Raw genomic sequence first — 50811 nt, forward strand, 5'->3', positions numbered from 1 at the left:
GCCTCAGGGCTCACTTCCAAGTCAAGAAAATAGATGGCTAGCTTACCAGGCTCCCTGCTCAGATGCTGAGAAGCAAACAACGAGAGAGAAATGAATACTATGAGAACCAGAGAAAGGAAACGCTTCTTATTCTCCAACCAGTGCAAGAACAGGGGCACAGTGGTTGGTAAACACACCATCAACATTCCAAGTAATCATTTTCTGTAATAATCCCAAATCATCAATGGTCCATACGTTCAGACCAACCCCTTGAGCCTTGCACTCATCCACAGCCGCCTTGGTCAAAAAAGCACCATCGGGATGGTAATACTCAACCTTGAAATTCTTGGCATAGCTGCCCACATTTGCAAGGCCCCTTCCACCGACCAGGAAGGCGCATTGAATTTCCGGGCTTAACTGACGCATCCTGATAACAGACCCATGATTGAATGAACTAATCAAACTATGCTCAACCAAACCATACTTTTTGAGCATGGCCAACACCTTGTCTTCGATGAACGGATAGTAGATCAGATTGGTCTTGATCTCGATATTGGTGAAAATACCATGCTCTTTCGCCCATTTGCAGTAGGTCTCAAGGCTTGGAATCGGTTGAAACTCTTCTGCTGTTCCGGCATTGAATGTCTGCAATTCAGAAAGGGTATAAGAACACACCAATCCTTTTGCATTGGTGGTACGGTCGAGCATCTCATCATGGATGATCACCAAATGCCCGTCCTTGGAGAGATGCACATCAAGTTCCATTGCCTTGCATCCAGCTTCCCGTGCCTTATCAAACGCCAACATAGTGTTCTCAGGATACAATCCGCTGTATCCTCGATGTGCGAAAACTCTCATAGCAACCTTCCTTATTTATTTCATAGCAGTCTTTTCATAACCGGTCAGCATATATTTCTGGAAAACGAAGAATAAGATAATTACGGGAAGAACTGCAAGAACTGCACCTGCCATGATCTCATGATTGTTCATGCTATCGAATCCTGCAAAGGTGTTTTGCTTCCACCGTGATCAGGGGATGGGTGTTGTTGGAACCTTCCACAACCTCGTCCACCAGCGGCCAATACGGCTGCTCCTGTGCATGCCACCATTCAATGGTGATCGGTTCAGTTACTTCATACGAAACAACAGGAGCCGGAGGTGCGGCTGTTCTCTCTGCAGCGCCGCCCGCATATATCATGCTCATTGCAAGAAGCAAGGTTGCCGATAAAAGTACGAATTTCTTCATCGAACATTCTCCTTGTGTGGTGGTATCCCAAAAGATAGTTTACGTTGGACTTACCCCTATGTCAAAGTAAATTCGTGAAAAAGTATAAAAAATATTGTTGAATAACTATGTAGATTAGATATATAATATTTAGCAATATTTAGCATTGTTTATCTTATATAATCATTTACTCTATTTTCCATAGTCATTTATTATGTAAAATCCCATGTGTTTATAGAAAGATTTAAGAAACATGGCAGTGAGAATGCATGCTATGACTGCTGAAAATACTATTGATGCCGGAAGAGCATGGATGCTCAAAAACCACAGAATGACCACCACCAAAACCGTGATGGTGGTAGCCGGATGCTTGATCGAAAGATACAATGCCAACTTAAGAAAATCTTTCATTGAGCCTGTTTTTATACTCATCAGCGCAAAGAGATGCAAAGCAGTAAACAGCACCAGAATACCCAACCCTACCGCAATGAAGAAGAGCATGGGGAGTGTATTGAGAATAAACCAAAGCAAACCGGCAAGTGCCAAGCAATACAACTTGAGAAGAAATGACCAAACAACGTTGTCAGGGTAGAAAAGAGAAGAATGCCTACCAATCATCCTCGTTTTTCATTCATGCTGATAGGTAGTATCATACGTCTTGCTCCGTATTTGCAGGCAGCTGGCTTGGAAAAAGAATACCTGCTTGATTTGTCACAAAGCAGGTATAAGCCTTCTGAATCGATGTATATGATAATTCCAGAAAGTGCACCCCGTCCACAGGCTCTCATCCGCTTTCTGGAATATCTATTCCCTCTCTACTGATCGCCTCTCACTTCGTGCAGGATCTCTCTGACCTCAGGATCGTTGAACTGCTCATCCACTTCCTGGGAGCTCAAGCCGAGGAACTCATGGCAATTGTAATGAATCCAGCGTTCATCATCGGGGCTGTTGAGGACATGTTTTCTGCAGTAGTAATCAGGCTGGATCGGAAGCGGCTCTTCTTTCTTGTACAAGGGAACCTTGTAGTCGAAAACCACAATCTTGATATCCTCACGGGGAATGCCTTTTTGCATGATGATCTGTGCAAGAGCATTGACCGTCTTGCCGGTATCGAAAATATCGTCCACCAGCAAAATCTTGTCACCGGTACGCAGATGCTCCGGCGAGTAGGTCCAACCATCAACCATGACATTTGTCTGACTTCTGAGAAAGCCATAGGAACGGGCGACAACGGCGGCATAAAATACCGGCCTGCCCTGTTCCCTGATCCTGACCATCTTGTAATACTCACTGAACACATTGGCCATATAGGCTCCACCACGAAGTGAAGCATATATGATATCAGGCACAAAGCGATCTTGTTTGTACATCTTATGGGCAAGCTTCAATGCACTGTCTCGAATCATGTCACAGCTGATAAATTCCTTGATCACCATAGCTTCTCCCCAGTCCTCAAACAACTGTCAAAATTTCAAGCCCATTGTGTGTACACGCAACAGTATCCTCAAAATGTGCAGATGGCAACCCATCGAGAGTGACTACCGTCCAATCATTTGCAAGAACCTTTATCTTATGGGTGCCCAGGTTGATCATCGGTTCGATCGCCAACACCATTCCTTCACGAAGCCGTGGATTGGGAAGGTAGGAAGAGGTATAGTTGGGAATTTCAGGCTCCTCATGCACATCAAGCCCGACTCCATGGCCGCAGTAGTCCCGTACCACCCCATACCCATGCTTGGTAGCGTGCTTGTATACGGCACTCCCGATATCCTGGATCCTGGCGCCTTTGACAGAAGCCGCCTCAATGGCGAGCACAAGGCATTGCTGTGTTACTTCACAAAGTTTTCTGTATTCATCCTTAGTATTGCCGATGATGAACGTACGGGCCATATCGGAAAAATGTCCGTCCAGGTTGATACCCAGATCAACATCAACCAAATCCCCTTCCCTGATAATGGTACTCTTGGATGGGATGCCGTGAATCACCTCTTCATTGACCGAGATGCACGCGGTTGCCGGAAATCCTTGATAGTTGAGAAACGCAGGTACACCCTTGTGACGGGTGATGAAATCATAACAGTATTGGTCGATATTCCAGGTCGACATACCCGGTTCAATGAAAGTTGCAAGCCTATCCATCAATTGGGCGGTCAGGTGGCACGATTCGCGAATCCTTTTGATTTGTTCTTCAGTCTTCAAACGTATCATGCTGGGTATGCTCCTTCTCCACAAATAGTTGTTTCTGCATGGTATCGAGAATTCCATTGATGAACTTGTAATTCACCTCAGTGGAAAAATCCTGACTGAGCTTTACAGCCTCATCGATGATGATGTGCGGATGAATATCTCCATACCGAAGGCAGAAAACACTCATGCGTAAAATATTGCGATCGACAAGATCGATGCGCTCAAGAGGTCTATTCAGTGAGTATTTGCTGATTAATGAGTCTATCTCAGCAAGATTTTCCAAGGTACCACGAACAAGGTACATTCCGTACAGCTTCACTTCTTCCTCAAGTTGCTCATACTCTTCCTCCGTATTCCCGCTGAAGACGGCGGGAATATGGATGAGGTCGAGCTCCTTGTTGAAATCCATGGCGTACAGCGTTTGCAGGGCCAATTCACGTGCTTTATGTCTGGTTTTCATATTACTTCTTGTACAGGATGTTTACCGTGGCACTCTTGCGCAAATCATCAACCAGTGAATTGATCGCCTTGTAGTACGTCTCCTGCTGCTTCGCAGCAGTAAGCTCGCTCTTGATGTAATCGCGGATGGTGCTGGTGGTATTCGGACTGATCGGGTCGTCGAGTTCAAGAATCTTGGGTTCGTTGTAAGCCAGAACCTTGAGGATGTGATATCCGGTCAGGGAGGTGACAACCGAACTGGTGGTTCCAACCTCGGTGCTGAAGGCAACATCGAAGAAGGCATCGCCGAGGCCTGCAAGAGCATCGGTATTGTCCATGGTAAGCCAGCCGATATCACCGGCCTTGTTCTTGCTCTGGGCATCCTGGGAGTAATCGACGACGGCTTTCTCGAATGTCATCTTCCCTGCCTTGATGTTTGCCGCCACTTCTTCAAGCATGGCCTTGTTCTTGTCATTGGTCGCCTGGTCCGCGGCAAAGGGGATGTAGATATGACTGAGCTTGACGGTTTCCGGGCTGACGAACTGGGTTCTGTTTTTACGATAGAAGCTGTTGATCTCGGAATCGGGGATGGTAATTGCTGCATTAAGTACATCGGCTTTCTTAAGCCTGACATACGAATCCACCATCAACTGTTCACCCAACATCTTGCGATACGCTTCGACGGAGCCAAAGTTGTTCTTGATGACTTCGGCAAACTGTTCGTCGCTGATTTTCTGGTTGTACGAGGCTTCCAGATTTGCCTTTTGAGAGGCATATGCAGAATCGATCATGGCATCGGTGATCTTGACTCCGTCACGAGCCGCCCCTTGTCGAAATAGTTCATTGTTGATGAGAAGGTTCAAAACCTGCAGGGGATCGATTGTGGCAGGATCTTGTCCGGCCGCCTTTGCACTTTGCTGATACTCAGCAACCTCTGCTTCGAGCTCAGCCATGCTGATCGGTGTAGTCTTGGTAAGCCTGACGGTTGCAGCCGGAGCCCCGATTGTAGCAGCGGCCAGATGAAAACCGAAACACAGCATGAGTGCGATTACAATTACTCTACGTTTCATATACGATACTCCTAGGTCTCAAGGTACTCTTTTAGGGGAAGAGAATCAATCAAATCTGCAGATGTTTGCCAACTGCCTTGGCAAAATCCACCTTGGAAATCAGTTCACTCTTCTTGAGGAACATTCCTTCTTTTTCCATAGCCTTCATCAGGACCTGCAGGGTCTTCGTCGACCGTAGTCCACCTTTGGTAATAAAAGCCATGCAACGCTTGCCGGAAATGGAACCGGCGGATTTTAGAAAACCCGATACAGAGGCAGGAATCTTTCCGCCAAAAAAAGTCGGACTTTCTGTTCCAATGATCAAATAGTCATAAAAGGAAACGATTTTGCCAGCCTCAAGGGTCATATCAAATACATCCACAAGGTGTCCTTGCCCTGATATACCTTCGCTCAGCGCATTGGCTATCGCTTTCATCTTCTCGTTGTTTTTCGCCACCGGTGCATAGAGGACACAAACTCGCATGATACCTCCCTTGAAACAGCTACCGACCGCTATTACGCGGCCGGTAGTCGATAGTTAGAACGCAGCTACCGTCCTAGTTGGTACTGGGTACTTCACCAGCGGCTGCGGCTTCACTGGTCTTCCACCAGTCGGTTGTCTGCTGTACCTGTTCAGTGGTCACGGAGTCGAGCAGTTTGTCTTGAGACGGAGTCTTGTTGACAAAGGCTACTACGAGAGCCAGTACCAAAAAGAGCACGGCAAGCGTTCCCGTGGCCTTCGTTACAACACTGCTTGCATGTGAACCAAAGGCAGTATTGCTTCCACCACCAAAAATGCCACCCAAGCCTTCACTCTGTTCATCCTGTACTGCGACAAGAAAAACCAAAAGCAAGCTGACAATCACGAATAAGACCAACAGAATAATGCTCAAAACACTCATTTCTCTACTCCGGTTACTTACTTATCGAAGTTCACAATCGGAAGGAACTGCTCCACGGAAAGCGAAGCTCCGCCAACCAATGCACCATCGATATGCTCCTTGGACATCAAGGCTTTCGCATTCGAAGCCTTCACTGAACCACCATACTGTATAATGAGCTCTTCTGCAACACCCTTTGTATAGAGTTTTGCAATAAGCGAACGGATAAAAGCATGTGCTGCATCAGCATCTTCGGGGGTTGCAGTCTTCCCTGTGCCGATAGCCCAAACCGGTTCATACGCCAAGGTGATGCTCTTCATCTGCTCAGCTTTCACCCCCTTGAGGCCTTCAGTCACCTGCCTGGTCAACACTTCTTCAAGTTTTCCACTCTCCCGTTCAGCAAGCGTCTCACCGATGCACAAATCGACGTCCATACCTTGGGAAAGAGCCAACAGCACCTTCCTGTTGATGAACTGGTCGGTCTCACCAAAGAGGGCCCGTCTTTCGCTATGACCGAGAATCACCGTATTGACGCCAAGATCCTTGAGCATCAGGGCACTGACCTCTCCGGTAAAGGCACCGCTGAGGTTGTCGCTCATATTCTGGGCTGCAACAATGATCGATGAGCCTTTTACAACCTCGACCACTTTAGGTATGGTGACAAACGGCGGGGCGATCATCACCTTCACCGTTGAGCCTTTCAAGGCTTCAACCAACTCCTTGGCGAACGCTGCACCTTCGCTGGGAGTCATATTCATTTTCCAGTTGCCTGCAATATAGGGTTTTCTCATCTCACTTTCTCCAATGCCTTGATGCCGGGAAGCACTTGTCCTTCGAGGAACTCGAGGGAGGCACCGCCGCCGGTACTGACGTGACTGATCTTATCTGCGAGATTGAACTTGTTGATGGCGGCAACGGAATCCCCGCCACCTACAACCGTTGTTGCACTGCTTTGAGCCAGAGCTTTCGCCACTGTAAGGGTTCCATTGGCAAACGAGTCGAACTCGAATACACCCATCGGACCATTCCAGACAACACTCTTCGCCTTATTAACCGCTTCAACAATGAGCTTTACCGTCTTGGGTCCGATATCCATACCGATCAGATTCTCGGGAATATCTGCCGAATCGACCTGGACTACGGCGGTATCTTCCTTGAACTCTGCCCCACAGAGGTGATCTACCGGAAGGATTACCTGTACACCCCTCTGTTTTGCTTTTGCCAAGAAGGAAGCGGCAGTATCCTTGTATTCTTCCTCAACCAGACTCTTGCCGATGCTGTGGCCCTGCACAGCAAGGAAGGTATAAGCCATACCGCCGCCGATTACGATGGTATTGCAGGTGCGTACCAGACTCTCAAGCACGCTGATCTTGCTGGAGACCTTCGAACCACCAATGATGGCGACAAACGGCTTATCAGGATTCTCAAGAAGCGGAGCCATGAACTTCACTTCCTTCTCAATCAGGAAACCGGCATAGGAAGGAAGATAGTGTGCAACACCCTCGGTGGAAGCATGTGCACGGTGGGCCGTACCAAAAGCATCGTTGACATACACATCACCGAAAGCAGCCAGACTCTTTGCAAATTCAGGATCATTCGCCTCTTCTTCAGCATAGAAACGTACGTTCTCAAGCAACAATACGTCACCTTTCTTTAATTCGGCAACCTGGGCTGCAACTTCACTGCCAATAACATCCTTGGCCAAAATCACAGGCCTTCCGAGCAACTCGGAAAAGCGCTTGGCAATCGGGGCCATGGAGAATTCAGGGTTTTTCTTTCCCTTGGGTCTTCCGAAATGGCTCATCACCACCACTGACGCCCCATGCTCAAGCAGATAGTTGATCGTAGGAAGAGCTGCCTGGATACGGGTATCGTCGGTTACCACGCCATCCTTCAACGGTACGTTGAAATCAACACGGACCAAAGCTTTCTTATTGGAAAAATCACACTCCCGAATGGTATTAAGAATCATAGGTTTCCTCTTTTGATACGTAGAATGAATTTGGTTCTACGGCCGTACTGAGCAAATCAGGCCTGCTCTGCAACAGGCCTGACCCACATGGTGTACAAACGTTATTTCACCAGCTTCCTGGCAAGGTCGACAACACGGGTGGAATATCCCATCTCGTTGTCATACCAGCTGATAACCTTGAACATCTTCTCACCCATCTTCATGGTGAGAGAGGCATCGAAAACTGAGGAGTGGTTGTTGCCGACGATGTCGTGGGAAACAATCGGATCCTCGGTATACTGCAAAATATTCTTCATTGCACCTTCGGCGGCCTTCTTGACGGCTGCATTCACTTCCTCGACGGTTGCATCCTTCTCAAGCAGCACAACCAAGTCGACAACAGAACCGGCGGGCACGGGTACTCTCATGGCCATGCCATTGAGCTTGCCCTTCAGCTCAGGAATTACTTCACTGACCGCCTTTGCAGCACCGGTGGTGGTGGGAATGATGGAGACAGCGCCGGCTCTCGCCCTTCTGAGGTCCTTATGGGGCTGGTCGAGCATGACCTGGTCGTTGGTGTAGGCATGGACAGTGGTCATCAAACCACGTTCAATGCCGAAGTTGTCCTGCAGAACCTTGGCAAGCGGTGCCAAGCAGTTTGTGGTGCAGGAAGCATTGGAATATGCAAGCAGGCTGTGATCAATCTTGTCATCGTTTACACCGCAAACGATGGTCTGGTCGATCTTGTCCTTGGCGGGAACAGTGAGGATAACCTTTTTGGCTCCGGCCTTGATGTGATCCTTGTAGCCACCCTTCGGGCTTTCCGCCTGGGTGAATACACCAGTTGACTCGATGGCTACATCGACTCCAAGCTCTTTCCAAGGCAGCTCCGAGGGATTGCGCAGGGCATAGACTGGGATCGATTTTCCATCAACTACAATAGCATTTTCAGTAGCGACTACGCTTTTGGCATATACTCCGTAAGTGGAGTCGTATTTCAGAAGATGCGCAAGAGTCTTTGGATCGGTGAGGTCATTGATGCCTACAATCTCAATGTTCTTGTCTTCAAAAGCCACCTTGAAAACATTGCGTCCGATTCTTCCGAAACCATTAATTGCAATTTTCATTGTTTGTGTTCCTCCGGGAATTCTTGTTGTGTATCGATATTAATATACTGTTTTCCATCTCTCAGGGTCAACGCATATATTTATGATTTGACAACCAATTTCAATTGGTTGATCTTGTGTCCGTCGATATCCTCGACGGTAAAAATTGCTTCATCGTCCTCGACCGATTCATCCTTGAGGGGAATTCTTCCGAACAGCTCGAAAACATACCCCCCGATCGTCTCGAAATCCTCCTCGGAGAGATGCAAGCCGACCGATTCGTTGACTTCCTCGATGGAAGTACGGGCATCTACGACAAAGGTATTGTCATCAAGTTTGCAGATACCATCGTCCTCATCCTCATCAAACTCATCCTGGATTTCTCCGACAATGACCTCAAGGATGTCTTCCATACAGACAATGCCGCTGACGCCTCCGTACTCATCGATGGCGATGGCGATATGTACCTTCCGTAACTTGAACTCCCTGAGCAGGTCGTCCAGATGCTTGCTCTCAGGTATGAAATAGGGCTTGCGCATCAGTGCTTTTGCATTGAAGACGTTGGATATGCCGTGCCTGAGGATATCCTTGGCATACAGCACCCCGACGATATTGTCGATGGTCTGTTCATAGACCGGATATCGGGAATATCCTTGCTCCTGGATGATTGTGTATAATTCATCCAAAGTGATATCACTGCTGATGAATTGGACATCAACACGAGGAACCATGATCTCCTTGACCGTCTTGTCCTTCAGTTCCCGAATACCCTCGATCATGGTCTGTCGTTCTTCCAAATCCACCTTGGATTGCAATTCACGATCTTTGCCTTCCAACTTTTTCCTAAACAGACCTCTCCATGGCAAGCTCAACGTTTGCTCCCCCTAACTTGCTGCAGCAGCTGCTCCTGTTTCACCAACATCGGCTCATCAGCGTCGTTTGTTTCATGATTCTCTCCCAACAAGTGCAGAAGACCGTGAATCAGCAGACGATGCAACTCCTCATCTGGTTCTACACTAAAGGATAGTGCATTTCTTTTCAAGGTATCGAGAGAAATAACCATGTCACCCAGAACACGAATTTCCTGAGGAAGCGAGCCTGATTCTTCAAAAACAACCTCCGGCCAGGTGAAATCCTCCACATCGTCCTCCTGAACGAAAGAAAGAATATCGGTCGGCTCGTCCTTGTCCCGGTACTTCTTGTTCAATTGTTGCATAGCCTCGTCGCTGACAAAACTGACTGAGAATTCACAGCTGCCCTCGTCCAGCAAAAGAAGGACTTCTTCCAATCGCTTGATGACGAGCATCTGGTCGGCAATCTGCTGATACGCCTCTTTCTCATAGCTCACATCAATATAATACGTTTCCAATTTTTCACTCTCCCCTGGATTTCTGATCCTGTTCTTCAGGATACTCGATTCTGTGATGGTCCCTGCCGATCAAGGTTTGAACAAAAGCATCCTCAATATGGTCAAGGTCGGTTAAAGAAAGCTGAGAGTCCTTCAGTTGGTCCCGTTCAAACTTACCCATGATGATTGCATGAACCAATTTCTGATATTTTGAATGGTTTGGCTTCTTGATGGTTCTGCTTGCAGCCTCCACACAGTCTGCAAGCATGACAATAGCCGATTCGGGGAAGGTGGGAGGACTTCCTGTATAGGAGTAATCATCCTCATTGACCTCTATTTGAGCAAGCTGGGCTTGTTCTTTTGCCTCTTTGTAGAAGAATTGGATGACATCGTTGCCGTGATGCTGGGCGATGATATCCAGCACCTCCTGCGGCAGCCCAGCCTCCCTGCCCTTCTCAAGGCCGAGCTTCACATGGCTTTTGATGATTGCGGCGGACAAGCTGGGTTTGATGTCATCGTGCTTGTTTTCAGTGCCTTGGTTTTCAATGAAATACTCGGGATGGTCGGATTTGCCGATATCGTGATACATACCACCGACCCGGGCAAGCATGGCGTTGGCACCAATAGCCTTTGCAGCCTGGTAAGCGAGTTCGGAAACATACCGCGAATGGTTGTAAGTGCCTTGTGCAACAGCGCCCAAACGATCGAGTACCGGGCTGTCCGAAAAGGCGAGTTCACTGAGTCGATAGGTGGTGGGAATATTGAATATTCGTTCACACAAGGGTACCAAGGCTTCAACCATCACCAGGCTTATGGTGATATTCAGAATCATGCCGCCGATGAGGGGAAGCACCGACTGCAAGGGCAGTCCCACCAACAAGTTCAATGCAAGCGCAGCAAAGCTGCAGATGACAGTGGCATAGAACCAGTTGAACAAGTCTTCCAGACGCTTGAACGTGTATCTGAAGAAATACAAGCAGATGCCACCGGCTGTCAGGCTGAAGAAAAACGTCATTGCGGATGCCTGGGGCATCAGCGAAGCATAACAGGAGAGCAAGAACGCGGCAACCAAGCCAAGGCGTTTCTTGCTGGTGATGTGGGCGGTGAACATGGGGGCAAACAAGGTTGGCAAAAATGAATCGAGAAACAGGATCGATTGTGTTTGCAAGAGGCGGGATACCGCATACATGGCGAGCAAGGAGAATGCCACCGATGCAAGCATGAGATTCAAATACAGATAGAGCCGTTTCTCAGCATAGAGGAATTGAATGAAAACATAGACTGAAACACTGGTGGAAAGCAGAATGAAAATGGCCCTGCCGATCAATTCAAGAACGGTGTACTGGAAGGCATCATTTCCCATTGCTTTTAGCAACGCCAACTGTTGCTCGGTGATAACGGTATCCTTGGTGATAATTTTCTCACCTCGTTCGACCATCACTTCAATGCTTTGTACAGAATCAGCGGCTTTCTGACGTTCGGTGAGCGTTTGAATCTCTTCATACACCACATTTTCTTCCAAAAGCCAGGTGAGGGCGTCGACAAGCAGATACGGCTGGAACATCGGGTAAACCTTCCGATACCCATCAAGCCAGGTTGTCAAGTTGGTTTGAAGCGTCTCCTTGGTAAGGACCGTTGCAAGTGGCTTGCTCTCCAACTGTGCCGCTTTCTGCATGGAAACAGTATTCTGAAGTACATAGGAATCAAATCCTTGCTCCTTGAGTGCGGCGACATCTGCAGTTGCAAAAAGGCCCTGCTTGAGAATCATTTCTGTTGTTTCTTCAAGTGCCTGAAGGAAGAAAGAACGATCTTCTTCGGACATGGAGCGAACTCGATTGATCACATTGCCGGTATCAATCAATTGCAATGAGTCATCTGTGCCATTTTGTGGGTTGCTTGCCAATGCAATAAATGAATCGACGCGTTGGCTGCTGAGCATGGTGGCCTTCAGAGAGAATGAAAACAGCGGAGGAACAGACTTCTGTTTCTCCTCCATCAAGGCTTTCGTACGCTTCTCGTCAACATAGCTGAAATTTTTCGATGCATAGACATCATCCTCGGCAAGCTCTCCGACTTGATACATCCTGCCCCTGCTCTGCAGAAGACTTTCACCTGATTGGGTGCTGAAAAGGGGAACCAGCATGGCAAGGACAACAATAACGACGATGAAGGCTATGGAAAGCTGACGCTCAAATTTACTGGGTTTTCGTTTATCGCCCAATTGCAAACGCTGGCTTTTCATAGGCTGCTCCGCTTCTCTTTGTTCACGTCCTGTGCATAGGCATCTATGATGTGGCTTACAATCCGGGAACGAACAACATCACGTGAATCAAACAGAATAAAATCGAGCCCTTCAATGCCATTGAGAATGTGCATGGCATGCACCAGACCGCTATCCTTGTTGCGCGGCAGGTCGACCTGGCTGATATCTCCCGTGACGATTGCATTCGAATTTTCTCCAAGGCGGGTTAAAAACATCTGCATTTGCTCCTTGGTGGTGTTTTGCGCCTCGTCGAGAATGATTATCGCATTCTGCAGGGATCGACCGCGCATATACGCCAACGGTGCGATCTCTATGCTGCCGTTCTCTTCAAGGCGGCGGATGTTCTGCACGCTGATCATCGATTCCATTGCATCGTACAAAGGTCGTAGATACGGATTGATCTTTTGTGCCAAATCACCGGGAAGGAAACCCAGGTTCTCTCCCGCCTCCACAATGGGTCGTGTAAGAATCAACTTATGGCGTTTCCCCGAAAGAAGCAGGCTCAGGGCATACGCAACAGCCAGAAAGGTTTTGCCGGTACCGGCGGGACCTATGCCGAACACTATCTGGTTCTCTTCCATGCTCTTGATATATGCTTCCTGACGAGGGTTCTTCGGGTATGCAAACCTGTTGTGAACACAAATGAATGGCTTCTCATCCACCTGCGGCGCCAAAGCCTCGTCAATCGTCAAAGAAGCATGCTTCAAACTTTGGAACTCCATGAAAATTTCGGCTTCACTGAAATAGTGTTGTTGTTCGGAAACACGCTTCAATCGCGCAATCAATTGCTGAAATCGGTTGACAACCGCATCATCCTTGCTCAAGCAAGAGACGGTATTGCCTTTTACATACATATCGCATCCAAGCAAAGCCTCAAGGTACGGCAGGTTCCGGTCGTTGATTCCCAGAACTCGCTGCATCTGCTCTTCACTTGAGAATTCCACACTTCTATCCATTCGCAATCCTATGTTGCCGGTGTACGTATCCATTCTTGATCGGATTGCGTCCACTTCTCTGCCACATTCAACTCTGGGATGGTATTCCAAGTAAGGAACACCGATACTGTTGGAACCCAGTTGTATTGATTGTTCGATAATACAACACTTCCGGTGTATTTACAATTCAACGACCAATCGCCCAAGTAGTGGACCAAATCAAAGGTGATCGAACTGAGATTGAATTGGGTCTTGTAGCGTCCATCACCCGTCATATCGAAACTTCTGAGCAGATCTTCCCATAAAAGCGGGAAGGAAAAAGCTCCTTGGTTGTCATAATACCTGAAGAAACCGGTATTCGAACTCTTGATGGAAAGATTGCAGTCAACAAATTCTGCAATACTGAACCCAAGGCTTCCAACCACATCCAGACTGCTTGCATACCTGTCTTGGAAGTGGAAATTGAAGGAAGCATCCAGGCCGAGCCTGAACTCAATGCGTCGTTTCCACACTCTGAAGGAGAGCTGTTTGGCGCTGATGGTTGCAATCAGCTTTTGACTTTCGAGCATGTTGATTGGGCCCTGCATCACATAGGTGACGGCAATGGAAGGAACCTCAGCCTTGAAAGTCAGATTATCAATCCAATCCTGGATATTCTTCGATGTAAGGCCTTGGTAGGAGATGTTTTGTGATAGCTTCAAGGTTTTGGCAAACAGTGAAGTTGTCAAACTTTGCTTCAAGGAAAGAGCATCCAGTGTACGCAGAGGATCTCCCTTGAGGTCGTAGTTGGCATCGACTTGGAAGGTGAATGCTGAAAGAGCAAACCGTACTTGACCGAACATTGCATCCTTTTTCAAGACATCGTCCTGCTCCGTCCATCGGTAGGAGGCTGAAAGCAAAAACGGTCCATTCGTGAAGGAAAGCTTGGGAAGCAAGGATTGGGTGACCGGGTGCAGACTTGCTGCAACAGATGGCGTGAGCGTACCATTTCCCAGCGACACAGCCTTCTCGAATTTTATCTGGTGAATGGTTACCGTATCCTTGGTAAAAGCGTACTCCTCTATTTTGGTTTCTGGTTCTACAACCCCTTTTGTCTGTGTCTGCTGGAATCGATACAAGCGTTGGCTGAGTGTATAGGAGAGACCGAGCAGGGGTAGTTCTGCCTTGGTGACGCTGAAAAGTTGCATCTCCTGGTTGTAAAACACATTCTTGCTCTGGTCCTCAACCACGCTGATCTGGGGAATGATCTCCTGTGAGAGCTTGAGCATGTAAGAATGTGGTGAAGCAGACAGGACGAAAGAACCTTTGGTGAAGCTGTACAGATACGCATCGTCCTCCCAATCGAGGACGGAAGTGGTCTGTGTCAGAGAGTGCGTAAGCTTCTGGTCGATTGAATAGGTGAATGCCAAGTCCCGGGTTGCAACGGTCTTTGTCTTCTGTGCACCGGCTATAGCAGTCTCATATGCTTTGGGAACCAACGGCGGAAGTTCAAGAGAGGCCATTTCAATCTTCTCGGCCTTCTTGGCTTCAATCGGTGAAGAGAGAGAGAGCAGTGAACCGGAAATGTTCATCTGCAACTCCGGGATGACTACGTTCTTCAAAACATAGCTGTATTCGCTGTTCTCACTCTGCCAATCCCACCTCGCCTGTGCGCTGAGACTGGAGATGGTCAGGGTGGAAAGATAAGGGGACAACACAGTCTTGGGAAGTTTGAAAGAACTGGCAAGCTTCCAGGTATAGCTGGTAATATCACTGTTGAAATCGGTGGGAAACTCCTGTGTCTTTCCCAAGGGGGCGTCGAACGAGAACATGGTCAGACGGTTTGCATAGAGTCGTTTCACCTTGGGATCGGAGTAATAAGGAACATCCAAGCGGATATCAGCATAGGTTGTGTCGAGCTTGAGGGAGTGTTCACCGTAATAGCGATGGATAGGAGCATCAGAATAGGCAGTCAAGGTGTCCTTGCCATCAATATAGAGGGCAAGAGACCCATGTGAATCGATGATCAATTTTTCTTCCAAAAGGGAGATATGACTGGTAAGGGCGGTGTGTAATCCAGCCAGTTCATAGGCATCCGCCAAAAAAGTCAGGTAGGAGCCGCTGAGTCGCGCCCAGTTCTGAAAAGCGGATTCGCTCTCCCTCGCCGTGTAGAGGATTCCATCGGGAAACAATGCCTGGCTGTTTGATGCAGAGAGCAGACTGGCAAAGCTGGATTTTTCACTCTCTGCAAGCTTTGGATTGGTCCCAAACAATTCAAAACTCGTAGAAACAAACATTCCCCGCTCACTGGAAAATCCCATTGCAGGATTACCTGCCATCCTGTTCCCCGGAAACAAGAAAAATGGTGTCCAAAACACCGGAACCCTTCCAATATGCAAGGTGGCATGCTGTATCATCAAATCCCCGCCACTGAGAAACATGAGCTGTTTCGCCCTGATGGAAGAGAGAGGGTCTTCCCTCTTGGTACCGATCCACCCATCGCTGTAGACAAGACTTGACGCCTTACTGGCATACGTTATCTGTTCTCCGGAGGTGTAGAGGGTTATTTTCTGGTCTTCGCTGTTGGTTTTCTCGCTTTGGGTTGTTGCCCCCTTTATAAATAAGAGAGAATTTGACCAATCAAGGGTAATGATGGTGCCTTCAACGTATTGCAAAGCGCTATCGATTTGCGGGTCTGCATAGGACACGGAGCCTTGTGCACTGAGGATGGAATGCTCCAGATCGATGAGCATTCTTTGGGCGGATAATTTCTTTTCCTTCTCCTCCCCTTCCAACTTGAAGGAAACCACTACATTGCCGTCAAGCTGAACAAGGGAGGACGCGCTGTTTGTAGTCAAGCGGTCGGCAGAGATGATGTTCATCTCATATTGCCTGTCGGTCTGTTCCTGCAAAGCGAAGGAAGCAACTTCCAAGTGGTGATAGGCAAGCAGCTGCCGACGCAACAACTCGGGCTCGGCAGGAGGTATGTTCCTCAAGCGAGCCATTTCCTCGAGGATTTTTTCATCCGCCTGCTGGATGCTGAGCGCAAGCATCAAATTGTCAGCTTGTGCATACAGAACAGAACCCATGATGCATATCAGGGCAAAAAGGCAGATAATCCTGTTTGGCGCACGTTCAACCTTTCTCATGGAACATCTGAGCAAGATAATACCCTGTGTAGGAGTCCTTGCATAGGGCAAGTTGCTCAGGAGTTCCGGTTGCCACGACCATTCCGCCGCCGTCCCCGCCTTCGGGGCCGAGATCGATGAGGTGGTCGGCTTGCATGATCACATCGAGGTTGTGTTCAATCAAAAGCACAGTGTTGCCTTGATCAACCAGCCGGTTGAGGACCTCCATCAACTTCTTCACATCGGCAAAGTGCAGTCCGGTTGTGGGCTCATCAAGCACATACAAGGTTTTCCCCGTCCCGTACTTGGAGAGCTCCAGACTCAACTTGACCCTCTGAGCCTCTCCTCCACTGAGTGTAAGGGCACTCTGACCAAGTTTTATGTACTCAAGACCTACAGAAATAAGAGTATCTATCTTGCGCTTGATTTTTGGGATGGCGCTGAAGAATTCACTCGCCTCCTCCATCGTCATATCCAAGACTTCGTGAATATTCTTGCCCTTGTATCTGACAGCCAGCGTTTCCTTATTGAAACGTTTGCCGTGGCACACATCGCAGGTAACATATACATCAGGAAGAAAATTCATCTCAATCTTGAGCGTACCGTCGCCCTGACAGTTCTCGCATCGGCCGCCCTGCACATTGAAAGAGAAGCGCCCGCTCTTGTACCCCCGTGCCTTGCTGTCCGGCAAGGAGGCAAACAGTTCACGAATCGCAGTGAACACACCGACATAGGTTGCCGGATTGCTCCTTGGAGTTCTTCCAATCGGGCTTTGGTCGATGTTGATCACCTTGTCCAGGTTCTCAACCCCCGAAATGGTGGAAAACCCATCAAAGTTCGGATGTTTGCGGGAAAGCTGTCTGCGTACAGCGGGTAGCAACACCTCATTGAGCAGAGAACTCTTTCCACTTCCGGAAACTCCGGTGAAAACGACCAATTTCCCCAAGGGAATTTCTACATCGATGTGTTTGAGATTATTCTTGTTGGCACCTTCAATGCGAATGGCATGGGAATTGCCGGCCCTTCGGGTGGAAGGAATTTCCATGTTCAGCTCACCGCTGAGGTACCGGCCAGTGATGCTGTCGGGATTGAGGGCGACCTCCTCCGGCTTGCCTTGTGCGGTGATGTAGCCGCCATGCACACCGGCCCCCGGGCCCAAATCAACGAGGTAGTCAGCTTCACGAATGGTTGCTTCGTCGTGTTCCACAACCAAGACCGTATTGCCCAAGTCCCTGAGGTGTTTCAACGTGTCGATCAATTTTTGATTGTCTCGCTGATGGAGACCTATGGAAGGTTCATCCAACACATACAGCACGCCGCTCAAGGCGGAACCGATCTGCGTAGCAAGGCGGATGCGTTGGGCCTCGCCCCCACTGAGGGTGGCACTGCTGCGATCAAGGGTCAGGTAATTCAACCCGACATCACGCAAAAACGAGAGTCGGCTGCGAATCTCTTTCAGGATTTGGTAGGAGATTTGCTGCTGGCTCTCAGTCAAGGTCAGCTTCTGGAAGAAACCATTCGCTTCCTTGACCGACAACCTGGTCGCCTGCATGATGTTCAAGTCGTTGATGGTGACGGCAAGGGCTTCCTCACGGAGGCGGTCGCCATGACAGACCGGACAGACTTTCGAGGTCTGGAAGCTGTTCATCCACATCTTGATCTGCATGCTGTTCGTCTCATAGTACCGACGTTGCAAATCAGGAATGATTCCGGGAAACGGCTTTTCAACCCGATAGGTCTGGCTCGACTTCTCCCTGGTATACTCAACGAAAACATGTTCTTTCGTCCCATAGAGAATCGCCTGGATCGTCTCTTCTTTCAAATCAGCGAAGGGAGTATCCAAGGTGAACTTGAAATGTTTTGCAAGAGCCTCGAACTGGGAGCGGGCCCATTGGGCATCGGGGTTCATGGTAGCAATGGCGCCTTCGTTGAAGCTTTTCGAGTAGTCGGGAATCACCAGGTCGGGATCGAATTCCGTCTTAACCCCCAAGCCGTTGCACTCAGGACATGCACCAAAAGGATTGTTGAAACTAAAAAGCCTGGGTTCCAGTTCCGGCATGGTGATTCCGCAATGGGCGCAGCTGTTGCGCTCACTGTAAATCTCTTCATGTTCCTCATCGTTGTCACCCAAAAAGGTGATCTTTACCAAGCCTTGGGTCATCTCGATGCAGGTCTCAATACTCGAAACAAGACGAGTACGGATTTCGCTCTTTAAAATCAGTCGATCGACTACGACATCGATGGAGTGCTTGTACTGTTTATCCAGCTTGATGGGGTCTTCCAGATTGAACATCTGTCCATCGACCTTGACCCTGACAAATCCAGAAGCTTTTGCATCGTCAAAGACTTTCTTGAACTCCCCCTTCTTCCCGATTGCAACCGGTGCACTGACAATGATTCTTGTGCCTTCCTGCGCCTTGAAAATGGCATCGATGATCTGGTCGATGCTCATCTCGCTGATAGGGCGGCCGCACACATGACAATGAGGAGCCCCCACGCGCGCCCACAAGAGACGAAAATAGTCATAAATCTCGGTAACCGTTCCAACAGTCGAGCGAGGATTGCGATGGGTTGATTTCTGTTCGATGGCGATTGCAGGACTCAAGCCTTCCATGTAATCGACATCGGGTTTGTCCATCCTGTCCAAGAACATTCGAGCATAGGAGCTGAGGCTTTCCACATAGCGTCGCTGTCCCTCGGCGAAAATGGTATCAAAGGCAAGCGAGCTTTTGCCGCTTCCGGAAATCCCGCTGATGACGATCAGCTGGTCCTTGGTCAATTCGAGGTCAAGGTTCTTCAGATTGTGTTCTCTCGCACCTTTGATAATCAATCTATTTGGCATGTTCAATGGCTTCCAACAAAGCAGCTTTGGCATCCTGCTGCGTGACTTTCTTTACCAACACACCCTTCTCATAGAGAAAGATGCTGTTGCCGATGCCCGTAATCGCCAAATCTGCTGCTTTGGCTTCTCCAGGCCCATTTACTTGACATCCCATGATGGCCACCGTCAAATCCTTGTCGATGGTCAGCAGGTCTGCCTCGATGGACTGTAAAAATCCCTGTGAATCGAAACTATGACGGCCGCAACGAGGGCAACTGACAACCCGTATACCCTTCTTGCGCAACCCGAGGGTTCTCAACAGCTCTACTCCTGCCTGCACTTCGGTCTCGATCTCACCGGTGATGCTGATTCTCAGGGTATTGCCGATACCTTCGCTCAGGAGCTGGCCCAACGCCCACGTGGAGCGGGTGATTGCACTGACAACCGATCCTGCTTCGGTGACACCTAGATGCAGAGGATAGCCGCTGAGACTTGCAAAGAGACGGTTCGCCTCAAGGGTGACCTCGGTGTCGCTGGCCTTCAGTGATACTACGGTATTGGTGAAGTTCGCCTGTTCAAACCAGGAGAGATAGGTCAAGGCGGTATTGCACATAAGAGTTGGTACAGGATCATTGCCTTTGGGAAGCGATCCGCTGTTCAAACCAATCCTGATGGCCGTGTTGTGGTCCTTGGCGCTCTTGACCACCTCATCCACCTTCCATCTTGAGCCGATGTTGCCTGGATTTATCCGGATTTTCCGGCATCCGCACGCAATCGCATCCAAGGCGAGCTGATAATCGAAATGAATATCAGCAACCACGGGAATGGGGCTGTGCTTGCAAATATATGCAAACGATGCATGGTCGTCCTTGGAAGGATAGGAGAATCGTATGATATCACAGCCCATGGCATTGAGCTTGCCTATCCGTCTGAGCAGGTCATCAAGGGCCCCAATGTCTTTTGGGAGGGCGCTGTCATACATCGTTTGTATGAGAATCGGAAAACCCCTGCCCAATATTGTATTTCCAATCATTACCTGATGGTCACCTGTCATTGTACATCTCCTCGTCCATCGTACACAAACACTTTACAATTGTAAAGTATAATCCTACGATTCCAAGACAATTGTCATTCGTTTCACATCGGAGGTCGAGTCCTTTCCTGCAATACCCAGGGCATAGGGTTCCCTGGGCATAAACAGGGTGAACATCCCAGGCTTCGCCGTAATGACCGTGCTGATCGGACTGTCGTTGATCTCCATCCAACCTGCATCGTCCTTGGCAACCCCCTTGCATCGCTCGCTGTAGGTCAAGCCGAACAACTCCTCTCCCTGAAGCATCACCACAAGGGTCGCAGCTGAATCATGGGCTCTGAAGATACCGGAAAAAGCAGTCGGAACATACGATTCCACGGTCACGGAAAGTGTCCCGATTTGATAGGTCCCCTCCTCATGCGATGAGGCCAGGACCTCTTGGATCCGGTCAAAGCTCTCAAGAATGGGAGCATATTGTGTAAGATTTGCGAGACTATCGTGAATCATTGCCACCTCACCTGAAGGCTAGGATATACCAAAAGGGAAAGCTCTTACAAGAAGCGTCAAGGCCTGGGTCTGCTTGCCAAGCTCTTGAAGGTGCCGTACAGTATCGTCATGTACTATACCAAACCGTATAACAGCCCGATAGGACCCTTGTACCTGACCTGTAGTGAGACTGCCATCACCAAGCTCTCCTTTCATGGCTCGGGCGCAGGGCCTGAAGCAGATCATCCTTTGCTCGATTTGGCTTTTCAGCAATTGGATGAGTATTTTGCCGGTACCAGGAAAGCATTCACCCTGCCCTTGGCAATCGAGGGAACCCGGTTTCAAAAACTCGTATATGCCGCCTTGCTGAATATCGGCTACGCCAAGACTGCAAGCTATGCAGAAATTGCCTGTGCCATCGGCAATCCAAAGGCTTGCAGGGCGGTCGGAATGGCCAACAACCGCAATAGGCTTGCCCTGCTCGTCCCCTGCCACCGGGTTATCGGAACAAATGGTTCATTGACCGGCTATGAGGGAGGCTTGGAGAAGAAAGCGTGGTTGTTGGATTTTGAACGCAGCCATAGCTGAACACACAAGAAAGAGCATCCCTGACAAGGATGCCCTTCTTGATGAACCGTTGCTTGGTAAGCTGCTTATTGCAGAGCGAGCAGGCTGAAGACGAGGGTGAAGAGTGCCACGGTCTCAACGATACCGATGACGATGAAGTAGTTGGCGGTTCCCTTTCCTGTTTCAGCGAGTGCATCACAAGCATTGGCGGACACTTTTCCCTGCATCCATGCAGAAAGACCGATGGCAAGACCTCCGAAGACTCCAACACCAAGAGCCAGGGTTGATGCAGCGCCGGCGGCAATGGCGGCTGAGATGAAGTTCATCAACAAGAAGCCATAGATGGTCTGGGTAAGTGGAGCACCAGCGAATGCGACCATGATGAAGGGAGCGGGCTTGCCATTGGCATAGCACTTTTTCCAACCTCCGACGGCTGCCTGAGCTGCAGCACCTGCACCCAGTCCCGATCCGAGAGCTGAAAGAGCCAAGGCACAAGCCATTCCGATAAATTCCAAATTTGCCATGATTTTCTCCTTAGTTGTTACCAAACAACGATTAGTTTTCTTCCACCGTTTGTGCAAACGGTTCATATGCGATCCCGGTCCACTCCATTCCAAGCTGGCCGGAGAACTCCAAGAGATTGAGACGCACCCCATGTACGACCACACTGAGCAGCCCCATCACCAAGTTCAGGGAGTGCCCGATAACCAAAATCAAAAGACCGGCCGGCAAAGCCCATCCGCCGAGCATGCCGCTTGCCATGCTGTTGAAACTTTGGGCGATTGCCACCGACGCCATGCCGACTGCAAACAATCTGATGTAGCTCATGATGTTCGAGAAGGCGCTGATGGTATTGAGGAAGGTGGTGAAAAAGCCACCCAACCCGCTGAGCAAGCCCTTCACAAACGGTACACCGGGACCTTGACTTCCAAATCCGACAACCAGCAGGAATCCTACCCCGACGATGCTGAAAACCATCATAACATTGGCAGGTTCTCCCACTACCAGTTGGAGAACGATGAAATACAACGCCAGGATATCGATCAACCATCCGATGTCAGCGACAAAACTCAAATTCTTCTCCGGAATCTTGTGGATGATGTTCATGATGCAGGCCAGGGAAAGCTGGACCGTACCGATGATGAAGCAGAACTTCATCACTTGGTTCTGGGCTTGGACGGCACTAAGGCCAAAGAGCTCGGGATAGTTGGAAATGGAAGGAATCACCAACTTCTGCAGGAAAGGAAGAGCAATCAGGATCTCTTTCGACCCGAACCACGTACCTGTCAAGCAGCCCCATACCACCGTAGCAATACTCAAGACATAGATGAGCATCACCAAGGTTGTCGCCTTCTTTTGCTTTGCATGCAACCCGACCGCTATAGCCAAGAAGATCAGGCCATAGCCCGCATCTCCAATGATCATGGCGAAGAAGAGGGTGAAGAAGAGCAAAAACCAAGTGCTGATGTCATTTTCACGGTAACCGGGCACCGTTCCCAGGATGTCGAACACCGGCTTGATGATTCCCACACCCTTTGCATACTTGATCAGGGTTGGAGGAGTATCCTCCTGTGAGACATCATCGAGCAGATAGGCCCACTGATGGGTCTTTGCACAGCTCTCAAACTTTGCAACTTCCGGTTCAGGCAGATAGCCGCATATCCAGGTCAGCTCGTCGCTTGTCTCAAGCAACTGTCCAACCCGTTCAAATCGCATCGCCATCTCGATTTTCTTCAGCTGCAGGGAAAGAGCATCAAGATATGCTCCTCCACGCTTCAAATCCTGCAGAACCTGGGCATGGAATTTTTCATTGGATGCTAAACGCTTTTGCAGGAATCCAAGCCCGTGCTCAGGAAGGAAAAATCGAGTAGCAGACACTTCGGGGGGAAGCTCGCTGCCAACTGTGGCAATCGCTTCAAGGCCTCCCACGGGTGCCAATCTCAAGTACTCTATGGAGGAATCAAGTCTTTCCAAGTCTTTCTTTGAAAGCGTATAGAAGAACAACTTGATCCCTTGTGCTGCAAGGGAACGGACCTGGTCGGGATCGAAGTCACCCCAGGCTTTCAATGAATCGATCTGGATCTTGTCATGAGCCATCTCTTCTTCAAGTTTCTTCCTGCTGTCCAAAAGCCCTTGATAGCGCTCCAACACCTCGACGAAGGCTTCATCAGGGAGAGAGAGCTGTTGCATCTTGGTCTTCTTGTCCTGCAAATCTTCAATGGAGGAACGTATTTGGCTGATCTGGTCGAATGACTTTTCAAGCCCCTCAATCCGGTCATTTCGTATTTGCTGGGTGTCGATATGCAAAAGGCCGGCTTTTCTCAGGTCCCTGAGCATCGAACGACCATTATGCGCCTGTACAATGATATAGGCTTTTTTCATTGGTACTATCATATCAGGCCCCCTGCACCAGTTTCTTCTTTGCAATCTTACCCCGTACGACGGCAGCGGTCTGCTGGTCGCCAAGGTAAATCCCGATGCGTCTGATATTCTCTTTCGCTTCAGGAATCTTCACTTTCTCAAAGAGGTTTACCCTCTGGCTGGTGGTTCTCAACTCCCTTCCGAGCAGTTTGATCTGTTGTTCCAAGGTTGCAATCAGGGCATCGTAACGAGCACAATCCCGAAGACTCTCCAGTCCCTTGTCGACCCAAAGCGGATACTCGCGCAAATCATAGGAGATGGGGATGAAGGTCAATTCCTTGAAAACAGGAATGGTCACTCCGGCAATATTGCCCTTGGTCCGAACCACCCGGTCGACTTTCACCAGCTGTTCTACCTTGTTTTCAGCACTGAAGGCCGTGTTTTCATGATAGACGGCAATCCAGCTCTGCATATCCTGAACCAGCCTTTCCTGCTTCACCCTCAAAGAAGCAACCTCAGTCTCAATCTGCCTGATGACCATCTGCAGCTGTTGCTTTTTCAGCTGCAGGGTTGGCAGATACCGCTGGAATTGCTTCAATCGGTCTTTCTGCAGTTTCTGCTCGTTCTTCGTCAGTTTGACGGCCATGCCAGCTCCTTAGTCGTTCAACTTCTTCGGCCAGCGGCTGAGGATAAGGTCACTCTTCAAACCGGTTTCATTCGGTTCGAAACATTGGGAGAGAATCTCCCAGCCCAGATCCAGAGCCTGCTCGAGAGGAATATTCACACTCAAATCCATCAACTTGGTTTCAAACAACCGACCGTACTTGAGCAGCTTGTCATCCCATTCCGTCATCATGAAGCCCATGGACTTCTTCTCCACCGACTCCTTGTAGGATGCATAGAGCTTGATCATGCCGTCCATCAGGGCACGGTGGTCGTCACGGGTATCCTTGTTTACCTGTTGCTTGAGACGGCTCAAGGAACCGAATGGTTCGATACGGCCGCCCTTGAGATAATACTGACCTTCGGTGATGTAGCCGGTATTGTCGGGAACCGGGTGCGTTACATCATCACCGGGCATCGTTGTGACAGCCAAAATGGTAACAGAGCCTGCACCTTCAAAGTCAACAGCCTTCTCATAACGGGCGGCAAGCGAGCTGTACAAATCTCCCGGATATCCTCGGTTGGAGGGAACCTGATCCATGGTAATGGCCATTTCCTTCATGGCATCGGCAAAGTTCGTCATATCGGTAAGCAGGACCAGCACCTTCTTTCCATCAAGGGCGAACCGCTCAGCTACTGCAAGGGCCATATCAGGCACCAGCATGCACTCAACAGTCGGGTCGCTTGCCGTATGGATGAACATGATTGTTCTGCTCATGGCACCACTGGCTTCAAGCGTATCCTTGAAGAACAGGTAGTCATCGAACTTCAAACCCATGCCGCCAAGAATGATGAGGTCAACTTCAGCCTGCATGGCGATTCTTGCAAGCAACTGGTTGTACGGCTCACCGCTTACCGAGAAAATCGGAAGCTTCTGGCTCTCGACCAGCGTATTGAACACATCGATCATGGGAATACCGGTTCTGATCATGTTCCTGGGAATGATGCGCTTGGCAGGATTGACCGCAGGACCACCGATATCAATCATGTTGTCGGTCAGACTCGGTCCGTTGTCACGCGGCGTACCGGTACCGTCGAATACACGCCCCAAGAGGTTTTCGGTGTAGGAAACGCGCATCGGAACTCCCAAAAAACGCACCTGATCCCCGGTCGATATTCCCTGGGCACCACTGAAAACCTGCAGGGAAACCAGATCATTGTCGAGTTTGATAACATTAGCATAACTCTGATCAGTACCAGTAGTTACTATTGCTAGTTCACTGTTGCGCACCCCTTTGGCACGAACGGTGATGACGTTTCCGACAATGGATTCAATTTTTGAATATACCTTTTGCATCTGCAACCCCTTAGATCAGCTTCTCGGCATCAGGATCAATGGCAACCTGCCTGCCCTTGTAGAGCGTCACAATCTCTTTCTCGATTTGCTTGAAGCGCTCGCCTTCGAAAGGAACGTTGTTCCAGTCAAGAAAGTGCTGTCTGATCGTATTGAAGAATGAACGAACTTGTTTTTTATCATCAAAGGCAAATTCACTTGCCAATACCTTGAACAACAAATCGAATAAATAACACTGTCGCTCAACAGGAACAGAGGAGTCGAGCGGGTCGAAGGAGTTCTGTTGGAGATAGCAGGCATCGAGGAGTTCACTCTTCTGATAGGTGACGTAGTCTGCAATGGAAGTACCTTCCTCACCCACCACCTTCATCATCTGGTTGATCTCACTTCCTTTAAAGAGAATGCCTCGAGCATACTCCACCTTTTTCCCCTTGATGACACCCTCATACTTCGACCATGAGGAAAGAGGATCGATGGCCGGGTATTTGCGTGCGTCGCTTCTCTCCCGGCTCAAGCCGTGGAATGCACCGACTACTTTCAGGGTGGCCTGGGTGACAGGCTCCTCGAAGTTGCCTCCGGCAGGACTGACCGTTCCACCGATGGTTACCGAACCGATTCGCCCATCCTTGAGGCGTACCTTGCAGGCTCTTTCATAGAACTCGGCTATTCTGCTTTCCAAATATGCGGGGAAAGCTTCTTCACCGGGGATTTCCTCAAGCCTTCCGCTCATCTCACGCATGGCCTGGGCCCAGCGGCTGGTGGAGTCGGCAAGCAGCAGAATGTTCAGACCCATCTGCCGGTAATACTCTGCAATCGTTACTGCCGTATAGACGGAAGCCTCGCGGCTGGCTACGGGCATGGAGGAAGTATTGCAGATGATAATGGTTCGTTCCATCAACGATCTGCCGGTTTTGGGGTCGGTGAGTTCAGGGAACTCTTTCAATACCTCTACAACCTCACCGGCACGTTCACCACAGGCGGCGATGATGACGATATCAACATCGGCGTTGCGGCTGGTCATGTGCTGCAAGACCGTCTTTCCCGCCCCGAAAGGACCGGGCGTACAATAGGTGCCACCCTTGGCGACAGGCAGGAAGGTATCAATGATCCTGATCTTGGTGACCAACGTCTCATCGGGTCGCAGTCTCTCTTCATACAACTTGATGGCTTTTTTTACCGGCCAGGTGAAGACCATGGAAAGTTCTTTCTTGTTGGCCTTGTCGTCTTCAATAATACAGACGATGTCGCGCACCCCATAGGTTCCTTTCTTCTTGATGGAAACCACCTTGTACGGGATATTGGCGAGATTGAACGGCACCATGATCTGGTGGGTGAACAACCCTTCAGGAACCGTTGCGAAGGTGTCGCCGGGATAGAGTGTATCGCCAACCTTGACCGTGGGGGTGAAATCCCAGCTCTTATTCGGGATGGCATCAAGATAGACACCGCGCTGCAAAAAGAATCCGCACTGCTCGGCAAGCTGGGGAAGCGGATTCTGCAGGCCGTCGTAAATCTGTTGCAGGAGGCCGGGTCCCAAGGACACACTCAACATTTCATCAGTGAATTCAACGTTGTCTCCTACACTGATGCCGTTGGTCATTTCAAAAACCTGAAGGGCGGCGGTGTTCCCATTGATGCGGATAACCTCGCCCTTGAGGCGGTCGGAACCGACCTGAATATACCCTACCTCATTCTTGGAAATGGCGCTGTCGAATTCGACCGTTACCATGTTTCCATTGACGCCCAGAACACGTCCACTTGTATTTGCCATATCAAACTCCACTAATTGTTCGCTATTTCAGTTTGAATATTGGAGAAGAGACGCTTGAACTCGGCATTTCCCTCCTCACGGGTAAAGAGACTCTTTCGTTGAAGCAGTTTCAGCTTGAGTGCAAAACCCAAGAGAGCCTCGATGTCAAAAGTATGCAAGGTCGCAAGCTCGTCCAAGAACTTCCAATGCAATGCAAGCAAGAGCATTTCCGCTTCCAATACATTATCCTGGGCAAGAGCCTGACGTACGGTATCGCTGATTCTTCCTTCCTTGTCACCATCATTGCGATACACAGGATCGGAAAGAGACAATTTTCGACTTCGCTGTTCCACCAACTCCTTGTTCACCATCGATGCGAAGTGCTGATACGCCTTCAAAAAAGGATGGGAAGAAGGCTCACCGCTCAAAGCCTTGCATAGCAGGCGGTAGTGATGTTCACTGACAAGCGGCTTGCAAAGCCCAAGAAAGGTGTCGGTCGAAAATGAAAGCGGCCCATCCAAGCGCAACGTCGGCAAGGTCGCAACCAGATAATAGTAGGAAGCCACGTTGTCTCCTTACTTCGCCTGACTGAAGACGATTTTTTCGATTGCAGGAGAGAGGAATGGCTTGAGCAGCGCTGCCGTCTCCTCTGCACTGAAATCATAGAATGAAGCACCGTTCTTCTCAGCAATCCTGAAGCCGGACGCAACTGATGGAACAGCCTTGATCTCAAGACCGTCCTTTATGGCAGAACTCAATGCTCCGGCAAGATTTTTGGCAAGTGCATCAAAGTCCTTCTGATTGAGCTGTACCTCATAATCCTTCACATCACTCAGGGATGCAACAACCTTTGCTATCAGGCCGACCAAGTCACTTGATGAATAGGCCTTTTCCACCTGTGCTACAAGAAGTCTGTCCAATTGGTCGCTGATGGCTTTCTTGAGGGAGAGCTGTACATCCCGACTGGCCTGTTGCAGGCTCGATCGTGCACTCTGGTCACGGGTGTCGATTTCCCTCCGGGCATTTTCCAGCAAGGAAGCAGCTTCCTTTTTCGCCTCCCTGATTATACCTTCAGCCTGAGCCTTCGCATCAGCGATAATCTGAGCAGCCTCTTTTTGGGCAACCTCAATCCCATCCTTGCGGATGGAAGCAACCAAATCTTGAATTTGTTGAGCCATCTGATCTCCTACCTTCTACTGTGTGCATAATGATACGGGATAACGCCGACTTGTGCAATCGAACAAGAGACCCCTATCTTCTGGACAAACTCTGCCAATTATCCAGCAAAGGTACAGAAAATTCAACCTATTTCTGCAGATTTTTCTGAAGTAAAGCATGGTAATATGGTAACTCACAGCGAATATCTGTTGCAAGTCACACGAATGGTTACCCGGATGCATGGATGGTTTGCATACATGAGATTCATTTGATACCATGCATGCATGCTTGTGAATGAACGATACTCCCACTTGTTTACCAATCAAAAAGTACGCGGCTTGATCCGGATCAAGAACCTTCAGAACAACCGAAGCCTGCTCGTAGGAAGCGAAGACATTGCCACCGATATCCAGCGCATCCGTTTCTCCCTCGATCTGGGGACATATGAGAACGACGCATTGCAACAGGAATATGAGTCCATCGGCCTCGAGCTTTTCAGCATCGATGCCTACATCCAGGCATCGGAAGATGAGAACCTCCAGGCACTGCTGGCTGAACACACCCAACAGATGCTTGCACAATCCAATCTTATGTATTGAAGCAAAAGAGGGCACTTTACATCTGTCTCTTCAGGAGGAGGCGGATGTATTACTCACTCACCTATCAATCGCAACAAAGGTTGTTCACTACAGCAGATGAGGCATGGCATCGACTGCGTGCCGGTCAAGTATGGATGGAAATGCATGATTGCATACTGATCGATTACCTGCTTGTACCACACAGCATGCAATGTGTCATACATGGCAGACTCAAGCTGGGTGCAAGCAAATTCTTGAACATATGCCCTCTTACGAACGAACAGCTGTTGACTCTCCTCGGAGAGCTCGGAAAACTCGGAAAAGAGTATCCATTCTGCGGAACCTATGAACTGTATCACGCAAGCAAGTGTTTTGCAGAATTGGGAAAGGCAGGGTATCACTATCCGCCCTATCCCCTTTCCGTTATATTGCAAGCCAAACGCGAACGATCAGAAGCCGGCCTGCCTGCGATCGGAAACGATGAGATTGCGTAACGCCTGCACGGTCACCCGTATGGCATCCTCGGTGTCATGAAGCTTGGGGTTGTCCATACCCAGAATCTCACGCTCTTGGTTGCCGACAACTGAAAAGGCGCTGCCGCACCGGGCTCCCAAGCGGGCGGCGACGACAAACAGGGCGGCACTTTCCATCTCACTTGCAAGCACCCCCAGGCGTTTCCAGGCCTCCCACTTATTGATCAACTCGTAGCTGACCGGCATGACGGCCGGATCGTGTTGGCCGTAGAATGAGTCCTTGCACTGCACCACCCCCACATGGCTGCGCTTCCCCAGTTGTTTGGCAGCCTCGACCAAAGCCTGCACGACATCAAAACTTGCAACCGCAGGAAACTCAATCGGGGCATACTCCCGGCTGGTTCCTTCCATACGTACAGCTGCGGTAGCAATAACCACATCACCTCCCATTACGGGAAGCGCAATCCCGCCGCAGGTTCCCATGCGGATGAAGGTGTCGCTGCCGCATTTGAACAGCTCTTCCATTGCGATGGAAGCCGAAGGCCCCCCGATTCCGGTGGAGGTTACCGAAACTTTCTCCCCATCCAGGAATCCGGTGTAGGTCACGTACTCGCGGTTGTCAGCCACCAACACAGCCTCATCGAAGTATTTGGCAATGAGCGGAACCCGCTTGGGATCACCGGGAAGGATTACATAGCGGCCTACATCGCCTTCCTTGATATGCAGATGGTATTGAATACCCGTTCCATTCATATAATCGGACATACACGTTGACTCCTTTACTGCTTTGTATCGTACCATTACAAAAACAGAAGTGCAAGAAAGCTCATCACCTTATGTTTGAGGCTCCCTTTCAGCGGTATTGAATCAAAGCATAACATACGTCTTGCCCATCCCCCCATCCTCAGGCATGGCGAAACGGAAGTCTTGGACCGAGCGATGCTTTTTCAGATAGCCTGCGATACCTTTGCTCAAGATGCCGTCACCGTATCCATGGATGATGGAAAACATGCTCATGCCATGAACCAATGCACTTTCAATCTGCTGGTCCAAGAGTCGCAAGGCCTCTTCGAGGATCATGCCCCTGACATCGAGCACCAACTTGGGTTCGGGTGCACTGCTCTGAAAAAGCACCGATACTTTCTGCTCCACACGTTTGGGCAAAAAAAGCTGGGAAGCAGGGAGTGTCATACGCATGGTACCGATAGCGACGACAAAGCTGTTCTTGCCCTTCTTTTCCAATATCCTGCCTTCCCGCTTTGCACTGCCGCACAGTACATCCATCCCCACTTCCAATTGCTGTGCAGCGTCAGGTTTCAAGTACTCGATCTCATCTTCGAATTGCTGCAGCTGTTCCTGCTGTTCCTCCAACTTCTGTGAAAGGCTTTCAATATAGGTTTTCACCTGCTTGGTCTTCTCTTTGGTCAGTTCCCCGGTTCGAAGCTCGGCAACAAGATTTTCCAGCTCCTTGCGCTTCTTGTACATGAACCGGGCCAGCTCGGTGGACTGCTCCTCTTTGAGTTGGGCCTCGCGCTGCTTGATTCTCAACTCCTTCAACTGCATCGCTTTCACTTCGCTTTGCAGTGCCAGATACCGCTTATGCATGGCGTTTTCCTGTTGTTCAAGATCGCGCCTCTTCGCTTCCAGGTCCTTGATTATCGTTCCAATCTGTACAGCCTCGCTGCCCAGATATTGTTCCGCCATGGACAAAACCTGTTGCGGAAGTTTCATCTTCCGGGCGGTATCAAGGGCATGGCTTTCACCAGGAAGCCCCTGGATGATCCTGAAGGTGGGCACATGAGAGTTCTCGTCGAACTCCATGGAAGCATTGATCACTTCCTTTTTGGCGTAGGCGAACTGCTTGAGCACCCCATGGTGGCTGGTAACCAAAGTCAACGCTGCTTTTTGCAGGCAATACTCCAACGTTGCCCTCGCTATCGCCGAACCTTCAACCGGATCGGTTCCGCTTCCCAGCTCATCCATGATCACCAACGAACGTTCAGTCATATGGGAGAGCACATACGCGATTTGCTTCATGTGGCCGCTGAAGGTGGAGAGCTCCTGCTCAATGGACTGCTCATCGCCGATATCGGTGAACACATCATCGAAAATCGGCAGGGTGCTGCCCTCTTGTGCTGGAATATAGCCGCAAAATTGATTGAGCAATGCAAACAATCCGACCGTCTTGATGGTGACGGTCTTGCCTCCCGCATTCGGCCCGCTGATAACCACCGCCTTGATCTGTGAATCCAATTGCATGGTGATGGGAACGACCTTCTTTCCAAGCAGCGGGTGACGGGCCTTGAGCAAGGTGCAGTGGGACTTGGTCAAATCAGTACGGCAGCATTGCATCTGCAGCGCCCACTCTGCGATGGACAGCCGCGCATCAGTCCGGCCCACCCGCTGAGCAAGGTCGGCAAGTTCCTTCCGGCAGGAAGCAACTTCGTCATTGAGCTGTTTCAAGATCTTGGCAATCTCAATGAGAATCTGGTTCTGTGCCATGACTACCGAGTTATTCATCTCCACCAAGGGATAGGGTTCCATGAAGACTGTGTTGCCGGTTGCCGAACTGCTGGTGATGAAGCCCTGCACACCGGCCCTGCGGTCACTGCGCACCGGTATTACCAGCCGTCCATCCCGAAGGGCTTCCTGGTCTGTCTGCACTACTTCCTTATTGTTGTGGATGAATTGGCTGCAATATCGTGAACGTTCATTCTTGCGGACTTCAACTTCCTTTCGCAGGTGTCTCAACGCCGGATGGGACTCCTTGACCTGAGCCGACTCGTCGAGCACCTCAAGAATATGGGCGCCGACCTGCCTCAACGTTGCATCGAATGAATCTCCCATCAAGTCCTTCACGCATGCAAACGTTGTTCCATCCTCAAGAGCCTGATTGCAAAACTCCTGTAAAAGTTCTGCATTGGCAATATAGTGGGCGATATCCACCAAATCATTGCCTTCCAACGCCTTGATCGGATTGTTGATGATCTGCAGGGAAGCCTTGATCGATGGAAATGTCTGAAGCGAACCTCCCAAAGAAGCACCAAGCAGCTTGATGAAGCCTGCAATTTCTTCCTGCCGACTGCAAAGCGCTTCATGCTCGGTCAAAAACGGAAGATGGAGCAAACAATCCCGTCCTTCCTCCGAGCGCGCATGCGCCTCTATCTGTGCAACCACCTGGTGAAAACCCAGTTCTTCAATACTCTTCTGATTCATCCTTATCCATTCTCGTACGCCAGGAATTCGACCGGTCACTCTTGCCCGCCCATACGGGAGTCTTGTCGTCAAGGGAGGCAAGCATCCTCAAGTAACTCTCATACCGGTCGTAGTGGATCTCATCCGCTTCAACCGCCTCTTTCACCTTGCAACCCGGTTCATCCTGATGCAGGCACATCTCATATTCGCAGTGCTCGGCATACCGGGCAAACTCGACGAATGCCTTTTGCAAGGCAGCCTTATCCCGATGGGGCACCTGTATTTCACGAACCCCGGGAGTGTCGACCACCGTAAACGTAGGGCCGCTTATCAAGAGCGAATGGTTGGTGGTATGCCTTCCGCGGTTATACTTTTCACACACTTCGCTGGTACGCTGATCGCTGCCCAACAGCGTGTTGATCAAGGTCGACTTGCCCACCCCGCTCTGGCCGATGAAGGCAACGGTTTTCCCTTCCAGCTCCTGGTACAGCTTTTCGATGTTCTCACCTGTCTTGGCGCTCACCCCAAGTACCTTGTAGCCAAGCGTCTTGTAGAGCTTGAACCGCTCGAACTCATCCTCGGTAAGCAGAAAATCACACTTGTTCATGACAATCATGACATCGACATCCTGGCAGCAGGCGATGACACGATCAATGAACCGGGGCCTGAACGGAGGGGTGTCGGCACTGGTTACACAGACAATCAGATCCATATTGGCGACAACGGTCTGGTTGCAGCCGCCTTTTGCATTCCACCGTTGAAAACTGTTGCGCCTCGGAAGTCGGTCGAGGATCAACCCCTCATTGGCATTGGTGGGAACAAAGCTGACCATATCCCCCACGGCAAGCGGGTTGTATTCGTCGGTGATTTGGGAAAGCTGCTTGCCCTTGATGCGGCACAAATAAGAAACATCTTTCTCCTCAACCGTATAGATATTGTTGATTCCCCTGCAAACCAGGCCGGCATGTTGCTCCATATGTACTCCCCGAATGTACTGTATCCACAAAACCTTCTCTTGACAACCTAAGCATATTTGATACTGTTAAGCTATGTTCAATTTCATGACCTGCGCACACCCAGGGTGCCGCACCTATATCTGTGAGGACGGACCGTTTTGTTTTCGACACTCGCCCAATCAAGAGGAACTCCAATCACGGTGCATCCAGTTGCTGCAAAGTGAATCAAGCATGGTTGATTTCTCCCTTACAGGCAGTGAATTCGAGGACTTGAAACTCCCCAAGAAAGAGATCATTGCATCCAACCTGGCATGGTGCACCTTTCGCAACGTAGATTTTTCCCATACCACGCTGATCAATACCTTTTTTGATTTCTGCTTGTTCGATCATTGCACTTTCAACGGCATCCTGAGTCGATACACTGTCTTTTCCGGCAGCAAGATGATCGATTGCGACTTCTCGGGCTCGATCATCATCCATACCAACTTTTGCGGTGTGGATACATATCGCTGCAATTTCAACGACTGCGACCTGTATTTTTCCACCTTCAACTCAAGTTACCTCAGGGATACCTCCTTTGAGGATTGCAACCTGAAAAAAGCCGACTTCTTACACACCGACCAGAGGCGTGTCTCGCTCCGTTATTCCAACTATGAGGAGACCCGCCATTGAAATTGAACATATATCAGCACTTTTCCGTGGTCGGTTTCTGCAACACCTATCTGGTAGCGTCCAAGAAGTACGGCGAAGCGTTGCTGATCGACCCCGGTCATGTCGACCTGGAACTGATCAATCTCATCGAATCGAACAACTACAAACTCAAGCACGTTCTCTTGACCCACCGCCATCTCTCCCATAGGGAAGGGTTGGGAACCTTGCATAAGATTTATGACATCAGCGTGCATGGATCATCCTTCAGCTCATACGATTTTGCCTATCAGGCGGTTGAGGATCGGCAGATTCTGAACCTGTGCGATATGGAAATTGAAGTCATTCATGTTCCCGGCCACTCGCTTGACAGTATGGTCTATAAAATCGACCATGCACTGTTCACCGGCGACACCTTGATGTGTGGAAGAATTGGATCTACGCCCGGCTACCGGGAGCAAACACTGTTGATCAATTCAATCAACCAGCGACTGATGGGCTTGGATGAGAACTCCCTCATTTTCCCCGGTCATGGGACTGCAACAAAAATCCGCATCGAGCGGATGTTCAATCACGACTTGTTGCAGTTGGGAACGATCCAGACCGAACGCGAGCACTGGAGGGACGAGGAGTAGAAGCAAGCAGTGTCCTGAATCGCTCGGGCATCGGTGCGACAAAGCGAATGCGTTTCCCGCTTGAAGGACTGGAAACCTCAAGGATGAGTGCATGCAGCATCAGCGTCAAGCCTTCCGGCTTCCCATAGAGCGGATCGCCGAGCAGCGGGTGCCCGATGGACTTGAAATGCACTCTGATTTGATGGGTTCGTCCCGTAAACAATTCAATGCGAACCAGCGCGAAATCCCGATATTGCCTGAGTACGGTAAAGTCGGACCGAGCCTCCCTGCCCTCATCGGAGCTGCAGGTGGTGTATTTTTTCCGGTCATTGGCGTCACGCTTGAGGTTTGCCCTGATGGATCCTGTTTTCTCCTTGAAAACACCCTTGGCAAGGGCTATGTATATCTTACGTGTCGTCCGGTCCTTGAATTGCTGGCTCAAATTCCGATGGCTTTGACGATTGCGGGCAATCACCAAAACCCCGCTGGTATCCTTGTCCAGACGATGGACGATACCCGGACGCAGGGCAAGGTCGAAATCCATTTCATCGTCCTCAAGCGATGGGGAGAAATCCTGGCCGTACCGGAACAGCAGCGCATTGACCAGGGTATGCTCATGATTGCCTGCCGCCGGATGCACAACCATGCCCTGTTCCTTGTTGATGACGAGCATATCCTGGTCCTCGTAGAGCACATGCAGCAAAATATCCTCTGCAACAATGCCCTCAAAGCACTCCTCGCAGTAGTGCACCTCGATTGCATCCCCTTCCTTGACCAAGCGACTTTTTTTTACCGGTTTGCCATTGAGGAAAAATTGGGTCTTTTCGTCGGATAGCTGCGAACGGGAAACACTTTCTTGTTGTGAGGCTGTATACGCATCGATTCGTTTCGGCTCCTGGATTGCACCAACAACCAACTTGAGCGTTTTTTCTTGGGTCGCCATCACCTGTCCCCCATCTCGCCGATGATGAAATCGGCTATGCTGATGCCCAAAGACAGCGATGCTGCGATTCCACCCTGCACCAGAAACGATTGCAACTCACTGCCCGGAGGGGGAACCAAATTGGTTTTCCGGGCGGCCGAGTACACCAGCATTGCAACAGGCAAGGTAATCACAAGCGATCCAAGAAACAAGGTCTCCGCGCGGCGAAGCTTGTAGGTGAAGAGAGGAAACTCATCCTTCTCATACGGAACGTAGTCCTTCAGCGGCTCGGCGGCCAGCGGCAGGGAGGCACACAATACAACCAAGCAAAGTGTAAGAACGAATTTTTGCATCATCCTTCCCTTTTTCCGAACAGGCGGGTACCAACCCGTATAAGCGTGGAACCTTCAGCAATGGCATACTTGAAATCAGAGCTCATTCCCATGCTCAGCACGGAGAAATCAAGATGGGGGAATCGCTGTTTTGCACGAATGGAGGTTGTGCGCAACAACGAGAAAGACCGGCGTATCTCCTTCTCATTGCCCAAGAGGGGACCGATGGTCATCAAGCCTTGCACCTTGAGCTTGGAAAAGCAGGCTATCTCATCCAAGGCATGAAACAATGCATCTTCGTTTTCAAAACCACTCTTGCTCTCTTCAGGAGCAGTTTTCAACTCCAGGAGGATGGGAACAGGCTTGGAAGCGAGTGTTTCGAGTTTCTGTGCCAGCATGAGCGAATCAACACTATCGATCCCATCGAAAAGTTCAAGAGCTTTTTTTGCCTTGTTTGATTGCAGATGACCGATCAGATGTATGTTCATGCCATCCGGGCGCAAAAGAGGCAGCTTCTGCTCTGCTTCCTGTACGCGATTCTCGCCGAACAGCATCTGGCCGCACGAATAAAGCTCCTTCATAGCCGCAAACGGATGGGTCTTGCTCACCGCCATCAAGGTGATTTCAGAAGGATTTCTTCCATAGGCGAGCGCTGCGTTTTCCAGTTCTGCCAGCAGCTCTTGGTGGTTCTTCTGTAAATCAGTCACGTTTTGTATGTCTCCTCGTAAATGCCTTGCGTAGCTGCCTCCACTCTTTTGCATGCTGTTTCAGGTTCTCAAACTGAAGGCGTTTTTCTTCATTGGAACTGGTGATCGACGGGAATGCATCCAATATTCTCCGTGATGCTGAATCAAGACGCACCTTCAGTTCCTCAAGTTCTTCATCCAGCCGGAGTGCAAGCTGTTCCAGATGCTTGTTGCCGGAAAGTTTGAGCAGACCAAGCCGCTCCTCGATTTCCTTTGCTTTCTGCCTGAAGTCACCAAGCTGCTTTTGGAAGGCGGCCATCTGGAAAACGGAGCTTGTGGCATCGATGCTGACAACCACCACGATTGCGGTGGACAACGTATTGAGAAGACGAGGCTCCATGCTTTGTATCACTTCCGATACGAATGGATGTATGCCGTAGATCACGAGCAATCCCAAGAGACCGAACAAGGTTGAGTTGAGCAGGCAAACCCTGCCGTGAAGATTGAAGCGATACGTACTGTAATCCCACAATTTTGCGTTGAACAGGCGTTCAAGCAAATAGCTTGTCACATACTCGAGCATGCTGGTCAGGATGAAGGTAAGGACAAAAACAAGAAGCGGATGGGTGGTCTTGTTTTGGAAAAGCAGCAGGATGATCAGTGAACCAAAGCCGTAGATCGGCAGATACGGGCCATGCAGGAATCCACGGTTGACCAGCCGCTTTTCATAGAAAGAGCAGTAGAGCACCTCTATAATATACCCAATGACAGCGTAGCAAAAGAAATAACAGATGAATAGATCTAATTGCATTGCCAAACCTCGCTAGGACACTATACCCAATCTCAAACAGAGAGGCAACGTCATACAACAAAAAACGTACCCGAAGGTACGTTGATGACCGGAGAGGGATTTGAACCCCCGACCAGTTGCGTGTAAGGCAACCGCTCTCCCGCTGAGCTATCCGGCCGACGAAAGTGAACGTATCATAAAGGTTGAAGTGATGTCAACCGCCTAGAGTCAATTGTCTGCAATGGGCTTGGATGAAGCTGTGGCCGATGCATGACAGGTTCAAGGAGATGGAAACCACAACCTCCCCTCTTGCCGGACAGGAAGAGAAAAGCGCGCAAAGCAGCCAAGCAGACGAATCCAATGCTCCCCTTCAGCCTTGAGAACATCGAGCTTATGTGTTGCAAGAATCTTACTTTTTGGGAATATCGTTGGAATCCTTGAGCAAGACATCGTGTACCCCGCCTTCAATGATCGAGGTGGAGGAGACCAGCGTCAGCCTGGCCTTCTGCTGCAGCTCATTGATGCTCAAAGCTCCACAGTTGCACATGGTTGAGGTGATTTTGCCCAGCGACAGCTGCACATTGTCCTTCAGCGGCCCTGCATAGGGAACATAGGAATCGACACCCTCGACAAAACTCAGCTTTCCGTCCCCGCCAAGGTCGTATCGTTGCCAATTCCTTGCCCGTGCAGATCCTTCTCCCCAATACTCTTTCATATAGGAGCCCTTGACATTCACCTTCTCGGTCGGACTCTCATCGAACCGGGCGAAATACCTGCCAAGCATCAAGAAGTCGGCTCCCATGGCAAGGGCGAGCGTCATGTGGTAGTCATGCACTATGCCTCCGTCACTGCAAATCGGTACATACACACCGGTTCTTTCAAAGTACTCGTCCCTGGCCTTGGCGACCTCAATCAGGGCGGTCGCCTGTCCCCTGCCGATTCCCTTTGTCTCACGGGTGATGCAAATCGAGCCGCCGCCGATGCCGACCTTCACAAAGTCGGCCCCGCTCTCTGCAAGAAACAGGAATCCTTCACGATCGACCACATTGCCCGCTCCGACTTTGACGGAGTCGCCGTACTTGTCCCTGATCCAGGAAAGGGTGCGCTTCTGCCACTCTGAAAAACCTTCCGAAGAGTCGATGCACAATACATCGGCCCCGCTTTTCACCAGTTCCGGAACCCGGGTTTCGTAATCGCGGGTGTTGATGCCGGCACCGACAATATATCGTTTCTGCTTGTCCAGCAGTTCATTCGGATTTTCCTTGTGGCTCTCATAGTCCTTGCGAAATACAAAGAAGCGAAGGCGGTTTGACTCATCGACAATCGGCAGACTGTTCAGCTTATGTTCCCAGATGATGTCATTCGCCTCAGAGAGTGTCACACCCTCCCGGGCGTAGACCAAGCGTTCAAAGCCGGTCATGAATGAGGAAACAGGGGTGTCTTCACTCATTCTGCTCGGCCGCCAATCACGAGATGAGACTACTCCCAACAGGACGCCGTTGGCACTCCCGTCATCGGTGACGGCGATTGTAGAATGCCCTTTTGCTTGTTTCAGGGCGATCAGGTCCTTGAGCGTCTGTTCGGGCCGGAGATTGGAATCGGAGGGAACAAAACCCGCCTTGAAGGATTTGACTCTCGCCACCATTGCACTCTGGTCCTCAATGCTTTGGCTGCAGTAGATGAAACTCAAGCCCCCTTCCCTTGCCAGCGCCTTGGCCATCTGTTCCCCGCTGACTGATTGCATGATGGCGCTCACCAGGGGAATGTTCAGGTGCAATGAGGGTTGCCCGCCCTTATGATATTTGACCAGCGGGGTCCTCAACGAAACGTTTGCAGGTATGCACTTGGTATCCGAATATCCTGGGACGAGCAGGTATTCACTGAATGTTCTGGATGGTTCGTCAAAAATGTAGGCCATTACGGAACTCCTGAGAGGGTTTTGGCAATCCATTGTGACCAGAATACGGAAAGAAAGCAAGCAGGATGCAACACATTTTCACATATTTGTTGCATTCCGAAGATGGATGTCAGCGTTTTGCAACAAACAGCATGGATTCAAAGGGACCAAGGTCGACCTGCATGTGCTCAGATCCGATACCAACATCCCCACCCATACTCTCTACCAATTCAGAGAGGCAGAGCATGGAATTGGAAATGCTCACCGTGGTACTGGTTTCTGCACGGCTGAGTACACACACAAGGGCAAGCTTGCTGTCATACCTGGCAAAAGCCAGATACTGATCGCCGCTGGCAAGTATCGACCAGCTTCCCTCCTTCAATGTCCTACGATACCGTTTGCGCAAGCTTCCCAGTTGGATATAGAGGTCGAAAAAGTCATGATTCCACGCTGCTTCATTCCACTGCATGGGATATCGTGCACGTTCAACCGAGCCATACGGTCCTTTTAGCGCAATTTCCTCACCATAATAGATGTTGGGCATTCCCGGCAGCAGGTATAAGAGACGGAGCAGTCCACGATACAACGGCCAGTTGAACAGTTCACTGTTGTTGTAGAGCCTGGGGGTATCGTGGCTGTTGATAAGGTTCATCTGCATGCCGAGCATTTGGGCAGGCATGGATGTCAAGTGGCTTTGCAAAGCCTGGGCGAACTCCGTCCCGGTGAAAGGACGTGTCTTTGCAGGCTGATGACCCCATCCGTTCGTCAGATACCGGTCGGTCTCCCCCATCCACGACCGCATAGGACGGCTGCTTCCCAGATAATTCATGGTTGCATCCCACATGTCGCCCTGCAAGAACGGTGTGGAATCAACCCAATCTTCACCTACCAGATACGCCTGCGGGTTCTCTCTCTTCACCGCCTTGCGTACTTCCCTCCAGATTTCTTCACACATCTGGTCCTTGCCTCTTCTTCCAACTTCACTGGCGACGTCCAGGCGCCAGCCGTCCTGAAGATAAGGAGGCCGCAAAAAGGATCTCATCACCGAATCAGGTGATCGATACATGACATCACGCAGCGTTTCACTGGTGTAGTTGAGCTGCACCAAAGAGGGGACATCCTGCCAACATGAAGCCGAACCATCCTCATTGAAGTAGTAAAAGCCTGCTTCCCTGCTGTTTGGATCTGCTTGAGCCCGCTTGTACCAGGGATGTTCGGTTCCTGTATGGTTTATGGAGATGTCGATGATGATTTTCATATCCTGGTCATGCAACGCCTTGCATAGCTGGGCGAACGCCTCATCACCTCCCAATTTCTCATCGACATGAAAAAAGTCAATGCAGTCATAACGGTGTGTCGTGCGTGACCTGCCGATCGGGTTCAGATACAACGTATCGACGCCAAGCTTTTTGAAATGGTCGAGGCTCTCCTCGATGCCCTGCAGATCACCGTTGAAGAAATCGAGACATCGTCCGTCCTCATATTCAAGCGGCTCTTCATCAAAGGAGTGCACACTCACCGTCCCGCCGTCAAAGGAGTATTCGTTCGGCTTCGCTCCGGTCTGCTCTCCTCCTTTCTTGAACCTGTCAGGGAAAATCTGATAACAGGTGGCACCGCCCACCCACGAAACCTCCTCAAGGTCGGGGCGCAGGGAAAAGCACTCCCGCAGAGGGGGCACCGAGGCTTTCAAGCCTGCAACACTATAGGAATACGCACGGTCTTCGGCTTCCAGGAAGAAGTACCAAAAGACGAGTTCATCCACTATCTGAAACGAGCCCTCATAAAGACAATACGGAGATGTCTGCACGTTTTGCATGACAACCTGCTTCTCCCTGCCAAGCTGGAAACTGACCAGTCGCACGCCAAGCAGGTGATCGGTCGCCCCGGTTTGTATTCGTATGGTCACCTGCTCTCCTTTCTTGGGGAACAGCGGCTCTACATAGACGGAGGAGACGGTACTGTCTACTCCACGTTTCCAAGCATTCGAATCCATAGGCTGCCTCTCTTAACCGTTGACTGATGAGGAAAACCGGTTTAGGATGAGTGTATACAATCATGTTCCCAGATGCAACCGGTACGGTTTCCTTGGTGTACAAATTGTGCCAGGATATGTGAATCTATAAGGGCGGGATGAAAATGGAAGAGAACTCGACAGTATCAAAGCGACCGACGATCAAGGATATAGCCCGTGAAAGCGGGTACTCAAAGACAGCGGTCTCCTTTGCATTCAACGCCCCTTCCCGAATCAGCGAGAAAGCGTGCCGCCAGATTCTGGAAACCGCCGAGAGACTGGGTTACATCCCCGACCCCATGGCGAGAAACTTCTCGCTGCGCCGTCATCTGAGCATCGGTTTCCTCCTGCCCCAGGTTGTACAGTTCTCGCTGCAGAACCCCTATACGCTGCAGGTGGTTTTGGGTATCGGCAACGTCTGTGAAAAGTACGGCTACACCCTCACCCTCATCCCCCCGCTGCACAAGAGCATCACCGAGGCGGTGCGCAACGCCGCCGTAGACGGACTGATCACCATGGGCATGCAGGTGGAAATGGAAATCGTTTCGGTCATGCAGACCCGCCTTCTCCCCTATGTGACCATTGACGGCACGCCCGATGCGCAGATGCCCAGCGTCAATATCGACGACGAGCAGGCTTGTTATGAGATGATGCACATGGTTTTGGAAGCCGGTCATCGAAATATCGCCTTTGTCAGTCTTTCAGAGGATGCTTTTGCATCGCCGGCCAAGGCGGAAAGTGTACCGAATAAACGCATGCGCGGCTATCGCAGGGCCATGGCTGAAGCCGGTCTTGCCCTGGATGCATCACAGGTTTTGGTCAGTGAGTGCACGATGGAGGACGGGATCAGGATCGGGAAAACCATCCTTGCATTGGAGAACAGGCCGACGTGCGTGGTTGCCATGAGTGACATTGTGGCAATCGGCTGCATCCTTGCATGCAACCAGGCAGGACTCCGTGTTCCCGATGACATTTCCATAGTAGGGTTCGACAACATAGATGAGAGTTCTTACATCGTACCGCAGCTGACCACCGTCGACCAGCCTGCAAAAGAAAAGGGACGCCTCGCCGCAGAAGCCTTGTTTACTATGATCAACAAGGAGACCTTGGAGAGCGTCCATATGGAAATCCCCTACCGCATCATCAGGCGGGAATCGCTGAAAAGGCTGTAACCTACTTGCCCAGAGCCTCGATCAAAGCAGAGAGCACTTCTTGGGGTGAGGGAGATGCGTCAATGTCAAGCAGAAGATTACGCGCCCGGTAGTACTCGATAAGAGGTGCAGTCTGAGCCTCATAGACTGCAAGCCTGTTGAGTATCGCTTCGGGTTTGTCGTCATCACGCTGGATCAACGCTTCACCGGTCTCATCATCGATTCCCTCGACTTTGGGAGGATTGTAGAGAATGTGGTAGGACCTTCCCGTTGACTTGCACACACGCCTTCCGCTGAGACGCGAAACTATCTGCTGCCGGTCGAGCACGAAATTCACCACTTTATCCACTTTCTTCATTTTCGCAAGGGCATCCGCCTGGGCGATGGTCCTGGGAAAACCGTCTAGAATGAAACCCTTTTGGGCGTCGTCCTGTTTGAAACGCTCCTCCACCATGGCGATGGTGACGGAGTCAGGAACGAGTTCGCCGCTTGCCAGGATAGCTTGTACCTGTTTTCCCAACTCGGTGCCGCCCTTGATGTGGCTGCGAAACAAATCCCCGGTGGAGATATGGGGGATGTCAAAGTGATTCTTTGCTTCGGACGCTATGGTCCCTTTTCCGGCACCCGGAGGGCCGAGAAATACTAGATTCATGGTTCACCTCACAACAGAAGATGCAACCATGCTAGCATAATCGACCCATTTTTGCACCACTGCTGCAGAAAATATCGAGAGATGATGCAAAAAACGGTGACAGCTGCTTGTGCCAAGGGTTCACTCTTTCCTTGTATAAAGCGCAGGCATCGGGTAGAATCCCTATCGATACAGGAGAAAAGCACTGATGAATAAAATTGTCCTTCATGCCACAGACCTTGACGGGTATCTCAAGGAAACAGATAAAGAGAAAATCGCCCATGCCGATGAACTCTACAAGAAGTCTGTTCACTACTGTTCCATTTTAGAGACAGCCAGCGATGTGATGCAGCTTGAGGAAGCTCGGAAAGGATTGGTTGGAAGCGCCGGTGAGATTGGTCGCTTTCTGAAAAACATCTGCCAAGAGGAGCCGAACATCCACGTCTACTCGTTTGAGACACCTCGGGAACAGCATGGTCAGGCAAGCCGGCTTATCTCCAAGCTGCGCGATCCATCAACCGAACATGAAGAATTCTTGTACTACATCCAGCGTGCCTACGAGATGCTCTTCTCCCATGTCTATGCCGATGCCGCCCTACCCACCAAACGATCGATCATCACCAAGACTCCGGTGACCGATCCGGTACGCAATTATGCAGTACACCGGATTCCCGATGTTGACTCTTTCATTCACAACAGTGTCATGTGCGTGATGCTCAGAGGCGCCCTTCTGCCGAGCATGATTCTCAGCAAGGAGATTCAGGAGTACTCTTCAAACGACTTTGTCACCCCGTTCGCACTGTTCAAGATCAAGCGTGACGATTCAAAGAAGGAGTCCAACATGGATTACTTCCTCGATTTGGACAAATCCTACTTCGATCTCGCATCCCTGGATGGAAAGGACTTGATTTTTGCCGACCCGATGAATGCCACCGGCGGATCGCTGGTAACAATCGTCAAATATCTGAAGGACAACAAGATACAGCCCAAGTCGGTGAAATTCATCAACGTCATCAGTGCACTCAAGGGATCCTTGCGCATTGCACGCGCCATCGAGGGTGCCGAGGTCTATACACTGTGGATGGACCCTGTGCTCAACGATGCCGCCTATATATTGCCGGGCCTCGGTGACGCCGGAGATCGTCTCAACGGCAAGGATGAGCATGACAACCCCCGCAACATCATCCAGCTCATCGCCGACTATGGCAGTTCCATCACCAACCTCTACCGTTCACAGGTGAGGGAGATTGAGAAGACTGTACTGGAAAACTAATGAGAAAGCTGTTGCTGCTGGTTCTAGGTTGTTCACTGTTGCTCGTTTCCTGCCGGTCCTATCAGGCAGAAAGGCTTGCATCCGAGGGGTATGAGCAACTCATGGCCCGTGATTTTTCGGCAGCCGGTGCATCGTTTGCGAAGGCAAGCGGGAAAGACAAGGACAACCACACGTATCGATACAACTATCTCTTGTCCCTCTTTTTGGAGGGGGACTATGAGAGGGTGGTCAAACTCAGCGAAGAAGCCTTTGGTGAGTTTGACTTCAACCTCTCCTTTTTGCTTCTCAAGGCCCAAGCCTATAGTGAACAATCACAGTACAAGAAAGCGTTGGAAACGTATGAACGCCTGTTTGCCATCGATCCGGGCTCCTATGAAACACAGGCCGAGGTGATGGAAGCAGCGCTTCGCTGGAACGAGAGAGAAACAGCAGAACGTCTCGCCCTTGGCTTACTCAATGTCAAAGCTTATGAGAAGCGGGCCCTTGCTGTGCTCAGTCAGCTTGCAGGCAAAGAAAGTTGGTATGCACGCGCCCTCTCGTTTATTACGAAGGAAGAACAAACAGAAGGCCCGCACTAGCTCCGAGGACAATCCAGAGCAAGGGATGCACCTTTTTGAACCGCAACACCAGAACAACAAGAACTGCATACAGTACGGCTTCCTTCAACTTGAACCCCTGATCGGGAAAAACCGTTGCCGACAACAACATCAGACCGGCATACGAGATCAGGCCGACCACTGCAGGTCTGAGAGCATAGAACGCATCCTTGACATACAGGTTCTTGTCAAATCTTCCCAAAAAACGAGCAATAAAGATAATGATGATGACACTGGGCGTAATTTCACCCAAGGTGGCGATCAAGCCACCGGCCAATCCAGCCGCCTGATATCCTGCAAAGGTCGCCATGTTGATGCCGATCGGCCCAGGGGTCGATTCGCTGACAGCGATCATGTCGGCTATTTGTTTGGCTGCCAGCCAATGAGGATGGGTTTCTGCAAGCGCATAGAGAAACGGCAGGGTTGCCAGACCTCCGCCGATGGAAAAGAGCCCGATTTTGAAGAACTCCCAAAACAACTGAAGATATATCATGAGGCCCTCCGTTTCACTGCCTGCACGCAGAGGCCGAAAAAGATGGCGAAAAGGACTATCAGAATCGGGGAAAGGGCAAAGAAGAACGTAGAAATCACTACGGCCAGATAGAGCAGGATGGTGGGAACATCAATCAGGCTTTTCTTGGCGAGGGTAATCACCGATTGGGTTATGAGGGCGCATACGGCGACCCTGATCCCTCCAAACGCCCGTTGGACCCAGATTATATCCTGCACATGTAACAGGACCGTTGCCAAGATGGAGATGATGATCAGCGATGGGCTCACTTCCCCCAAGGTCGCAACGATTGCTCCCGGGATGCCCCGCTTGCGGTAGCCGATCATCGTAGCGGTATTTACGGCAATGATGCCCGGTGTGCATTGGCCGATGGCATAGATGTCCAGCACTTCTTCCTCGGTCACCCATCCATGTTTGGTGATGACCTCCCGCTGAAGCATGGGAAGCATGGCATATCCGCCGCCGAAGGTGAGCCCGCCGATTCTGAAGAACGAGAGGTACAAGTCCCAAAGCTTCACATCACGGCCTTTCATACCAGGCCTTCCATCGCTTGGCGGACCAACTGGTCGCACCGCTCATTTCCCTCGATGCCTGCATGGCCTTTCACCCAGTTCCAATGGACGGGAAGACTTGCATTAAGACGATCCAGCTCCACCCAATACTCCTTGTTCTTCACCGGATCCTTTGAAGCCGTCCGCCAACCGTTGACCTTCCAATTCTTGATCCAACCGGTGATGCCGTTCTTCACATACTGGCTGTCCGTGTTGATCACAATTGCCTCAGCGCCGAGCGCCTGGCACGCTTTCAACGCCTCGATTACCGCGGTGAGTTCCATGCGGTTGTTTGTGGTGTTCCGTTCATTTCCGCTGGCCTCTTTCTCAAAAACACCATCAGCCTTCAATACATACGCCCACCCGCCGGGACCTGGATTGCCTAGGCACCCACCATCGGTATAGATCTCAATTTGGTTGTACTTCATAGGCCGGATAGTAATATAGAGGTCGGTTGTGGTCAACCACGGCAACTCTTGACAGATGGATGAACAACTCCGTAGGATAGGCTTGTCCATGCCAAGGGAAAGGGGTTCAAGCCCCTGCGGTCCCGCCACTGTAGAGGCTGGGAATCTGCTGAAAAAGACACTGCATTGCAATGCATGCGGGAAGTCGCAGATTCTGGGTATGCCTGAGCCAGGAGACCTGACATTGGATAATTTCCGACGGCCTACGGAGTATAGGTCAGGGTATGTTCCATGCCCGTGTTACAAGGGGCGTTATGCACAGCAATTCTTTCAAGCACCTGCTTCTCGTTTTCTCACTGTTTCTCTGTCTTGTCATCCCCCGTCTGGCAGCGGGAGGAGCCCAGGAACAACCGGCACAACAAGAGAGTTTGCGGATCGTCAGCCTTTCTCCCAATGTAACGGAGACCTTGTATGCCTTGGATGCCGGATCATTGCTGGTCGGTCGAAGCGACTACTGCAACTACCCTCAAGAGGCTGCCGCCCTTCCTTCGGTGGGTACGTTGTACAACCCTTCGCTTGAGACTCTGCTTTCGCTGGAACCGAATCTTGTCATCAGCAGTGCTTTTGTACCGGAACAATTTCTTTCTTCCGTACAGAAAGCCGGTATCGATGTACTTGCCCTCGAAACACAACAGGATTTTCAAGGTACCTATACCCTCATTCGTGAGATAGCAAACAGGGTCGGCAGACAGGCGGAAGGTGAATTGATGATCCTAAACATGCAAAACGATGTTCGTACCATTGTACAGAAAGCAGAACTTTTGCCAAAACCCACGGTATATATCGTCCTGGATTTTGGTTCGTTCGATTCAAGTGCAACCAAAGATACGTTTCTCAGCGAGATGGTCTGGCTTGCAGGGGGGATCAATATTGCCGATGATGCCCAAAATTGGACATACAGCAAGGAACTGTTGATGGCCCACGATCCGCAGGTCATTCTGCTATCCCCGAGATGGGGAGAGACGGGAGAACAGACGCTCAAGGAATTTACCACTACCAAGCCGTATGCCGACCTCAGCGGCAGCATCAGGCTCTTCGATGCAGACCTCATCAGCAGGCAGGGCCCCCGCAGTGCCAAGGCGCTTGCAGAACTCTTTGTTCTCATCCATCAGGAGCAGGCGCAATGAAGCGGATGCTGGTCCCCGTCCTGGCAGGCACAGCCTTGGCCCTCATGCTCCTCTCTTTGACTTTGGGACCTTCAAACATCAAGCTCTCCGACACCGTGGCCATCCTGCTGGGAAAAGGCGCATCCGCCAATAAAGCCTATATCATCCTTCAGCTCAGGCTTCCCAGAATTCTCTCATCCTTTCTTACCGGTGCAATCCTGGGGCTCAGCGGAGCGGTTTTCCAGGCAGCGTTGCGCAATCCCATGGCCGATCCCTTCATTTTAGGCATCAGTTCGGGAGCATCCTTCGGTGTGGCGGTAGCCCTCTTCATCGGCCTTGCACCGCTGTTGGGGCTGCCTGTGAGTGCATTGGTTGGTGCTCTTGGAACCACGCTTTTCATCGTAGCCCTGGCCTCCAGACGCAAAAGCAGCAGCACCACCTTGCTGCTCACCGGTGTTGCGGTGAACTACATTCTCTCCGCTGCAATGACGCTGCTCATGTTCCTGCACAAGGAACAATACCAGAGAATCCTTTTCTGGACCTTGGGAAGCTTCTCATCGAGCACCTATGGGCAAGTTGTTGTTGTTCTTTTTGCATGGATCATCTTGTTCATTCCACTCTCCTTGAATCACCAGAGCATGGACATGCTCCTGCTTGACGAGCTTTCAGCACGGGCGGGAGGACTTTCCGTGAGAAGGACCCGCCTGCTTTTTTTGCTGCTTGCTTCCTTTGCCACCGCCTTATGCGTATCCTACTATGGAGTCATCGGCTTCATCGGCCTGATGGCACCCCATGCCACCCGCCTGATAATCGGCCCCAAGCATCAGAAGCTGTTGTTTCCCTCGAGCCTGCTCGGCGGCTTGCTTCTGCTTGCCAGCGATACCATTTCCAGGATTCTGCTTCCCTCGGGAGAACTTCCAGTGGGAATCATAACCAGCATGTTGGGTGTTCCCCTCTTCCTCTACCTGCTTCACCGCGGGAGGTACTTCTATGGATAGCCTTGAGTTTTCACACCTGGGTGGAGGCTATGACACCCATCCTGTCTTTGAAGATTTGAACCTGAAGCTGCCAAGAGGCACGTTCATCGCTCTGACAGGTCCCAATGGGAGCGGCAAATCGACGCTGCTCAAGTTCATCTACAAACATTTGAAGCCTGCAGCAGGAAACGTCTTGGTCGAAGGTCGCAACGTGGCTTCCCTCAGTCAAAAGGATCTGGCAAAGCAACTGGGTTTTGTCGCCCAGAACGGCAAGCTCGACTATGCCTTCACTGTCACCGAAGCAGTCAGCATGGGGCGATATGCCTATGGGGGTGAGGACAGCAACCACAGCGTTGAACAAGCCTTGCTGGAATGCGATATCGTGCATCTCAAGGACAAGCTGGTAACCGAACTAAGCGGAGGCGAACTACAGCGCGTCCTGCTGGCCCGCGCCCTCTGCCAACAGGGAAAGATTCTGTTGCTCGATGAGCCGGTCAACCATCTGGATGTCAAGCATCAGCGTTCGATCATGGAACTGCTCTGCCGTTTGGTGGAGAAAGGCTATACGGTAGTATGTGTATTGCACGATCTCTTGCTGGTGCAGATTTACAGCCAAACAGCGTTGGTGCTGCAACAAGGAAAGGTTGTCGCATACGGTTCCACCGAAACGGTGTTCACCGAAAGCCTTCTTGAGAATGTGTATGATATCAAAGCCCATCAGGTGTACGATCCGACCCTGAATCGGATGCTCTGGCTTCCTACCTACAAGGCCTCATCACCATGAATGTGTTTCGCCTCTTTTTACATCGCACCTACCGCAAGGTGGTGAAAATCATTCTCGCACTCTCCTACGATTTCCAAACCTGGCAGGAGTGCGAGCTTCCAAGCGGTCCGAAGATTTTTTGTTCCAACCATTTCAGCAGCAGCGATGTGCATTTTGTGACCACCTTGTCCGATGATGTGCTGCATATCGTCATCGGACCCGGTTTCGGGATTCCTGTTGTAGGGTCGTTCCTAGGATGGACTGAACAGATTCCGGCTCTCACCAAGGAAGATCGCAAACAGGTGGTTGCAAAGGCGGTATCATACCTGCAAAAAGGAGAGAGTGTGTACATTTTCCCCGAAGGCGGATTGAACACCCAAGAGACCTTGATGGCTTTCAAACGGGGCATCGCAGAGATATACCTTTCCCATCCCTGCCCTGTCATCCCCATCGGGCTCATCGCCCCCAAGCGACGGGTGAAAAACAAGATGAGCAGGACTGCCGGCAGAACCATGACGGTGGTAAGCCGCAACTACTATGCAAATATCGGAAAACCGATGGAGTTCAAAGCGGCTCTTTCGTTGGCCGAGGTGGACCGAGACAAGGCTTGTCAGAGCATTCTTGATGAGCTTGGCATACGAATCGAAGCCTTGATTCGAGAAATCAAGACCGACAAATTCTGGAGTTGACCATGGAAGACCTACAACGCGCATTTTCCGAATTCAAGACCCAGGTGCAGGAGATTGCCGAGCATGCAGATTCGGTACAGAAGCTGAGCTTCAAGGCGGAGTTGAAGAACGGTACTTCGTTCCGTTTCAACTACAACGCCGATTCCTTCGGTCCCAAGCAAGCCTACCATCCGAATTCTGTTTTCAACGGCATTGTAGACTGTGTTTCCGCCTTTATCGCCATTTGGCTGGTTTCCCTCTTCACGGTGCGGATGCTGAAGGCCGACAGGGTTGAGCTCTCCTTGATACTTTCCTTCTCGTTCATGGTTGCCGTCTTTGTGTTCTCCGCCCTCTATCACTTCATGCACCGAGAGAAGAAAAGCTGTCTGGTATTCTACAATCTCAAGGAGATT

General features: G+C 50.4%; 52 protein-coding genes, 1 tRNA gene and 1 riboswitch. Of the genes, 12 read left to right on the forward strand and 41 right to left on the reverse strand.

Annotation, left to right across the window (positions count from 1 at the left end; genetic code table 11):
• Positions 1-126: 126 nt before the first annotated feature.
• The 20 genes from B3F49_RS11745 to B3F49_RS11840 all read right to left on the reverse strand — a co-directional run bounded on the left by B3F49_RS11745 (position 127) and on the right by B3F49_RS11840 (position 20830).
• Complete coding sequence (locus B3F49_RS11745; RefSeq protein ID WP_293911285.1) at positions 127-837, reverse strand: glycerophosphodiester phosphodiesterase; 711 nt, start codon at positions 835-837, stop codon at positions 127-129.
• A 133-nt stretch (positions 838-970) separates the two neighbouring features.
• Positions 971-1225: a hypothetical protein gene (locus tag B3F49_RS11750; protein WP_293911286.1), complete on the reverse strand. Its 255-nt coding sequence runs from the start codon at positions 1223-1225 to the stop codon at positions 971-973.
• Between the two features lie 171 nt (positions 1226-1396).
• Positions 1397-1822, reverse strand: coding sequence for a hypothetical protein (locus tag B3F49_RS11755; protein WP_293911288.1), 426 nt, complete (start codon positions 1820-1822; stop codon positions 1397-1399).
• A 197-nt stretch (positions 1823-2019) separates the two neighbouring features.
• Positions 2020-2640, reverse strand: coding sequence for a phosphoribosyltransferase (locus B3F49_RS11760; RefSeq protein ID WP_293896374.1), 621 nt, complete (start codon positions 2638-2640; stop codon positions 2020-2022).
• Between the two features lie 16 nt (positions 2641-2656).
• Positions 2657-3412, reverse strand: a complete 756-nt coding sequence (map, locus tag B3F49_RS11765) for a type I methionyl aminopeptidase (RefSeq protein ID WP_293911291.1) — start codon at positions 3410-3412, stop codon at positions 2657-2659.
• The gene (nusB, locus tag B3F49_RS11770; RefSeq protein ID WP_293911294.1) at positions 3393-3851 is read right to left on the reverse strand and encodes a transcription antitermination factor NusB; all 459 of its coding nucleotides are present in this window, start codon (positions 3849-3851) and stop codon (positions 3393-3395) included. The genes map and nusB overlap by 20 nt, the downstream gene beginning before the upstream one ends.
• A gap of 1 nt (position 3852) precedes the next feature.
• Positions 3853-4899 carry a peptidylprolyl isomerase gene (locus B3F49_RS11775; RefSeq protein ID WP_293911296.1) on the reverse strand — a complete coding sequence of 349 codons (1047 nt, stop codon included), beginning with the start codon at positions 4897-4899 and terminating at the stop codon, positions 3853-3855.
• 49 nt (positions 4900-4948) lie between these two features.
• Positions 4949-5314, reverse strand: a complete 366-nt coding sequence (locus B3F49_RS11780) for a flavodoxin family protein (RefSeq protein ID WP_293896386.1) — start codon at positions 5312-5314, stop codon at positions 4949-4951.
• A gap of 121 nt (positions 5315-5435) precedes the next feature.
• A complete protein-coding gene (secG, locus tag B3F49_RS11785; RefSeq protein WP_293911298.1) occupies positions 5436-5780 on the reverse strand; it encodes a preprotein translocase subunit SecG in 345 nt (114 codons plus the stop codon).
• A gap of 17 nt (positions 5781-5797) precedes the next feature.
• Complete coding sequence (gene tpiA, locus B3F49_RS11790; protein ID WP_293911300.1) at positions 5798-6550, reverse strand: triose-phosphate isomerase; 753 nt, start codon at positions 6548-6550, stop codon at positions 5798-5800.
• Positions 6547-7731 (reverse strand): phosphoglycerate kinase, encoded by a 1185-nt coding sequence (locus tag B3F49_RS11795; protein WP_293911303.1) that lies wholly within the window; start codon positions 7729-7731, stop codon positions 6547-6549. The genes tpiA and B3F49_RS11795 overlap by 4 nt, the downstream gene beginning before the upstream one ends.
• A gap of 101 nt (positions 7732-7832) precedes the next feature.
• Positions 7833-8837, reverse strand: a complete 1005-nt coding sequence (gene gap, locus B3F49_RS11800; protein WP_293911305.1) for a type I glyceraldehyde-3-phosphate dehydrogenase — start codon at positions 8835-8837, stop codon at positions 7833-7835.
• An 80-nt stretch (positions 8838-8917) separates the two neighbouring features.
• On the reverse strand, positions 8918-9652 hold the full coding sequence (locus B3F49_RS11805; RefSeq protein WP_349681287.1) for a hemolysin family protein: 735 nt from the start codon (positions 9650-9652) through the stop codon (positions 8918-8920).
• Between the two features lie 32 nt (positions 9653-9684).
• The gene (gene ybeY, locus B3F49_RS11810) at positions 9685-10164 is read right to left on the reverse strand and encodes an rRNA maturation RNase YbeY (protein ID WP_293911310.1); all 480 of its coding nucleotides are present in this window, start codon (positions 10162-10164) and stop codon (positions 9685-9687) included.
• 25 nt (positions 10165-10189) lie between these two features.
• Positions 10190-12406: an HD family phosphohydrolase gene (locus B3F49_RS11815; protein ID WP_293911312.1), complete on the reverse strand. Its 2217-nt coding sequence runs from the start codon at positions 12404-12406 to the stop codon at positions 10190-10192.
• The gene (locus B3F49_RS11820; protein WP_293911314.1) at positions 12403-13383 is read right to left on the reverse strand and encodes a PhoH family protein; all 981 of its coding nucleotides are present in this window, start codon (positions 13381-13383) and stop codon (positions 12403-12405) included. The genes B3F49_RS11815 and B3F49_RS11820 overlap by 4 nt, the downstream gene beginning before the upstream one ends.
• Positions 13384-13391: 8 nt before the next feature.
• Positions 13392-16430 carry a hypothetical protein gene (locus tag B3F49_RS11825; protein WP_293911316.1) on the reverse strand — a complete coding sequence of 1013 codons (3039 nt, stop codon included), beginning with the start codon at positions 16428-16430 and terminating at the stop codon, positions 13392-13394.
• 46 nt (positions 16431-16476) lie between these two features.
• Complete coding sequence (gene uvrA / locus B3F49_RS11830) at positions 16477-19311, reverse strand: excinuclease ABC subunit UvrA (RefSeq protein WP_293911318.1); 2835 nt, start codon at positions 19309-19311, stop codon at positions 16477-16479.
• Entirely contained in the window at positions 19301-20323 is a 1023-nt protein-coding gene (gene ispG / locus B3F49_RS11835) for a (E)-4-hydroxy-3-methylbut-2-enyl-diphosphate synthase (RefSeq protein WP_293911321.1), read from the reverse strand. Before ispG ends, uvrA begins: the two co-directional genes overlap by 11 nt.
• A 75-nt stretch (positions 20324-20398) precedes the next feature.
• Complete coding sequence (locus tag B3F49_RS11840) at positions 20399-20830, reverse strand: YhcH/YjgK/YiaL family protein (RefSeq protein ID WP_293911323.1); 432 nt, start codon at positions 20828-20830, stop codon at positions 20399-20401.
• Between the two features lie 108 nt (positions 20831-20938).
• Here B3F49_RS11840 and B3F49_RS11845 point away from each other — a divergent pair, with 108 nt between their 5' ends.
• Positions 20939-21397 (forward strand): methylated-DNA--[protein]-cysteine S-methyltransferase, encoded by a 459-nt coding sequence (locus tag B3F49_RS11845; RefSeq protein ID WP_293911324.1) that lies wholly within the window; start codon positions 20939-20941, stop codon positions 21395-21397.
• Between the two features lie 65 nt (positions 21398-21462).
• On the opposite strand, the gene B3F49_RS11850 is transcribed toward B3F49_RS11845, so the two are convergent.
• The 7 genes from B3F49_RS11850 to B3F49_RS11880 are packed head-to-tail and all read right to left on the reverse strand — an operon-like array spanning position 21463 to position 28622.
• Positions 21463-21900, reverse strand: a complete 438-nt coding sequence (locus B3F49_RS11850; RefSeq protein ID WP_013607121.1) for an ATP synthase subunit K — start codon at positions 21898-21900, stop codon at positions 21463-21465.
• Positions 21901-21931: 31 nt separating this feature from the next.
• Positions 21932-23758, reverse strand: coding sequence for a V-type ATP synthase subunit I (locus tag B3F49_RS11855; RefSeq protein ID WP_293911327.1), 1827 nt, complete (start codon positions 23756-23758; stop codon positions 21932-21934).
• Positions 23759-23771: 13 nt separating this feature from the next.
• A complete protein-coding gene (locus tag B3F49_RS11860; protein ID WP_293896433.1) occupies positions 23772-24383 on the reverse strand; it encodes a V-type ATP synthase subunit D in 612 nt (203 codons plus the stop codon).
• A 9-nt stretch (positions 24384-24392) separates the two neighbouring features.
• Positions 24393-25697 (reverse strand): V-type ATP synthase subunit B, encoded by a 1305-nt coding sequence (locus B3F49_RS11865; RefSeq protein WP_293896436.1) that lies wholly within the window; start codon positions 25695-25697, stop codon positions 24393-24395.
• 10 nt (positions 25698-25707) lie between these two features.
• On the reverse strand, positions 25708-27465 hold the full coding sequence (locus B3F49_RS11870) for a V-type ATP synthase subunit A (protein ID WP_293896439.1): 1758 nt from the start codon (positions 27463-27465) through the stop codon (positions 25708-25710).
• Between the two features lie 11 nt (positions 27466-27476).
• Positions 27477-28010: a DUF2764 family protein gene (locus B3F49_RS11875; protein ID WP_293911329.1), complete on the reverse strand. Its 534-nt coding sequence runs from the start codon at positions 28008-28010 to the stop codon at positions 27477-27479.
• A gap of 9 nt (positions 28011-28019) precedes the next feature.
• Entirely contained in the window at positions 28020-28622 is a 603-nt protein-coding gene (locus B3F49_RS11880) for a V-type ATP synthase subunit E (protein ID WP_293911331.1), read from the reverse strand.
• A 264-nt stretch (positions 28623-28886) separates the two neighbouring features.
• Here B3F49_RS11880 and B3F49_RS11885 point away from each other — a divergent pair, with 264 nt between their 5' ends.
• Positions 28887-29201 carry a hypothetical protein gene (locus tag B3F49_RS11885; protein ID WP_293911333.1) on the forward strand — a complete coding sequence of 105 codons (315 nt, stop codon included), beginning with the start codon at positions 28887-28889 and terminating at the stop codon, positions 29199-29201.
• A 428-nt stretch (positions 29202-29629) separates the two neighbouring features.
• On the opposite strand, the gene udp is transcribed toward B3F49_RS11885, so the two are convergent.
• From udp to rsgA, 3 genes are all read right to left on the reverse strand, one after another.
• On the reverse strand, positions 29630-30418 hold the full coding sequence (udp, locus tag B3F49_RS11890) for a uridine phosphorylase (protein WP_293896451.1): 789 nt from the start codon (positions 30416-30418) through the stop codon (positions 29630-29632).
• A 102-nt stretch (positions 30419-30520) separates the two neighbouring features.
• On the reverse strand, positions 30521-32869 hold the full coding sequence (locus B3F49_RS11895) for an endonuclease MutS2 (RefSeq protein ID WP_293911335.1): 2349 nt from the start codon (positions 32867-32869) through the stop codon (positions 30521-30523).
• A complete protein-coding gene (rsgA, locus tag B3F49_RS11900) occupies positions 32850-33824 on the reverse strand; it encodes a ribosome small subunit-dependent GTPase A (protein WP_293911337.1) in 975 nt (324 codons plus the stop codon). Before rsgA ends, B3F49_RS11895 begins: the two co-directional genes overlap by 20 nt.
• 85 nt (positions 33825-33909) lie before the next feature.
• On the opposite strand from rsgA, the gene B3F49_RS11905 reads away from it, so the two are divergent.
• Positions 33910-34476: a pentapeptide repeat-containing protein gene (locus tag B3F49_RS11905; protein ID WP_293911339.1), complete on the forward strand. Its 567-nt coding sequence runs from the start codon at positions 33910-33912 to the stop codon at positions 34474-34476.
• Entirely contained in the window at positions 34473-35087 is a 615-nt protein-coding gene (locus B3F49_RS11910; protein WP_293911341.1) for an MBL fold metallo-hydrolase, read from the forward strand. Before B3F49_RS11905 ends, B3F49_RS11910 begins: the two co-directional genes overlap by 4 nt.
• Here the strand turns inward: B3F49_RS11910 and B3F49_RS11915 are convergent.
• From B3F49_RS11915 to B3F49_RS11945, 7 genes are all read right to left on the reverse strand, one after another.
• A complete protein-coding gene (locus B3F49_RS11915) occupies positions 35020-36009 on the reverse strand; it encodes an RluA family pseudouridine synthase (protein ID WP_293911343.1) in 990 nt (329 codons plus the stop codon). The two genes, B3F49_RS11910 and B3F49_RS11915, sit on opposite strands and share 68 nt — an antisense overlap.
• Positions 36009-36341 carry a hypothetical protein gene (locus B3F49_RS11920; protein ID WP_293896469.1) on the reverse strand — a complete coding sequence of 111 codons (333 nt, stop codon included), beginning with the start codon at positions 36339-36341 and terminating at the stop codon, positions 36009-36011. Before B3F49_RS11920 ends, B3F49_RS11915 begins: the two co-directional genes overlap by 1 nt.
• The gene (locus tag B3F49_RS11925) at positions 36341-37027 is read right to left on the reverse strand and encodes a YggS family pyridoxal phosphate-dependent enzyme (protein ID WP_293896472.1); all 687 of its coding nucleotides are present in this window, start codon (positions 37025-37027) and stop codon (positions 36341-36343) included. Before B3F49_RS11925 ends, B3F49_RS11920 begins: the two co-directional genes overlap by 1 nt.
• Positions 37020-37817, reverse strand: coding sequence for a putative ABC transporter permease (locus B3F49_RS11930; RefSeq protein ID WP_293911345.1), 798 nt, complete (start codon positions 37815-37817; stop codon positions 37020-37022). The genes B3F49_RS11925 and B3F49_RS11930 overlap by 8 nt, the downstream gene beginning before the upstream one ends.
• A gap of 85 nt (positions 37818-37902) precedes the next feature.
• Positions 37903-37974, reverse strand: a tRNA-Val gene (locus B3F49_RS11935).
• A 231-nt stretch (positions 37975-38205) separates the two neighbouring features.
• A complete protein-coding gene (locus B3F49_RS11940) occupies positions 38206-39714 on the reverse strand; it encodes an IMP dehydrogenase (RefSeq protein ID WP_293911347.1) in 1509 nt (502 codons plus the stop codon).
• A 109-nt stretch (positions 39715-39823) separates the two neighbouring features.
• Complete coding sequence (locus B3F49_RS11945; protein WP_293911350.1) at positions 39824-41686, reverse strand: glycoside hydrolase family 13 protein; 1863 nt, start codon at positions 41684-41686, stop codon at positions 39824-39826.
• A 137-nt stretch (positions 41687-41823) separates the two neighbouring features.
• Here B3F49_RS11945 and B3F49_RS11950 point away from each other — a divergent pair, with 137 nt between their 5' ends.
• Positions 41824-42876, forward strand: coding sequence for a LacI family DNA-binding transcriptional regulator (locus B3F49_RS11950; protein ID WP_293911353.1), 1053 nt, complete (start codon positions 41824-41826; stop codon positions 42874-42876).
• A 1-nt stretch (position 42877) separates the two neighbouring features.
• Here the strand turns inward: B3F49_RS11950 and B3F49_RS11955 are convergent, their stop codons facing one another.
• Positions 42878-43507 (reverse strand): adenylate kinase, encoded by a 630-nt coding sequence (locus B3F49_RS11955; RefSeq protein WP_293896487.1) that lies wholly within the window; start codon positions 43505-43507, stop codon positions 42878-42880.
• 187 nt (positions 43508-43694) lie between these two features.
• On the opposite strand from B3F49_RS11955, the gene B3F49_RS11960 reads away from it, so the two are divergent.
• Both B3F49_RS11960 and B3F49_RS11965 read left to right on the forward strand, forming a co-directional pair.
• Positions 43695-44759, forward strand: coding sequence for a uracil phosphoribosyltransferase (locus tag B3F49_RS11960; protein ID WP_293896490.1), 1065 nt, complete (start codon positions 43695-43697; stop codon positions 44757-44759).
• Positions 44759-45337 carry a tetratricopeptide repeat protein gene (locus tag B3F49_RS11965; protein WP_293896493.1) on the forward strand — a complete coding sequence of 193 codons (579 nt, stop codon included), beginning with the start codon at positions 44759-44761 and terminating at the stop codon, positions 45335-45337. The genes B3F49_RS11960 and B3F49_RS11965 overlap by 1 nt, the downstream gene beginning before the upstream one ends.
• Here B3F49_RS11965 and B3F49_RS11970 read toward each other — a convergent pair.
• Genes B3F49_RS11970 through rnhA form a run of 3 tightly spaced genes read right to left on the reverse strand, consistent with a single transcriptional unit; the run spans position 45303 to position 46845 of the window.
• Entirely contained in the window at positions 45303-45848 is a 546-nt protein-coding gene (locus B3F49_RS11970) for a chromate transporter (RefSeq protein WP_293896496.1), read from the reverse strand. The genes B3F49_RS11965 and B3F49_RS11970 overlap by 35 nt on opposite strands.
• Positions 45845-46399: a chromate transporter gene (locus tag B3F49_RS11975; protein WP_293896499.1), complete on the reverse strand. Its 555-nt coding sequence runs from the start codon at positions 46397-46399 to the stop codon at positions 45845-45847. The genes B3F49_RS11970 and B3F49_RS11975 overlap by 4 nt, the downstream gene beginning before the upstream one ends.
• Positions 46396-46845: a ribonuclease HI gene (gene rnhA, locus B3F49_RS11980; RefSeq protein WP_293896502.1), complete on the reverse strand. Its 450-nt coding sequence runs from the start codon at positions 46843-46845 to the stop codon at positions 46396-46398. The genes B3F49_RS11975 and rnhA overlap by 4 nt, the downstream gene beginning before the upstream one ends.
• A gap of 39 nt (positions 46846-46884) precedes the next feature.
• Positions 46885-47084: riboswitch (cobalamin riboswitch) on the forward strand.
• Between the two features lie 54 nt (positions 47085-47138).
• On the opposite strand from rnhA, the gene B3F49_RS11985 reads away from it, so the two are divergent.
• From B3F49_RS11985 to B3F49_RS12005, 5 genes are all read left to right on the forward strand, one after another.
• Entirely contained in the window at positions 47139-48011 is an 873-nt protein-coding gene (locus tag B3F49_RS11985) for an ABC transporter substrate-binding protein (RefSeq protein ID WP_293911355.1), read from the forward strand.
• Positions 48008-48988 (forward strand): FecCD family ABC transporter permease, encoded by a 981-nt coding sequence (locus B3F49_RS11990; protein ID WP_293896508.1) that lies wholly within the window; start codon positions 48008-48010, stop codon positions 48986-48988. Before B3F49_RS11985 ends, B3F49_RS11990 begins: the two co-directional genes overlap by 4 nt.
• Positions 48981-49751: an ABC transporter ATP-binding protein gene (locus B3F49_RS11995; protein ID WP_293896511.1), complete on the forward strand. Its 771-nt coding sequence runs from the start codon at positions 48981-48983 to the stop codon at positions 49749-49751. The genes B3F49_RS11990 and B3F49_RS11995 overlap by 8 nt, the downstream gene beginning before the upstream one ends.
• A complete protein-coding gene (locus B3F49_RS12000) occupies positions 49748-50419 on the forward strand; it encodes a lysophospholipid acyltransferase family protein (protein ID WP_293896514.1) in 672 nt (223 codons plus the stop codon). Before B3F49_RS11995 ends, B3F49_RS12000 begins: the two co-directional genes overlap by 4 nt.
• Positions 50420-50421: 2 nt before the next feature.
• Positions 50422-50811: hypothetical protein (locus B3F49_RS12005; RefSeq protein ID WP_293911358.1), on the forward strand; the 390-nt coding region annotated here is incomplete at its 3' end.

Source organism: Sphaerochaeta sp. UBA5836, from assembly GCF_002432845.1.
Lineage (GTDB): Bacteria > Spirochaetota > Spirochaetia > Sphaerochaetales > Sphaerochaetaceae > Sphaerochaeta.

Excerpts from the sequence above, each read along its gene's own strand:
- B3F49_RS11745 (WP_293911285.1), bottom strand. The coding sequence starts at position 837 with ATGAGAGTTTTCGCACATCGAGGATACAGCGGATTGTATCCTGAGAAC.
- B3F49_RS11750 (WP_293911286.1), bottom strand. The coding sequence starts at position 1,225 with ATGAAGAAATTCGTACTTTTATCGGCAACCTTGCTTCTTGCAATGAGC.
- B3F49_RS11755 (WP_293911288.1), bottom strand. The coding sequence starts at position 1,822 with ATGATTGGTAGGCATTCTTCTCTTTTCTACCCTGACAACGTTGTTTGG.
- B3F49_RS11760 (WP_293896374.1), bottom strand. The coding sequence starts at position 2,640 with ATGGTGATCAAGGAATTTATCAGCTGTGACATGATTCGAGACAGTGCA.
- map (WP_293911291.1), bottom strand. The coding sequence starts at position 3,412 with ATGATACGTTTGAAGACTGAAGAACAAATCAAAAGGATTCGCGAATCG.
- nusB (WP_293911294.1), bottom strand. The coding sequence starts at position 3,851 with ATGAAAACCAGACATAAAGCACGTGAATTGGCCCTGCAAACGCTGTAC.
- B3F49_RS11775 (WP_293911296.1), bottom strand. The coding sequence starts at position 4,899 with ATGAAACGTAGAGTAATTGTAATCGCACTCATGCTGTGTTTCGGTTTT.
- B3F49_RS11780 (WP_293896386.1), bottom strand. The coding sequence starts at position 5,314 with ATGAAAGCGATAGCCAATGCGCTGAGCGAAGGTATATCAGGGCAAGGA.
- secG (WP_293911298.1), bottom strand. The coding sequence starts at position 5,780 with ATGAGTGTTTTGAGCATTATTCTGTTGGTCTTATTCGTGATTGTCAGC.
- tpiA (WP_293911300.1), bottom strand. The coding sequence starts at position 6,550 with ATGAGAAAACCCTATATTGCAGGCAACTGGAAAATGAATATGACTCCC.
- B3F49_RS11795 (WP_293911303.1), bottom strand. The coding sequence starts at position 7,731 with ATGATTCTTAATACCATTCGGGAGTGTGATTTTTCCAATAAGAAAGCT.
- gap (WP_293911305.1), bottom strand. The coding sequence starts at position 8,837 with ATGAAAATTGCAATTAATGGTTTCGGAAGAATCGGACGCAATGTTTTC.
- B3F49_RS11815 (WP_293911312.1), bottom strand. The coding sequence starts at position 12,406 with ATGAAAAGCCAGCGTTTGCAATTGGGCGATAAACGAAAACCCAGTAAA.
- B3F49_RS11820 (WP_293911314.1), bottom strand. The coding sequence starts at position 13,383 with ATGGATAGAAGTGTGGAATTCTCAAGTGAAGAGCAGATGCAGCGAGTT.
- B3F49_RS11825 (WP_293911316.1), bottom strand. The coding sequence starts at position 16,430 with ATGGGTTCTGTTCTGTATGCACAAGCTGACAATTTGATGCTTGCGCTC.
- uvrA (WP_293911318.1), bottom strand. The coding sequence starts at position 19,311 with ATGCCAAATAGATTGATTATCAAAGGTGCGAGAGAACACAATCTGAAG.
- ispG (WP_293911321.1), bottom strand. The coding sequence starts at position 20,323 with ATGATTGGAAATACAATATTGGGCAGGGGTTTTCCGATTCTCATACAA.
- B3F49_RS11840 (WP_293911323.1), bottom strand. The coding sequence starts at position 20,830 with ATGATTCACGATAGTCTCGCAAATCTTACACAATATGCTCCCATTCTT.
- B3F49_RS11845 (WP_293911324.1), top strand. The coding sequence starts at position 20,939 with ATGTACTATACCAAACCGTATAACAGCCCGATAGGACCCTTGTACCTG.
- B3F49_RS11850 (WP_013607121.1), bottom strand. The coding sequence starts at position 21,900 with ATGGCAAATTTGGAATTTATCGGAATGGCTTGTGCCTTGGCTCTTTCA.
- B3F49_RS11855 (WP_293911327.1), bottom strand. The coding sequence starts at position 23,758 with ATGAAAAAAGCCTATATCATTGTACAGGCGCATAATGGTCGTTCGATG.
- B3F49_RS11860 (WP_293896433.1), bottom strand. The coding sequence starts at position 24,383 with ATGGCCGTCAAACTGACGAAGAACGAGCAGAAACTGCAGAAAGACCGA.
- B3F49_RS11865 (WP_293896436.1), bottom strand. The coding sequence starts at position 25,697 with ATGCAAAAGGTATATTCAAAAATTGAATCCATTGTCGGAAACGTCATC.
- B3F49_RS11870 (WP_293896439.1), bottom strand. The coding sequence starts at position 27,465 with ATGGCAAATACAAGTGGACGTGTTCTGGGCGTCAATGGAAACATGGTA.
- B3F49_RS11880 (WP_293911331.1), bottom strand. The coding sequence starts at position 28,622 with ATGGCTCAACAAATTCAAGATTTGGTTGCTTCCATCCGCAAGGATGGG.
- B3F49_RS11885 (WP_293911333.1), top strand. The coding sequence starts at position 28,887 with ATGCTTGTGAATGAACGATACTCCCACTTGTTTACCAATCAAAAAGTA.
- udp (WP_293896451.1), bottom strand. The coding sequence starts at position 30,418 with ATGTCCGATTATATGAATGGAACGGGTATTCAATACCATCTGCATATC.
- B3F49_RS11895 (WP_293911335.1), bottom strand. The coding sequence starts at position 32,869 with ATGAATCAGAAGAGTATTGAAGAACTGGGTTTTCACCAGGTGGTTGCA.
- rsgA (WP_293911337.1), bottom strand. The coding sequence starts at position 33,824 with ATGGAGCAACATGCCGGCCTGGTTTGCAGGGGAATCAACAATATCTAT.
- B3F49_RS11905 (WP_293911339.1), top strand. The coding sequence starts at position 33,910 with ATGACCTGCGCACACCCAGGGTGCCGCACCTATATCTGTGAGGACGGA.
- B3F49_RS11915 (WP_293911343.1), bottom strand. The coding sequence starts at position 36,009 with ATGGCGACCCAAGAAAAAACGCTCAAGTTGGTTGTTGGTGCAATCCAG.
- B3F49_RS11920 (WP_293896469.1), bottom strand. The coding sequence starts at position 36,341 with ATGCAAAAATTCGTTCTTACACTTTGCTTGGTTGTATTGTGTGCCTCC.
- B3F49_RS11930 (WP_293911345.1), bottom strand. The coding sequence starts at position 37,817 with ATGCAATTAGATCTATTCATCTGTTATTTCTTTTGCTACGCTGTCATT.
- B3F49_RS11940 (WP_293911347.1), bottom strand. The coding sequence starts at position 39,714 with ATGGCCTACATTTTTGACGAACCATCCAGAACATTCAGTGAATACCTG.
- B3F49_RS11945 (WP_293911350.1), bottom strand. The coding sequence starts at position 41,686 with ATGGATTCGAATGCTTGGAAACGTGGAGTAGACAGTACCGTCTCCTCC.
- B3F49_RS11950 (WP_293911353.1), top strand. The coding sequence starts at position 41,824 with ATGAAAATGGAAGAGAACTCGACAGTATCAAAGCGACCGACGATCAAG.
- B3F49_RS11955 (WP_293896487.1), bottom strand. The coding sequence starts at position 43,507 with ATGAATCTAGTATTTCTCGGCCCTCCGGGTGCCGGAAAAGGGACCATA.
- B3F49_RS11960 (WP_293896490.1), top strand. The coding sequence starts at position 43,695 with ATGAATAAAATTGTCCTTCATGCCACAGACCTTGACGGGTATCTCAAG.
- B3F49_RS11965 (WP_293896493.1), top strand. The coding sequence starts at position 44,759 with ATGAGAAAGCTGTTGCTGCTGGTTCTAGGTTGTTCACTGTTGCTCGTT.
- B3F49_RS11970 (WP_293896496.1), bottom strand. The coding sequence starts at position 45,848 with ATGATATATCTTCAGTTGTTTTGGGAGTTCTTCAAAATCGGGCTCTTT.
- B3F49_RS11975 (WP_293896499.1), bottom strand. The coding sequence starts at position 46,399 with ATGAAAGGCCGTGATGTGAAGCTTTGGGACTTGTACCTCTCGTTCTTC.
- rnhA (WP_293896502.1), bottom strand. The coding sequence starts at position 46,845 with ATGAAGTACAACCAAATTGAGATCTATACCGATGGTGGGTGCCTAGGC.
- B3F49_RS11985 (WP_293911355.1), top strand. The coding sequence starts at position 47,139 with ATGCACAGCAATTCTTTCAAGCACCTGCTTCTCGTTTTCTCACTGTTT.
- B3F49_RS11990 (WP_293896508.1), top strand. The coding sequence starts at position 48,008 with ATGAAGCGGATGCTGGTCCCCGTCCTGGCAGGCACAGCCTTGGCCCTC.
- B3F49_RS11995 (WP_293896511.1), top strand. The coding sequence starts at position 48,981 with ATGGATAGCCTTGAGTTTTCACACCTGGGTGGAGGCTATGACACCCAT.
- B3F49_RS12000 (WP_293896514.1), top strand. The coding sequence starts at position 49,748 with ATGAATGTGTTTCGCCTCTTTTTACATCGCACCTACCGCAAGGTGGTG.